This is a genomic window from Salinicola corii, from assembly GCF_008298015.1.
Classification (GTDB): Bacteria; Pseudomonadota; Gammaproteobacteria; order Pseudomonadales; family Halomonadaceae; genus Salinicola; species Salinicola corii.
Window position 1 is genome coordinate 1 of record NZ_VTPX01000016.1, and the last position, 57,671, is coordinate 57,671.

Here is a 57,671-nt window from a genome sequence, read left to right on the forward strand (position 1 = left end):
TACGAGCCCGGCCACTTCTCGTTTGAACTCAGTAGAAAAGGAACGACGTTGTCTGGCCATGGATCACCTCTACTTTGGTGGCGACGATACCACCTAAATGGGTGTCCGGTTTTAGTGAACCACTACACTGGAGCGTGATCTGAAAAGCCCGACCCTCAGCAAGCTGGCCGAGTTGTGTGAGGTGATGGAGGTGCATCCGCTCACATTGCTAACGTTGGCCTATGCCGGTGATAGCGCACAAGAACTCGATGAGCTTTTGGATCGGGTGCGGCGAGAAGCAGAAGGGCTCGGAATCCATTTTGAATGACTACTTATTGGTCAAAAGCAGGTGGAAGATCAGTGGTAGCCGCAATGCGAAGACGTAGTAAACGCGATCCGCATACCACGCAATTTTGCATGATGAGCACTACCATCAATATTCCTATGGGGGGACAATGATCAGGACATCGTCATTCAAGGCTACAAAAGTTTTCACCCTACAGATTCCGCCACTATTACGCTTGAAACAGCAACTCAAAAGCCGGTGTTCTTCTATGGCCTCAACGGAGCCGGAAAGACGGCGATTGGGGAAGTAATCCACGGGTGCGACATTGGCAGTGCCGAGTTTCATGCATGCCGGGTAGAAACGACACAGGGCGGCCCTTTCCGCTACCTGGTTTACAACCACTACTTCGTGCAGTCGGTAATCGGTGAAGCCGAAGGTATGCCCGGCATCTTCACCATCGGCGAATTGGGGACCGAGACTCAACGGCAGATCGAAGAGCACGAACACTCACTTCAGGATGTCCGGGGTTCACGCGAGGCTGCACAACGGGATATCACTCGCATTAACGGCGAGCTAGCAACGGCGCTTAACGATGCCAAAGAAGCAGTTTGAGCTGTCTACAAGGCTCACGATAAAGACATATTCGATAACTTCCTCACGGGATATGGTCGCGGCGCGCAGAAGTTCTTCGATGACCTGCGTAATTACGAGACACCGGACGATGAGACCCTGGACGATCTTGACAGTTTGGCCAAACGCTTGGCTGATATTTCCGGGGAGGAGACAACAAAAGGTCCCCACCACGTTGCGTTGAGTGCATTTCTTGCCATCGAAAAAGGTAGCGTCTGGCAGGAACGCGTGGAAGTATCCGGCGAGAGCCGCCTTGCCCCCCTCGTAGGGAAACTAGGTAATGGGGACTGGCTGAGCAAAGGCCGCGTGTTCGTGCACGACGATCAATGCCCATTTTGCCAGCAAGGATTGCCCCACGACTTCCTGGATGAATTAACCAAACTACTGGACGGAGATCGTCAACAAAAAAATCGACCTCATCGATGCACACATCACCGCCTACAAATCTGCCATCCAGACCTTGGAAGCGTCAGCAGACAAAGCGCTGGCCGACCCCCTCTCCCAAGAGACTGACTTGGAGGCAACATGGGATGCGGTGCATGCCCTCTTGAAAGCAAACTTCGCTACCATGCAGCTGAAACAGGCCTCTCCCTCGGAGCCGATAGAGATTAGCTCATCCGATCATCCGGAACTCTACAGATACCTACAAAAACACTCACGCCCTAATCAGAGCAAACAACTCAGCCGCATCAACATTATCATCCATATCAATAGCATTAATAAATCCAATAACTCGACATGACTTCTCCTCCCCCCAAACTGGCACGCACATTGAAAAGAACTTCTCTTCGATCTCTGACTCGCTAAGAGGGTTTTTAGGATCACCACGCGAGATAAACGGTTCCGAGGAATGGAGTGAGCCATCAACGAGGTAAATGTCTACCGCTGCTAACCGCTCAGCCGGAAAGCGCTTGCTAAATTCAAGCTCTTCGACAATTTCTATCTTATCAAAGATATCCAGAACAACAGGATCTTTAAGGTTCTCGTCGGCCACGTCCTGAGGCAATACCCGGCTCTTACTTAGAGCCACTGCTATAGGGAAACAGGTCGCATATTGGGCTTGATCGGAGGTTTCTGGCTTTACCTTACTTAGGCGTGAAGCCTCATGAAAAGTTCGGACCACAACACGTTTTACGTCCTGAATGGTTATCCCATGCATTTTCTTAAGCATCAGAACCGCGTCAATAGCCGGATGTGCCCAACGGCACACGGGGTAAGGCTTGAAGTATTGTTCCAATATGTACCAATTATTGCCCAAATCCTCCCAAGTATCGGCGACACACGTATCCTTAAAGATTAGCGCCGGAGCCCCAGTAAATCCCAACCTGGCCATATAAGCAGCCGATACGCCGACCATCGCCCCCCAGCCAGATCCATCCTTAACCATGGTCGGGTGATCAACATCTCGCATCAACTGGCTACGCGGGCCGTTGTATTCTGCGATACCCAACGCATGTTCGAACTGCTCATTGTTCAAATCCAGATGATCGCTAACTAGCGCGGCACAGGTCAAAGCGTTCCAAGCTCCAGAGGAATGATAATCAGCTGTTGTGCGATGAAGAGCAATACCAAAACGAGTACCTAGCTCATATCCAATGACCAATTTGGTCAATATTTCTTTACCAGTGTAGTTACGCTCGCCACCACTCACGATCGCTGCTAGAGCCCCGATAATTGAGCACCCCACATGGCCCTTGGTTAACGCGTGTCCATCGTGGGCATCTATGGCGTCAATTGTGGTCGCATCGACCAAAGCGGCACCAGAGATACTTAATCTATCACCATGAGCCATGGAAGGCGCCATGACAGCGCCTGGAACCGAACCGAAACTTAACTTTGCGAAATCATTAATAATACGCGAAGTTGGGGTCAGACTGCCGGAGGCTAAGGTAGACACCAAATCTTTCAAACAACGCTTGGCGTGCAGCTTGACGGATTCCGGTAACACCTCATAGGTAGTTTCTGTGACAAATTGATAAACATTGTCGTTGTCCAACAACTGGCTCATTTCCCGCCTCATGATTTTAAAAAAGAGGCCCAGCGGATATGCCGGGCTTTTTTGCATAGTTAGATAGCTGGAGCATTTTCCATGATTGCCTGTTTCAGGCTTTTTGGATACTCTTTATCAAGAATCGGCCATACATCACTTCGCACCTCATTGGCCATGGAGCTCATCTGTTCCTCGGTGAGATCGATATACTTAATCCCGGCATTCCCGGCTTTTTTCCGATATTCAGCATCGGTCTTCTGTGCATTTTCAAATTGTTCACGCGAGATAACTTCAGCGGCCTCGGCAACAATGCTTTTTTGATTATCGTCCAGATCTTCCCAACTTTTTTCATTCATGGAAATAGCGGCTGTCACAAAGTAATGCCGTGTATCGACATAATAATCGATCACGTCTTTGAAATATGAATATGTCCAGTAAATATTATTTCCAGCGTCACCATCCACGACACCAGTCTGGATGGAAGTATAAACCTCACCAAAAGTCATCGGAACCGGTGTATAGCCCATGGCTCCGAGAGTCGAGGGATTAGGGAAGTTAGCGGTCACTCGTACCTTTGTATTATTGGCCTCAGAGATGTTTGTTGCATATGAATCTGCCGTCGCCACACCAGCAAAGCCCTCCGGATAAGCACCGAAGAAACGCAGGCCATTGTCGGAATAGATATCCTGATAGATAGTATTCAGCCAACCTCCTGGCTTGTAAGCATCAAGAGCCTGATCCCAATCAACAAACATATAGGGTACGTTACGGACACCCATTCGGCTATCATAGGAAGTCATTGGAAAATTTATCATCATATCAATCTCTCCAACGATATGCAGATCAAAAACTTCCTTCTGATCTCCTAGCTCACCTCCATAAAACACCTGGACGTCGATTTCGTCATCAGTGCCTTTTGTACGCGACTCAATGATTTCAGCCAACTTCTGGAGTGATTCGCCCTGCGGGGTATCAGGCGAGCCAGTGTCAGTGGCCAATTTAATGGTCATGGTATCAGCAAATGCAGTGCCCGAAAGCAGCGAAGTGCAGATGAGAGCGGCGGCTGTCTTCTTGTTGCTCATTAAAAATGCCTCATAGTTTATGATGTTAATTTTATCGGCAAACTTAAGATAAGTAATCACTTCCTCACCTGCAAGCAAAAACCAGACAATTAAGGAAATGCAATACCAGCCATAAAAATTACTAATATCCCTTATGATGGCCCTTGCGATTTTCAATGTTAACTATCCTTACTCAGAAGATAGTGTCCTGAAGTACGAACCCTAATTCCTGCCAATGATCAGAAGTCTAAAGCATCTCCTCCAGATCACTTACATTACTCCCAGAAGATGCGGTATATAAAGCGACAAACTCGGCACGAAGGTGGTCAGCAACATTACCGGCATACCCACTAGCACGATCAAATAAATCGCGGGCATAACTGCTTTATGGATAGAAACCTTACCAATACGGCAGGCCATATAGAGGATAGGTGCCACGGGAGGGCTGTTAGCTCCAATAACCACAGAACAGGCGACGATAGCCCCGAAGTGGACCGGATCCACCCCTATAGACATCATCAGGGGCATGCACAACGGCGCAATCACCACGGTGACCGAGAGATCATCCATGACTGCCCCCGCGAATATGAGAAATGCATTGACCATCAGCAGAATCATTATTGGATTCTGGACAAGATCGGTCATGAATTCAGTCAACTCTTGGGGCACCCGCTCTGCCACCAAAATCTTACCAATCATGAAGGAGAATAATAGTACCAGAACGATGGTCCCAGTCGTCTCAGCCGCGTTTACCACGCTCTTGCGCAGCGTAGATAAAGTCAAATCCCGGTAAATGAAAAACCCAATCAACAAAGCAACTACCACGGCTACAGCGGCTGCCTCGGTCGGAGTAAAAACCCCTCCGTAAATACCGCCCAGAATAATAAACGGCATAGACAGTGCGGGCAGCGCTGAAACCAAAACACCGGATTTCTTCGTCTCCTTATCTACCTCTGATTCCTGTAATAACAATTCCTCATTGAACAGTCGACCGACACAGAAACGATTGAATAAAATCAGCCCTAACAGCAATAACAATCCTGGCCCAATAGTCGCTGCGAACAGTGCCGTAATGGACTGGCGTGTGGCCACACCAAAGAGAATCAATGTAATTGAGGGTGGAATCAAAATGCCTAGCAACGAAGACATACCCAGCAAGGCGCTAGAATAGCCCCGCGGATATCCACGATGAGACAGCGGGTCGACCATGATAGTACCGATGGAAGCGACGGCAGCAGTCGCCGTTCCCGAAATAGCTCCAAAAACACCAGAAGCCATTACCATTGAGGCTCCCATCCCCCCTTTCTTACGGCCAACCATTAACTCAATGAAGTTAACAAGACGTTGAGCGATACCACCGGACTTCATCAGGTATCCTGTCAAAACAAATAGCGGCAACGCCAACAGTACAATATGGTCCAGTGAGCGAAAGCCCTGTAGTAACAAGGTTACTGTATTGACATCGAAAGCGATGATGAGATATCCGAGCACAGCAGCAAAGGCCCAGGCGACAGGAACGCCGATCCCCATGAGCAGGATCAGCAATCCTACTGCAAAAATAGCCATAATTCACACTTCCTCATTAATCGAGTTGTAACATGCTTTACCCGTGATTAGGTCGCGCAGCGCATAAGCAAAGCATCCTATACTGGCTATGATGACAGCAGCCTGCGAAATGATCTGCGGAATTCTTAACCCGGCGGTCGTCTGAGGCATACGTAACGAGAACTTGAGCATATCCCAAGCCAAGTACATGAACATAACTGTAGTCAAGAGCATGACGATAGCTACAAACCGCTGATGTAGCTTGCTTAAAAATTCGTATTTCAATGCTTTTGGCACGAAATCGACCACAATATGCTCGGCACGCCGACTGGCGATAACCGCCCCTGTCATGTATAGCCACATAGCTGCCAAGAGGGCCAATTCGTCCAGCCCGATAACTGAGACATTAAAAACATAACGAGCAAGAACAATCATGAAGACTAGTAAAACCAAGGAAGCACTTGCCACGATAGCAACCACACCCAATATTTTACTTGTTATATAATCCAAGTTCGCAAAGAATTTTTTTAACATACTTAATCCTTGCACAGTTTAGTTGGTTAATGTTATGAAAGGCATTTCACCATGCCACGTTGATTTCAGATTTCAGAGCGGCTTCTGAATTTTTGCATCTGCATGCGCAACGGTACGACCAGACGTAGAATCGCCTCCGGTGGCAGGCGCGACGGCTTACCGGAAACCTCGACGATATTGTCGAGAAGCTCATGCTTGATACCGCTAGCATAATCGGCCAGCATCATACCAGAGATGGTGCCTCTCGACGCTCCCACACTTTGATCACAACCAGCTGAATAGAGGTTATCATCCAATTTACCGAAGTAAGTTTCAAAGTTACCGGAGAGGCTACTGGCACCTCCCCAGGTATGCGTGAAAGGTATATGGGCAAGCCCGGGATAACGCTCTTCATAAGCCCTGCGATGCTGCTTTTTCAGCTTAGGCAGTAACTGAGGCGGTGTATTGTAATCAAAGGCGTAGCGGTAGCCGTTACGGATCAATATTCGCCGATCTTGCGTAACACGCAGGGTTGTACCGCCATGATCCGCTGGGGTAATTCCCCAATCAAGCTGGCCACCGAACTGCTCCATCTCGGTAGCAGTCAACGGGCGAGTCCAACTGGCAAAAGTCATCACTGGCAGGATTCTATTTTTCATGAATCCCAATTCTTTGGTAAAAGCATTTGTAGCGAGAATCACCTTACCGCAGTGAAGTGTGCAGTAACTGGTACGGATAGTGAATCCCTCGGCCCGCTTATTAATTCCTATAACCGGTGAACGCTCCGAGACCGTCACATTGACCGGCATATTGTCGACCAACCCTCTAACCAGAGCCGCCGGTTGCATAAGAGCACCACCGGGAGTGTAGACAGCCTCCTGATAATAAGTAGTCCCAAAAATATTTTCCAGGCAATCGCCGGTAAAATCTTCATATTCCTCGGCCACATTATTGAGAAGTGACTTATAATATGCAAGAAATTCTATACCGCGGTTTCCCACTGCCGCCTGGTACTTGCCTACGCGTGACCATTGACAATTTATATCGTAAGTATTTACCTGCGCCTCGAGGTAATCAATGGCCACGCGGTTAAGCTCCATGACCTTATTGAGATAACACTTATCACCCAGTTCCAACTCTCTCTTATGCGGCAGGTCAATTACGAAGCCTGAATTTCGCCCCGAGACTCCTTGGCCAACTTTCAGTGCCTCAATCAATAGCACACTGTGACTCGGGTTGTTCTCAGCATAGCGACGCACAGCCGCAAGTCCAGTAAACCCTCCCCCTATGACAACCATGTCAAAGTTTGAATCTTGCTGCATGGGCGGATAATCCGTGATGGAGCCCAAGGTCTCGAACCAACCGCAGTTATCGTCATAGCTGGGAAAAATCATATACAGATACCTATTGCGCCACTTTGCATAGTCGTCACGTTTGAAGCTGTACTTCTTTCTCTAACTACAGATATAATCGGTAACGATAAAAATATCTACTTGAAAAGCGATACTTAAGGCGAAATGATATATTATATAAATAAAACTTATACTTTGGGAGGAATGACATTGCTTAACGATAGTCGTCCGCTGGAAACTTACTGGCTTAATACTTTCGTCGTACTCGCTGAGTCTGACTCTCTGCGAGACGCCGCGCTCAAGCTGAATGTCACCCAGCCAGCTATTTCTCAACACCTTAAGCAACTGGAAAGCCGGTTCCAGGCGCAGCTGATCATTCGCCGTACTCGCCCATTGCGCCTGACGGCCCCGGGGAAGGTACTCTATCAGCACGCTGTCTCGTTACTTGCCGAACTTCGTCGCATAGATGACTTGGTGCGTGACGCAGAGGATCAGGGGCTAATCCAATGCCGGCTGGGCCTGATCACTTCTATTTCCGAGGTTGCAGGTAGTCAGATAATCGCCAACCTGAAGGATAAATCGGAGCGCATCACCATTAGAAGCGGACTGACTAATGAGTTAAAGGATGCATTCCTCCAGCGCGATATCGACATTCTCATTTCGAACGACTCCATGCCGGAGATAAGCGACATAGAGCGTGTTAAAATTTTTCGCGACCCCATGTTAGTAGCATATCCCAAGGTATGGGAAAATACTTTCGACGGCTCCTTGCAAAACCTAGCTGCAACAATGCCGTTAATTCGTTATGGTAGGAATACCAGTGTAGGTGTTTTCAGTGATGTCACACTACGCCGCATAAATCTCTCAGTAAAATTCAAGTATGAGACTGATGATACTCACAGCCTGTTGATCTTTGTTGAAGCCGGTCATGGATGGGGGTTACTCAGTTTTCTATGCGTCGCGCAGTGCATGCACCGAATGCATAACATAAAACTTATGAGTCTTGATAGTGAACGCCATGCCCGTAACATTTATCTTATTTATCGAAAGAATGAAATGCGCACAATCCCACTAAGAATTGCCGATATTTTAAAGCAGCACTTCTTCGACAACGTCTTTCCACAACTCAAGCAACATGCTCCGTGGATCGACCAAAGCGCCTTTATAGTAGACACAGCATAGCGGAAATCGTACGCGCCCATATGGACTGGTTTCTGGGAAAGATCACAGTTACTGTGCGGTGCTAAGAGCTCTTTTCAAAACTGCCCTTTGAGTTGCTTGAAGCAGGTCAGCGAGCAGCCCAGCAAAGTGAATGCATAGTGAATATCGGTCCGTCGCTCGTCGCGAGTCGACGCATCTGGTCCAGCCAGGCGAATGTTCTTTCGACGACCTACCGATGTCGTCCCAGCCGTTGAGTGTCTTCGATACCACGTCTGGCGATGCGCGGCTGAATACGACGCCTCCGACAGGCTCAGCGACAACGCGGAAAATCATACGCCTTGTCGGTATGAAGCTTCTTGGGTCGATACCGGGGCCGGCCTGCGACCGGTACCACCGCATCCAATAGGGCTGCCAAAGGCACGCTGTTGGCGCCTGATGTCCCTTGTCGATCCGTCAAGACATGTCGCTTGGTGCCTGGCCGGCCGCGGTCTGTCGGGTTGTGGCCGGTGGCTGATCCCCTTTTTCGACTTGATGGAGGCGCTATCCATGCAGACTCGGTCCCAGCCCAGCCGATCCGCGTGCTGGAGATGTTCCAGCAGCGTTTGGTGGAGTGCCTTCCAAACGCCAGCTTCATGCCAGTCACGCAGTCGCCGCCAGCAAGTGACGCCGGAACCGCAGCCATCTCCTGAGGCAGCATCTCCCAGGGGATCTCGGATTTCAGGACGAACAGGATTCCCGTCAAGGCGGCACGATTGGCCACCTGCGGCCTACCGCCATCGGGCTTGGGGCTCCGGTGGTAATAGCGGTTCAACGATCTCCCAGAGCTCGTCAGGTATGGTCTTCTTCGCCATGTTCATGAAGGTGGAAGAACTGATCAGGTCTTTCAAGGGTTTTGAAAGGCGCTCTTACTCACACCACCATTGTTGCGGCGGTCGAGTTCCTTGGAGAAGTGCTGACATAGGCGAAGTTCGATCAACTCTTGGCGTGTCTCGGACTGGACAACGAAATCTCGCAGGGGCCGTCAATGAGTGTGACTGCAAAGAGGGCTGCACTGGCGCGCATCGTCAATCAACGTGCAACGCAGATCGTCAGCACTTTAGACGGGCCTGTGCCTCTAGCCGAAGCTACGGTACGCGAGGCAGTTGGAGGCTCTGTGCCACACCACACAAAGGCCGAGCAGGAGCGATTTCTGCGAGGACTGGCGCTCGACGGCTACATTGTCTCCTGGGATGATGACGCACGAACTCCGTTGCTGCGTGCAGCGTTACCTGACGAAGTGGATCTTCCTGCGGCCGATGACGAGGTTCATCAACTTCTGAGGCAGTTCGGGTTCATCGTGCCGTTAGGACACCTAGACCAAGCAATCGACGCTCACGCGCGCGGCGATTGGGCAGCAGCGAACAGTCAAATTCGTACATTTCTGGAAGGCTTGACTAAAGACATTGCCTTGCACATTGACCGGCAGACGTCTGCTGAACTGATTACGGGCGAGAACTGCCGCGCCTGGTTGGCGAAGCGCGGATTCCTATCGAGATGGGCCTGTGATGGGAAGAACTATTTGAACGGCTTGTTCAAGATGCTTCATACCGATAGCTCACATCCTGGCCTCTCGGACGAAGATCATAGCACGTTTCGTCTGCACCTTGGGCTCATCACTAGCCGGACCTTGCTTCGTCGCCTTAACAATGGCTACTGAACGATATCCCTCCCCTATAACACGCGGTAGGTGGTTGGTTGCAATCCATTAGGCTACACAGCTTCTCAATGGTCAGAGGTGTAGTCAGACGACCGTGCTTCGGCACGATAGCCTGACAACGGTATGCCGGGTAATGGGGCATGCCTTGGGTACCAACGTGCGCAGTCCCCAACGCCTCTATTCACTGGAATGAGCACGATTGACTACAAGTGTGAAACTATTTCCTCCGAGCTCTGCTACGACTCGCCCCAGCAGGTTGGCCCAATTGTATTCAATAGCCACCATAACTCCATTGCCCAAAATCGCCTTGAGCACAGCATTGGAGTCAATACATGGAATCCCAACCACGCCAGTCCCTGCCAATACCGGGAACACCAGAATACGGGGAATTACCTCAATACGTGGAAAATTCCCCTCTCCCCTTTCGCAGAACGATCCGCCGCCAGGAGCTGCACCAGATCGTGCCTTTGGCCGAAACAACGATCTACGACATGGAACGCCGTGGCGAATTCCCGCGCCGCTTCAATCTGACGCCTCGCTGTGTGGTGTGGGACCTGGAGGAAGTGGAAGCCTGGGTCGAAGAGCGCAAGCGTCAATCCCGATCAGGAAAAGCCGCCCCCGCTCCGGGACCGGACGTGAAACAACGTATCGCCCGTCCGGTCCGCGATCTCAACGACTGAGCGATTGGCTACGCGGTTAGCAGTTCTATGCTCCCGTGGTCACGCACCGGATGACGAATCGCCTCCTTGGTGATATTCACTTGTAACGCCACTTTCGCTGCTTCCAGTACACCAACATCAATTTGGTGGCCCCCTCGTGCCTTGAGCCAATCAAGCACCTCTGCGAGATGCCAGATCGAGGCGCTACCTTCGTGAACCGGCACGGGAAACGTCGCTCGATGGGCGAGCATCAATTTCCGCATTGCCTGTCGGGAAACGCCCACGATGTCCGCCACATCGGTCAAGCCAACAAGATCCGGCGAGGCCTCGATCAGGCGCGCGGAAGGAACCGCGCTTTTGACATCGGCCAGGGCAGTGCGGACCGCCTCCTCAGCGCTGTCCGCCTCGCGGGAGAATTCCAGCGCCAGACGGCCCGGCTGCCCCACGCCCACCAGGGCGTCATCACAACCGGCAACGCCCAAGCGCTCCACCACTGCATCCAGATCACTGTTATGGTCAGCCAACTGATATTTCAGCGTAAAAATGTATTCCATGGCTCAATCCTCCGGTTCCGTCTCACTCCGGCGCTTGTGGGTGGAGCATTTGTCCACCACCCTCCGAAGCGCCCGGGCGTGGCTGCCAGGACTTCTCGGCGTACTCCACACACTCGCGATACAGAACTCACCACAGCGGCATTCATCGTCATTGTAGGGGCAGTAGATCTTGCCCCAGGCATGGCCACCGCCCACCTCGACTCGCCAGCCTTCCTCTTCCGCATGCCTGATCGCGGCTTCAATCTCTTTTTTCGGGTGTGATGAACGAGTCATTCCTTACCTCCAGTATGGGAATGACACCCAAGGTTGTCAAGTGACAACCTTGGGCATAAAGTACCTCCCTCTGACCACCCTGCAGGTTCACAGAACGGCCAATGCCAGCACACCGTACTGGCACCGGGAAACCAACGATCACCATGTTCGCGATACTCATATCGATGCCTTCAATGCCGGCACCGACATGCTTTCCGGCATCAGGGACGGAACGTAGCTGCCCCCTTCCGCCCAGGCATCGATCATATTGGCCCACTCCTGCAGCATGTGCCGACGCTGCTCGGCATACTCCGCCTTGTTGTATACCGCCCGTGAGGAGCGGCCATCTTCGTGGGCCAAGGCCTTTTCGATCCAGTCGCGATTGAAACCGATTTCATTAAGCAGTGTGGAGCCGGTACGGCGCAAATCGTGAACGGTGAAGGGTTCCAGCGGCAGTCCCTTTTTCCGCGCCTGCTCCGAAATCTTCAGAGTCACCCGGTTCAGTGTCCCCATGGACATGCACTGGTCACCGTCATAACGAGCCGGGAGCAGGTACTTGGAACCACCGGCACAGGTCTTCAGTGCCACCAGGATGTCCAATGCCTGCCGGGACAGGTAGACATTGTGAGGAAAGCGTCGCTTCATCCGCTCCTTGGGAATGCTCCACACACCCGCTTCGAAGTCTACTTCGTCCCAGGTCGCCTTAAGCAACTCCCCTTTCCTCACCAGAGTCAGCAGGATCATGCGCAGCGCCAGGCGAATGGTCGGCGATGTGGGGATGGTTTCCATCTCATGGACCATCAGACGGATTTCAGCGGGTGACAGCGCACGATCCTTCGGTGCGAAGGTTGCGATGGACGAAGGGCTCACCTCGTCGGCCGGGTTCGCCACCTTCTCGCCATGCATGATGGCATGCGCGTATACCTGCTTGACGATATCGCGGACATGAATGGCGGTTGCCGGCGCCCCGCGCTTCTTGACCTTCAGACACAGGGCTCGAAGATCGTCGGGTGTAATTTCCACCAACAAGCGGTTCTTGAAGACCGGCAGGATATCGCGATCGACGATGTGCTTGCGCATGGCTCTGGTGCTGTCAGCCATGCCGGAGGCTTCCATCCACACATCGGTGAATTCGGCGAATGTCTTCGCACGGGACAGGCGGCGCTTTTCCCGCTGCTTCTCCTGAGCGGGAGAGCGGCCCTCCGCCACCACCTTGCGAGCATCCAACAGGCGCTCACGCGCCAAGGCCAAGGAAATACCACCCGGCCCATAGCGGCCCAAGGTGAGGGTCTCGCGGCGGCCGTTGAGGCGGTAGTCATAGCGGAAGGTGACGGTGCCGGTTTGCGACACCGTCACGTACATACCATCGCGGTCAGCAACCTTGTAGGTGGCAGCTTTGGGCTTGAATTTGCGTAGCGCTGTATCGGTCAGCATGTCAGGGGCTCTCCTGTGTTTGCGGTTGGTTACCGTCAAGGGTCAGGAGCCCTGATGATGTCCCTAACTCCTTGTTATCAAAAGAAGTCAGGGCGTAGTTTTACCGTCATGCTCAAAATAGCCATGACGGTAAACGGGAGAGTCTTACTCCGAGGGATTTGCGATACCGTCGCTTTTACCGACAGGTGTTTCTGCTGGCCGCCGATAGCCACCGATAGGTAATGCGACGTAAATCTATAAGAATCATGATCTTACGCCGCTTTCCCGATTGCTATCGATAGTCCCTGAAAGACGTATTTTCACTCCCACTCGATCGTCGCGGGCGGCTTGCTGCTCACATCATAGGTCACACGCGATACACCGCTGATTTCGTTGATGATGCGGTTGGAAACCTTTTCGAGCAGCTCATACGGCAGGTGCGCCCATCTTGCGGTCATGAAGTCGATGGTTTCGACGGCGCGCAGGGCAATGACCCATTCGTAGCGGCGGCCGTCGCCGACTACGCCGACTGACTTGACCGGCAGGAACACGGCAAACGCCTGGCTGGTCTTGTGGTACCAGTCGAAGTTGTGCAGCTCTTCGATGAAGATGGCGTCAGCTTCGCGTAGGATGTCGGCGTACTCTTTTTTCACCTCACCCAGAATGCGCACGCCGAGGCCCGGCCCCGGGAAGGGGTGACGATAGACCATGTCGTACGGCAAGCCGAGTTCGAGGCCGAGCTTGCGCACTTCGTCCTTAAACAGTTCGCGCAGCGGTTCGACCAGCTTGAGCTTCATGGTCTCCGGCAGGCCGCCGACGTTGTGGTGCGACTTGATCACGTGAGCCTTGCCGGTCTTGCTGGCGGCGGATTCGATCACGTCCGGGTAGATGGTGCCCTGGGCGAGGAAGTCGACACCGTCGATCTTGGCGGCTTCGCGGTCGAACACGTCGATGAAGGTGTTGCCGATGATCTTGCGCTTGGCTTCGGGGTCGTTCTCGCCGCCCAGGTTGCCGAGGAATTCGTCTTCGGCGTCGACCCGGATCACCTTGACGCCCATGTGGCTGGCGAAGGTTTCCATTACCTGGTCGCCTTCGTTCTTGCGCAGTAGACCGTTGTCGACGAACACGCAGGTAAGCTGGTCACCGATCGCCTTGTGCAGGAGTGCTGCGACCACCGAGGAGTCCACGCCGCCGGAGAGGCCGAGCAGCACGTGGCGGTCGCCGACCTGATCGCGCACGCGCTCGGTGAGGTCTTCGATGATCTGCGCCGGGGTCCAGAGTTTTTCCGCCTTGCAGATATCCAGCACGAAGCGCTCGAGGATGCGCTGGCCCTGCAGGGTGTGGGTCACTTCCGGGTGGAACTGAACGCCGTAGAAGCGCTTTTCGGGCCAGGTCATGGCGGCGATGGGACAGCTCGGCGTGGAGGCAGTAACGGTGAACTCGGCCGGGGCGCGGGCGACCTTGTCGCCGTGGCTCATCCACACGTCCAGCAGCGCCCCGCCGTCGTGGTCGACATGATCCTTGATGCCGCCCAGCAGGTCGTCTTCCGCGGCGACGCTGATCTGGGCGTAGCCGAACTCGCGCTTGTTGGAGCCTTCGGTGGCGCCACCCAGCTGTTCGGCCATGGTCTGCATGCCGTAGCAGATGCCGAACACCGGCAGGCCCATCTCGAACACGCATTCCGGCGCCCGCGGCGAGCCCAGCTCGGAGACCGATTCCGGCCCACCGGAGAGGATGATACCGTTGGGATTGTATTCGCGGATCTCTTCTTCGGTGATATCGAAGGCGCGGATCTCGGAGAACACGCCGATCTCGCGCACGCGGCGCGCGATCAGCTGCGTGTACTGGGAACCGAAGTCAAGGATCAGAATCTTGTGCGAATGGATGTCGGTCATCGGATGAGCCCTGGGTGTGAGTCTTAAACGAGCAGCGGCGCTGATTAGGCGCCGCTGACAAAGCCGGAAATGGCTATAAACTGGTTGATCAGCCTGCCCTTCCTGCCGGGACAGACCATCGGCGTGTTCGGGCCGAGTGCTAGGCTAGGCGGAAACGCCTGGTGCCGGCCCGGGCACGTCCGATCAAGCGCCGCGATAATTCGGCGCTTCTTTGGTGATCTGCACATCGTGTACATGCGACTCGGTAATGCCGGCGCCGGTGATCTTGACGAACTCCGGCAGCGTGCGCATCTCGTCGATGTTGTGGCAGCCGGTGTAGCCCATGGAGGCGCGCAGGCCGCCCATCATCTGGTGAACGATGGCGCTCATCTGCCCCTTGTAGGGCACGCGGCCTTCGATACCTTCCGGCACCAGCTTCTCGACGCCTTCGTCCTTGCTCTGGAAGTAGCGATCCGAGGAGCCCTGGGTCTGGGACATCGCGCCCATGGAGCCCATGCCGCGATAGGCCTTGTAGGTGCGGCCCTGGAACAGCTCGACTTCGCCCGGCGCTTCCTCGGTGCCGGCGAGCATACTGCCGAGCATCACGGTGCTGGCGCCGGCGACGATCGCCTTGGCGATATCACCGGAGTAGCGCACGCCGCCATCGGCGATCAGCGGGATATCGAACGGCTTGAGCGCTTCGGCTACGTTGGCGACGGCGGTGATCTGCAGCACGCCGACGCCGGTGACGACGCGGGTGGTGCAGATGGAACCGGGGCCGATACCGACCTTGACCGCGTCGGCGCCGGCTTCGGCCAGGGCGACGGCGGCGTCACCGGTGGCGATGTTGCCGCCGATCACCTGCAGTTCCGGGTAGTGCTCCTTGACCCAGCGCACCCGATCGATCACACCCTTGGAGTGGCCGTGGGCGGTATCGACGACCAGCACGTCGACGCCGGCTTCGACCAGCGCGGCGATGCGGTCCGGGGTTTCCGGGCCGGTGCCGACGGCAGCGCCGACCAGCAGGCGGCCATCGGCGTCCTTGGCGGCCATCGGGTAGGTGCGGGCTTTCTCGATGTCACGCACGGTGACCAGGCCGCGCAGGTGGAAGTCCTTGTCGACGACCAGGATCTTCTCGATGCGGTTTTCCTGCAGCTTGGACTTGATCACGTCGAGCGAGGTGCCTTCGAGCACGGTGACCAGCTTGTCGCGCGGGGTCATGATCGCTTCGACGCTGTCGCTGTGGTCCGGCTGGAAGCGCATGTCGCGCCCGGTGACGATGCCGACCAGGGTCTCGCCCTCGACCACCGGGAAGCCGGAATAGCCGTACTCCTTGGCCATCTCCAGCAGGTCCTGCAGCTTGGCGTTGGGACCGACGGTGACCGGGTCCTTGACGATGACGCTCTCGTGCTTCTTGACCTTGCGGACCTCGGCGGCCTGCTGGGTGATCGACATGCTCTTGTGAATGATGCCGATACCGCCTTCCTGCGCCATGGCGATGGCCAGGCGCGCTTCGGTGACGGTATCCATGGCGGACGAGAGCAGCGGGATGTTGAGGGTCAGCTTGCGGGTCAGGCGGGACTTGAGTTCGACGTCTCTGGGCAGGACATCCGAGTAGCGGGGTACGAGTAATACGTCATCGAACGTAAGAGCTTCTTGCGCTATACGTAGCATGGTCGGAAACCCAATTGGCAGGTGGTGGGGAGCCTGTAACAGCCTGCGGCACCGCGATGAGGTATGCAGTGGGACCGGATCGGGGCCGCGAAAAGTTAATCGCGCATTATAGTCGTTTGGCCGGTGCCTCTCAATGGCAAGCGGCGGTTGTATGATAGGAGATGGACGATGCAACGCCGGGTGGCGGATTCGTGTAAGGCGTGCCCATGGCGCACTTCTCCCGCCAAGTCATGGTTTCCCTACGACATCCTCCCGCTCGGTGGCATGTTCGGGGGAACCATGGCACGCCAGGATTTGCCGCAGACAGGAGACAATCTCTGAGCTTGTCTTCGTCTGAGAAGTCTCGTCAAGCGCCGCCTCCAGGAAGCTATCGTAGTCTTGGCTCGCCTCGGCGTGAATCTGCCGTCCACGCTTGGTAATGACGGTATAAACGCCACGCTTATCGTCTGGACAGACATCGCGAATCGTATGCCCATTACGTTCCATGCGCTCGACAAGCCGAGTCACGGAACTCTGATTCAACCCGAGCCTCTTGGCTAGTTCCTGCATTCGCAACTCAGCATCAGGTTCGGCGGCGAGCAAGTGTAGAGCACGATATTCGGTCAAACCCAGGCCATGCTGGCGCTGAAGGCTTTTGGCAATCTGATGCTCGACTGACTCGAAAACCCCTTTCAAACTCTGCCACATTACCGACGGTGACGTCATAACGGTCCTCAATTTGGCGGCTATCCTAGAACCAACATGGTTGTATATACATACAATATTCAATAGATCGCTTCATGACCAGCTATTTAGGGCTAGTCGTACCGCCGGCGGGGTGGCGTCTAACATCAGTCGCCAGCGGGTTAGCGCCACATGGGAAACCTATAAAATAAATTATATCAATAAGTTAATTACATCCTCTCTGAATTCATCCTGGGTAAAATCAATTTCAATATATTTGCATGCGCAAGCATATTGACAAAACCAAGACTGTCTCGTAGATTTTAAAATACTTGCACGTGCAAGCAAATTCCCGATTACTGGTGCCATTGATCGCAATCGATTACCGGGAAACGAAAGGAGATGAGCATGCCCATCACGATCTATACCGACTATGTCTGCCCTTACTGCCTGCTGGCAGAGCGCGTCATTGAGGATGTCATCGAGGGGCTGGACGTCGATATCCATTGGCGGCCCTACGAACTGCGGCCGGAGCCGGTACCGACCCTTCGTATAGAGGACCCCTATCTGCCTCAGGTCTGGGAGCAATCGGTATACCCGATGGCCGAGCGTCTCGGCGTGCCGATCAAACTGCCCTCACTGTCGCCCCAGCCCCGCACTGACAAGGCGTTTGAGGTCTTCGCGATGGCCGATGAGCAAGGGCTTGGACATGAGTTCTCGATGCGAGCACTGCAAGCGTTCTTCCAGGAAGAAAAGGATATCGGCCACACAGAAATACTGGCTGACCTGGGCACAGAGGTAGGCCTCGAGCACAAGGCCGTTCTCCAGGCGTTGGCAGACGGTACCTACCGCGAGCGGCATCGTGAGGCCCTTCGCCACGCACGAGAGGAGATGGCAATCACCTCGGTCCCTACCATTGTGGTGGGCGAGCAGATTTTTCGTGGCATTCCCTCGCCGGGTGAGCTGCGTCGGGCTGTCGACCAGATCACCAATGCCAAACCAATACCTGCCACCGAAACAGCGGGAGTAGCCCAAGCTAACCCAGGCCAACAAGAGCACTAACCAATTCTTTTCAGGAGAATTCATCATGATCAGCTGGATTTACCTCGGAATCGCCGTGCTTTTTGAAATCACTGTCGCCTTCTCGGCCGGCAATGCGCAGGGGTTCACTCGACTATGGTGGACTATCGCTACCCTCGTCAGTGGCGCCATTGCCACCTTCTTCCTCAGCCTAGCTTTGCTCGATTTCGATGTCGGTGTGGGCTATGCCATCTGGACCTCCGTTGCCGGCGTCGGAATCGTCGTCCTGGGTGCCGTGTTCTTCCAAGAGCGCCTCAATCTGAGAAAGCTGTCCGGCATCGCCCTGGTGATTGGCGGCGTCATCGGGCTTCGTCTGAGTGGAGCCGCCTGAGGCGGAGGTCCACTTGAATTTTCGTAATTACGATATTTTCAGGATCACTAACCATAGAAGGGAAATGTCATGTCCAACACTTCTAGTAACCAAACCAGTACCGGTCGCGCCTGGGTCATGTTGCTTCTCGCTGGCGCTTTCGAGATCGCCTACGCATTGAGCGTCGCGGGTAGCCAAGCCTTCACTGTACTGAGCTGGTCGATCTCGGCGATCGTATTCTTCCTGCTCACCCTTTACGCATTGAGCGTAGCGCTGAAATCGATCGATGTCGGGATTGGCTACGCCGTATGGGCAGGGATCGGGGCTGTGGGCTCGGCCATCTTCGGCAGTTTCCTGTTCGATCAATCCCTGACGCTGACCCAGGCATTCTGGCTGGCCGTCATCATTGCCGGGGTCATCTGGCTGAAGCTGGCCAGCAGCGAGAAAGCCCAGCCTGAGAAACCAGGCCTTGTGGCCTCCTGAAGCCTAACGCTCCCTGCGAAAAGATCTGCAGAAACTATGCTTGCCCTTTCTCCGCGGCTATCACCTGACAGGATTCACTAATGGCTACTCATCCGCCGGAGTATATCGTTCGACTTATGGAAGATGTGGTCGCGTACTCCACGGAACATGTCCGTGGCGGCGGCATTCCCTTCACGGCCTATGTTGTCGATGCCAAAGGGAATGTGCTGGGTCGCGGGGTCAACCGCGTTCTCGAGCACCATGATCCCACCGCTCATGCAGAGGTCGAGGCCATCCGAGATGCATGTAGGAATGAGGGTGTCACTAACCTACGCGGCTCGACATTGCTGGCCTCGGGGGAACCCTGCGCCATGTGTTACCTCAACGCGCTGTTCTCAGGTGTCGGGGAGGTAATTTACGCCGTCGACCGGGACGGTGCCGCCGAAGCGGGCTTCGATTACCGCAGCTCGTATCAGGTGCTAGCCGACTTCCCCGGTCGCTGGTCCATGAAGGTTCGCAAGTACTCCACACCTCAGGCTATCGAGCCATTCAATCTCTGGAGACAAAAAAGGACCTCGCGGTGAACACTTCTCAGGACAACGCCTAGACCAACCCACTATCAGCAGAAGCACCAGATTTTCCGATGATCGCTATTGGCCTCATGCCCGAGCACCAAAGCAATCGGCCATCACCGGAGCCCATGACAGGAGTGATAGACTGCCCCTTTGTTCGACTTGCGAGGCTTCGATGGACGCCACCGGTACCCACCCCCTCTCAGTCAGCGATCTCAACCACCAGGCCCGCCAGATGCTAGAACGCGGCTTCGGCGACTGCTGGGTCGAGGGCGAGATTTCGGGGCTGGCGCGGCCCGCTTCGGGGCATATCTACTTCAGCCTGAAAGACGCCAGGGCCCAGCTCAAGTGCGCGTTCTTCCGCAACCGGGCGAGCCTGTCGCGCACGCCGCTGAAGGATGGCGACCGGATCAAGGTTCGCGGCCGCGTCTCGATCTTCGAGCCGCGCGGCGACTATCAATTGATCGTCGACGCCGTGCAGCCCAGCGGCGAAGGCGAGCTGATGGCGGCTTACGAACGGCTCAAGCGGCAGTTGAGTGCCGAGGGTGTATTCGCCAACGCGCGGCCGCTGCCCTACCCGCCCCGCCATCTGGCACTGATCACCTCCCCCACCGGCGCGGCCATTCGTGACGTGCTGGCGGTGCTGCAGGCACGCTGGCCGATGGTGCATGTCAGCGTGTTCCCGTCGCCGGTGCAAGGTCGCGAGGCACCGCCGGCGCTGATTCGCGCGCTGGCCTTGATTAATCGTCAAGTAAAAGCCAATCGTCAGGCACGTTATGAATCAGCACGACAGGATGCCGAGCGTTCGGCGACCGAGCCCTTCGATGCGATCCTGATCACCCGCGGCGGCGGCAGCCTGGAAGACCTGTGGGCGTTCAACGACGAGCATCTGGTCCGGGCGATCTTCCACTCGACGCTGCCGGTGATGGCCGCCATCGGCCACGAGGTCGACACGACGCTGGCCGAATTCGCCGCCGACGTGCGCGCGCCGACGCCCTCCGCCGCCGCCGAACGGCTGGTGCCGGATCGCCGCGATCTCGAGGCGACGCTGAGTCAGCAGCGGAGAAGGCTTCTTCAGGCGTGGCGCGGTCGCTTCAACGCCGAGTCCCAGCGGCTCGATCATCTGCGTGCACGGCTGCGCCATCCCGGTGAGCGACTCGCCCAGCAGCGCCAGCATCTGGCAGGTCTGGATCGTCGTCTGCAACTGGCGATGCAACAGCGTCTGCAGCGGGAGCGTCAGCGGCTCGAGGCCGCTACCCGGCGCTTCACGCTCCACGACCCGAGCCGCACGTTGCGCCAATCGCGGGAGCGTGTGGACCAGCTCACGCAACGGCTGGAGAGCGCCCAGCAGCGCCAGTTGCAGCGCGAACGCCAGCGGCTGGAAGGCGTGGCCCGGGAGCTCAACGCAGTCAGCCCGCTGGCCGTGTTGGGACGGGGCTACTCGATCCTCCAGGACGACGACGGCCAGGTCGTGCGCGCTGCCAGCCAGACCCAACCCGGCCAGATGCTGACGGCCCGCCTCGGCGAAGGGCGCCTGAAGCTGGAAGTGAAGCGGCGGCTGAAGCGCTGAGTCCTTAAGCGAGCCGCTCTTCGGGATCCCCCGGCTGCACCAGATGGATCCGTGTGCCGCCCTCGCCTTGACCCAGCCCGGGTTTGAGCCGCTGATCGGTATCGTAGTGCCCGCCGTTCTGGCGCCGGAAAGGGATAGGCGCGTCGCTGAACAGTCCCTCGAGGCGATGCCTGAGATCGGCCACCACCCGCTGCCAACCGGCATCATCCAGGCGGTCGCTCGAGTAGACCGGGAAAGGCGGCATGACCGCCAGCCCGGGATAGAACAGCGTGCCATGCTGGATCGGCCACAGGATCTCCTCCAGGCTGCCATTGACGCCGCGATCGCTGTAGTGCGGCGCGCGCCCGCCGATCGGCAGGATCAGCATCGCCCGGCGGCCAGCCAGTACGCCTTCGCCGTAGCGGTCGCCCCAGCGTTCGCCACCGTGCTCACCGACACCATAGGCAAATCCGAAAGCGAACACCCGGTCGACCCAGCCCTTGAGAATCGCGGGCATGCCGAACCACCACAGCGGGAAGCTGAACAGCACTGCATCGGCCCACAGCAGCTTGCGCTGCTCGTCGGCGATATCCAGGGTCTGGGTGTCGGAGGCATAGGCGTGGCGGGATTCGGCGATGTAGCTCAGGCGCTCCGGATCGACCGTATCGATGAAATCCTCGCGGTCGGCGCTCGCCTTCCACCCCATGGCATAGAGATCCGAGACCTGTACCTCATGCCCCTGCGCCTGCAGGAACTCCACCGCCAGGTCCTTCAAGGCGCTGGTCAGCGACTGGGGCTCGGGGTGGGCGTGGACGATCAGAATATGGCTCATGGTCCGGTTCCTTGTTGTGGCAATGATCGGGAAAATGATCGGGTTCGGACCATGATCTTGAGACGCCGTCTGGTATTGTAGAAATCCGATATTTTATGTCTTGGTATCAACTGAATGGATATCGAACGGTTGGACCTGAATCTGCTGGTGACCCTCGACGCCTTGCTGGTGGAACGCAATGTCAGTCGCGCCGCCAAGCGTCTGCATCTCAGCCAGCCGGCACTCTCTGCCCGCCTGACCCGTTTGCGTGAACTGCTGGGCGACCCGCTGTTGCTGCCCGCCCAGCGCGGCATGATTCCCACCCAGCGCGCGCTCGAACTCCAGGCACCGCTGCACGCTGCCATCGAGAGCGTGCGCCAGGTCGTCGCCACCGGCAGCCCGTTCGACCCGGCCACGGCCAAGGCCACGGTCGCCATCGCTGCCAGCGACTATGTGCAGTATTCGGTCCTGATGCCGCTGGTGATGGCCTGAGCCGGGAAGCGCCGGGGCTCAGGATCGCCTGGCGGACGATAGATACCGGGACTCTGGATGCGCAGATGGCGCGCGGAGAGGTCGACCTGGCCCTGACGACGCCCGGGGCGGCGCCGGACAACCTGCGCATGCGCACGCTCTATCGCGAGGCGTACATCGCCATCGCGCGCCCCGGCCATCCGGCCTTGTCGGACCGGCTCGATCTCGACACCTTTTGCCGGCTGGATCACGTCATCGTCTCGCCGGAGGGCGGCGGCTTTCACGGCCCCGTGGACGATGCCCTGGCCGCCGTCGGCTTGTCCCGACGCGTGGCACTGTCGGCGCCGGGATTCCTGGTGGTGCCGGAGATCGTCGCGCGCAGCGACATGATCGCGCTGGTCCCCACTCGGGTCGCTGCGGACCGCGTCGGTCGGGTACGGCTGCTGGATCCTCCGTTACCCGTTCCCGGTTTCGACATGGCCATGGTCTGGCATGAGCGCACGACCACTCATCCGCTGCACCAATGGCTGCGCCAGCGGATTGGCGAACTGGTTTCAGGTGCGCGTATGGATGGCAGGGAGATGCCGACGCGGCCCTAGCCCGATGAAATGAAAAACCCGATTCGACAGTGCCGAATCGGGTGATCGCCCAGCGAGAGGGTCGCGTCGTTTCAGTTGGCCGGCTACCTCGCCTTGGCGAGTTCGGAGCGCCGACCAGCGGGGATCATCCCGCCTGTTCCGGCATCGCGCTCGGCTTGAAGCTGCCGGGATCGAGGTCGTGGCGCGCGAGCAGCTTGTAGAAGTCGGTGCGATTACGTCCGGCGATGCGGGCCGCCTGGGTGACGTTGCCTTCGGTGATCTTGAGCACCTTGATCAGGTAGCCGCGCTCGAAGCCGGCGCGCGCCTCGCTGAACGAGGGCAGCGCGTTCTCCTCGGCGGCCAGCGCCTGGGAGACCAGCGCTTCGGGAATCATCGGCGTGCTGGTCAGCGCCACGCACTGCTCGACGACGTTGACGAGCTGGCGCACGTTGCCCGGCCAGCCGCTGGAGGCGAGCAGGTTGAGCGCCTCGGGCGAGAAGCCCTTGACGAACGGCTTATGCCGCGCGGAAACCTGCGCCACCATGTGCTTGGCCAGCAGCGGGATGTCCTCGGCGCGATCCCGCAGCGGGGGCAGCTTGAGGTTGACCACGTTGAGGCGGTAGTAGAGATCCTCGCGGAAGTCGCCTTCGTGCATGGCGCGGTCGAGATCGCGGTGGGTGGCGGAGATGATCCGCACGTCGATCGGGAACGACTTGGTGCTGCCCAGCGGGCGAACCTGGCGCTCCTGGAGCACACGCAGCAGCTTGACCTGCAACGGCAGCGGCATGTCGCCGATCTCGTCGAGGAACAGGGTGCCGCCGTCGGCGGCCAGGAACAGCCCCTCGTGCTGGCTGACCGCGCCGGTGAAGGCGCCACGGGCGTGGCCGAACAGTTCGCTCTCCAGCAGTTGCTCGGGTAGCGCACCGCAGTTGATCGCCACGAACGGCTTGTCGGCGCGGGGGCTGGCCTGGTGCATGGCGTTGGCCAGCAACTCCTTGCCGCTGCCGCTGGGGCCGGTCAGCAGCACGCTGACGTCGGAGGCGGCGACCATGTATGCCTGCTCGAGAATGCGCTCCATCTGCGGGCTGCGGGTGATGATCTGGGACCGCCACGCCTCGCCACCCTCGCCGCGCGTGGTCGGCGTCTGCTTGAGTGCCTCATCGATCGCCTCGAACAGCTCGTCGCGATCGACCGGCTTGGTCAGGAAACTGAAGACACCCTGGCGCGTGGCGCTGACGGCATCCGGAATCGAGCCATGAGCGGTCAGAATGATCACCGGCATCCCGGGCATGCGACGCTGCAGTTCGTGGAACAGCGCCAGGCCGTCCATCTCGTCCATGCGAAGATCGGATAGCACCAGATCCGGGGAAGTCTCTTCGATATGCGTCAGCGCTTCGCGACCGCTTTCGGCGGTGGTCACACGGAACCCGCGGCTTTCCAGACGCATGCCCAGCAGTTTGAGCAGGCTGGTATCGTCGTCGACCAGCAAAATATGGGCCGTGGTACCGCTCTTGCCCGGCTGCATGGCCGGCGTTCGCACCGGCCGGGTCTTCTGAGCTTCTGTATTCAATGACATGGGATTGGCACCTCCTGCCACCGCTTCACCTTATCGCTGTCGATGAGGATGTGTCACGCTCGATGTGACGCGGTCGCGCGCGCCGAGATATGGCCTGGCATCGCGCGGATGGCTTGGTTTTACGTGAGTGTGGGTCGCGCGGACCTGGCGCGTCTCAGTCGCGGGCGTTGATCGTCCGCTCGATGTCGGTCAGCGCTTCCAGCTTGTCCGACATCTCCTTGAGCTGTTGCTTCAGCTTTTCGTTTTCCTGCTTCAGTGCCTGCGTGTCGTTGCTGCCGACATTCCCCCGGCTCCCGTTCGAGCCTCGCAGCGCGTAGAGCTGCCGGCGCTCCTCCAGCTCGTTCAACCACTGCTGCAGGAGGGGCTGCAGCCGGGGCGGTGCCGAGCCGATCGCTGCCTTGTAGAAGTTCGAGGCCTGGGCCCATTGGCCGGGGCCGTCCCAGGAGAGCACCACGGCACGCACGGCTTTCTGATCCATGCGGCTCTGACCAACCCGCTCCAGCACCTCGTCACGCCACTCGTCATCGCCTCGCTGCGCTTCCAGACCGAACGCGACCCAGGAATCGACCAGGCAGACATTGTCGGCGTAGGTGGGAATGTCACCACAGCCATATTGCCTGGGTTCGCCGGAAAGGGACTGGCAGCCCACTAGCGCCATCATGCCGAACAGGACGAGCGTCGTTCTTATCTGACTGACCATGTTTCTTTCCTTGCCTCACCGCCCGGAAACGTCTCGTCCGGCGCGGCCTCATTATCGTGTTGCGCTCCGCGCACCGGGGCGCTGGCCCATGGCAGCGTGAGCCGGAAGCAGACAGGCAATTCGGTGTCATCCACCAGCGCCAGCTGTCCATCCTGCAATCGGGCGCAGTCCGCGGCGACCGAGAGCCCGATACCGGAGCCCTTGAGCGGTCCCTTGCGACGCGCGCCGCCCTGATAGAACGCTTCGAACAGGTGCTCGCGGTCCGACTCGGCGATGGGATCCCCGCTATTGGCAACGTCCAGCGCCAGCCAGTCGCGCTGATGGGCGACACGAATCATCAATTCGCCACCGTCGCTACCATAGGCGATAGCGTTCGAAATCAGGTTGTCCAGCACTCGTGCCGTGCGTTCACGATCGGCCTGCCAGGTCAGCGGATGGTGTGGACTCTTGACCTGCATGCCTTTGCTGTCGAGCGCCAGGCGATGCTTGGCGAGAACCTCCTGAATGACCGTCGCCACATCGAACTGGGTGACCTTCATTCGACGACTGTTCTGCAGCAGATTGTAATCCAGAAGCTGCTCGATCAATGTCTGCAACTCCTGGCCATTTTCATCGATCAATCGCACGACCTCGCTCTGCCGCTCGTTGAGCTCTCCGGCCACGCCGTCGGACAACAGTGACGTGCCCTCGCGAACGCTGGCCAGCGGTGTTTTCAGCTCATGCGACATGTGGCGCAGAAACTGCTGCTTCTGCGCTTCGAGCTCGGACAATCGGCCCGACAACCAGGTCAGCCGCTCACCCAACTGGACCAGCTCGGCAGGCCCCTGGATGCGGGTGGGCGTGTCACTATGATCGCCGCTACCGAGACCGAAGATCCGTCGCTCGAGCTGGCGGATGGGGCGCGTGATCAGCCAGGTGAAGAACAGCATCAACATCAGACTGGCGGAAACGAGGGCGGCGGTCTGCATCCACAGCCGGGCCTTCACCGCATCGGCCTGTTCGCGGATATCGGCGATACGCGCGTCGATCAGGTCGTTGGTGGCGTCCCTCACCGCGTCGGACTCCGAGGCAAAACCCGAGAATCGCTGCAGGAACGCCCCCATATCGTCGACCGACGCCTGCGGCAGAACCCGGAGTTGCCGGAAGCGCTCGACCAGCGACTGAAAGTCGGGATTGTCGCGCATCAGAAGCTCGTGCTGTTCGAGCAGTTCACCGAACTGTTGGGCCTTCTCGTTGTAGATATCGCGCAGGCCCTCTTCTTCGATGACCGCGTATTGACGCGCGCTACGCTCCATCTGCAGCGCCAGCGAGCTCAGCATACGGGCACGGCGAGTCTCCTCGACGGCCTGCCGAGCGCTCTGGTCGGCCAGGGTCGAGAGCTGCGACAGCGCCTGTCCAGCCTGAAACATCAGCACGGCTATCGGCAACATGACGACGACGAATGCCAACAGTACCAGTTGCAAAAGCGAGCGAGGCCGCCAACGTCGGGAGAGCTCGGTGGTCATGGAATTCGCTCTATGCAGGATGCCCATTGGGGTCATGGATCGTTCCGCAAGGATAACATCTTTGTTGAATGCCCATTCGGGTCGAACCGTCGAGCGCATCTCCAGATCTCAGCCCCGCCAATCGACGATTGGCTCCGATCGTTCGCTGGGAATCCACTCAAAAAAAGAGGGCCGGCAGAGCCGGCCCAAGGTACGCAGGGAACTGAAGGGTCGAGAACGACCTTGAAATGCTGCCTGAATCAGCTATTCGAGACCGCTCCCGTGGCCCGAAGGCCCCGAAGCCGATATTCGACTGAGCCATTCAGGGGCTATCGAATATCGGGGCGGCGAACCGCCTGCTTCGTCTTCGGGCCGGCCGTCAGACCTGCGTTTGTCAAGCCTGACGACCGGCCGCAATGGGTCCCCTCTCGCGAGGGGGAAGGCATCCTTGCCGGGGCATCCTTGCCCAAGTGGTGCGTTTCCTTGCCCAATGGGCCGCACCCGTCTCATCGCAACCTAAGTCACACATCGCGTGGAGCAGACGCTGACGAACCCTGACGGCCCTGCACAGGGTAGTCGAAGAACCTGACAGGATTCGGCGAGACGATTCCGAAGACGTCGTCTCGTCGCTCTCGACAAGACTGTTGCGATAGCCGTGCCAGGTTTTTAAAAATCAAAAAATATCAATAACTTAAAAACACACCATTCCACCTTGCCGGACCACTGCCCGCCGATTGCCACGAAAGAACGAAAAAAAGGGCCAAACATGTCGTCTTTGACAGACGTTTTTTGGCCCTTTTTCATATATTTCAATGAAATCATCAGCTTGGCGCGTCTCCATTTGGAGACGCCATGGTGGAAAACTCACCGTTTCAGGTGTCGCTTTACAGCGACTTCAGCAAGACCTTGGAGCGCCGGGCCTGGTTGTAGGTCTCGCGCTTGAGGTCCGGCAGCGCTTCCGGCGTGGCGAGTGAAAAACCCCGCTCCACGAACCAGTGGGTGGTATGGGTCGTCAGGGCGAACAGTTGGGTGAATCCCCGGCGACGTGCGCGGCGCTCTATCTCCGCAAGCAGAGTCTCCCCTCGGTTCCCCCGGCGATAGTCGGTGTGCACGGCCAGACAAGCGAGTTCGCCCATCTTCGCCTCGGAGTAGCCATGCAGCGCCGCACAACCGATCGCCATACCGTCGCGATCGATCACCACGTAATCCTCGATCTCGTGTTCCAACCGCTCGCGGGTTCGAGCCACCAGCATGCCGCTGGCCTCGAGCGGCTTGAGCAGGGCCAGCAGGCCACCGACGTCATCCAGCATGGCCTGGCGCAGCAGCTCGTAGCGGTTCTGGGTGATCATGGTGCCGACGCCGTCGCGAGTGAACAGCTCGCCGAGCAGAGCATCGTGATCGCGCCACGAGAGCAGATGGGTACGGCCGACGCCGTGGCGAGCCGCATCGCAGGCGGCGCTCAAATGCCGGGAGAGTTCGCTGCCAGGGCTGGCCTGTTCGCGAAGGATGTCGGCTTCGTCGGGGGATAACTGGCGCTGCAACTGGCCACAGTCGTCGTGCAGCCCGGCCGACTCGCCAAGCAGAATCAACTTGTCCGCCTTGAGCGAGATCGCCACGTGCTGGGCGATTTCCGAGGCATCGAGGTCGAAGACCTCACCAGTGCGGGAGTAGCCCAAGGGAGGCAGAATCACCAGATTGCCGCCGGCAAGCAGGCTCTCGATGGCCTGACTGCGCACCCGGCGCACTTCCCCGCTGTGATCGAAATCCACACCACCGCGCACTCCCAGCGGCTTGGCCGTGACCAGATTGCCGGAAACCGCCGTCAGCTCCACGCCATGCAGCGGCGTGTTGGGCAGGCCCAGGGAGAGCTGAGCCTCCAGCTCGAGCCGGTGGGTCGCTGCGATCCGCTCGACATGATCCATGATTTCACGATCGGCCACCCAGCGTCCGTCGACACGAACCGGCTCGATACCGGCGGTCTCCAGTGCGGCGGCAACCTGGGGCCGAATGCCGTAGACGAGCGCCACCCGCACGCCCAGGGTGTGTACCAGCGCCAGATCCTGCAGCAATTGACCGCGTCGCGCCGACGCCATCGCCTCGCCTTCCACCAGAATGACGAAGGTCTTGCCGCGGTGGGCGTTGACGTAGGGCGATGAATGGCGAAACCAGTCGACGAAGGGAAAACGCGAGTCCAAGGGCTTGACGCTCCGGCAGTGGGCTGTGAGGCATGATCCGCGTGGGGCCTGCCTCAACTATACCAGAGCGGCTTGGGGCCGGTAGACCACGACCGGCATGCCCGGGCTGGTGGCCCGGCCTGCCGATCCCGAGCCGGCGCGGAGCGATCCGTCAGCCGAACATGCCCTTGAACATGAAGAAGAAGGCGATGGAGAGTAGCGCCCCCGCCGGCAGGGTGATGAGCCAGGAGAGCACGATCGAGCCGAGCACGCGCAGGTTGAGTGCTGCCATGCCGCGCGCCAGGCCGACCCCGAGCACGGCGCCGACCAGCGTGTGCGTGGTCGAGATCGGCAAACCGGTACCGGAGGCCAGCACGACGGTGGAGGCGGCGGAAAGCGTCGCCGCGAAACCGCGGCTCGGGGTCAGTTCGGTGATCCCGGTGCCGACGGTGGCGATGACCTTGTGGCCGTAGGTCACCAGGCCGACGACGATCCCGCCGCCGCCGAGCACCAGCACCCACCACGGCATGGTGGCCGAGCCGGTCACGCTGCCGCTGTTCTCGACCACGCTGATCACCGCCGCCAGCGGGCCGACCGCGTTGGCGACGTCGTTCGAGCCGTGAGCGAAGGCCATGGCGCAGGCCGTGAACATCATCAACACGCCGAAGATGCGCTCTACGCTGGAGAAGTCGTAGTTGCTGCGAGCACGCCGGTCGCCGCGGTTGATCCGGTTTTCCAGCAGCAGCCCCAACATCATGATGACGACGCCGAACGCCACCGCCAGCAGCAGGCTCTCGCCGAAGGTCAGATGTAGACCGACGTGGGACAACCCCTTGACCAAGGTCACCATCGAAACGATGAAGCCGACCAGGAAGATATATCCCGGCACGTAGCGCTTGGCCGCCGCGAACGGGTCGGGATTGTCGAAGATCAGCACCTGCACGGAACGGAACAGCATGAAGGCGAACACCCCCGCGATCAGCGGTGAGGTGATCCAACTGAGCGCGATCGTTCCCACCGACCCCCAGTTGACCGACTGGACACCGAGCCCGGCCACCGCGAACCCGACGATGGCCCCCACGATGGAGTGGGTGGTGGAGACCGGCCAGCCCTTCATGGAGGCAATCATCAACCACGAGCCGGCCGCCAACAGCGACGCCAGCATGCCGTAGATCAGCATCTGGGGGTCGCTCTCCAGCAGGCCGGGGTCGATGATGCCTTTGCGGATCGTTTCGGTGACCTGCCCCCCGGCCAGCCAGGCGCCGAGGAATTCGAAGATCACCGCGATGATGATCGCCTGCTTGATGGTGATCGCCTTGGAGCCGACCGAGGTTCCCATGGCATTGGCGACATCGTTGGCACCAACCCCCCATGCCATGAAGAAACCGAAAACACAGGCGAGAATGATGAAGACATCACCGTATTGCGCAATGATGGACATAGGCTTTGTTCGCTTGAGTGGCGTGACGAAGGCGTAGAATGACGAAGACCCGCTATCAGCGGGCCGTCAGTATCTGCAGGCGGCTACCCACGCGCTCGGCGCGGTCGGACAACTCGCCGATCCATTCGATGATTTTATAGAGGAAGATGACATCGACCGGCGGCAGTTCCGCTTCGAGCTGGAACAGCTGGCGGCGAATGTCGACCTGCTGATCATCGGCCTGGTGCTCGAGATCGTGCAGTTCCTTGATCAGTTCGTGCATCACGTCGGAGACATTGCGACCGAAGCCCGACTCGAGCAGGTCCTCGAGTTCTTCCAGCGCCTTGCGCGCCTGGTCGACGGTGTCCACGGCAGTCCGCAGATAATCGCGCATCGGCTCCGCCAGCGGCTCGGGAATGCTCATGTTGCGGCCGAGCATGATACCGGTGATATCCCGGGCCTTGTTGGCGATCTTGTCCTGGACGCTGATCAACTCCAGCAGGTCGGAACGCGATACCGGTAGAAACATGGTGTTGGGCAGGTTGAGGCGCAGTTGCGTCTTGAGTTCGTCCGCCTCGTGCTCGAGTCGGGTGATCGCCTCGCGATGCTTGCGCGCTTCTTCCCAGTCGCCCCCCAGCGCGGCATCGAAAAAAGGCAACAGCTGGCCGGCGCATTCGCTGGTCTTGACGATGTGAGCCAGAAGCGGCTGGAACGGCGATCGTCCAAACAGCGCCGAGAACGGGTTGGTACTCACCATAACGTGGCCTGGATGCGTTGGAAGTGGCGGCGCCAGTATAATGATTGCGTCTGGATGCGTCATGAAAAATTCATGTTACGCCCCGCGGCCCGGCTGTCGGGCAAATGACCTGGCCGCCGGCCCTGGAGGGGCCATTTCAGATCGGGCAACCAACGACCGGCCAACACCAGGAAGCTGCATGAGCGACGAGATCGAACTCAAACTGGCATTATCATCCGAGGGTCCTGCTCTCCTGATCGATCACCCACTGCTCCAAACGTTGACCTCCCGCATGGTCTCGCTGGGCAACCAGTATTACGACACCGCCGACTCGGCACTACGATCCCGACGCGTCGCGCTTCGTGTCAGGCGCCAGGGCGAGCAACGTCTGCAGACGCTCAAGAGCGCCGCTGAGAGCCATGGCGGCTTGTCGAGTCGCGGCGAATGGGAGTGGTCGCTGGACGGGGTCGAGTGCAATGCCGCCGGCCTCGACGTAAAGGGCCTTCGCGCACTGGAGCATCCCGCCCTTTCCGGACTAGCGCTGGAAACGCTTCACCCGGTCTTCACGACCGACTTCGAGCGTCGACTCTGGCGTTACCGGAATGACGACTGCGATATCGAGATCGCGCTGGACCAAGGCGGAATTCATGTCGGTGCGGCGACCCTACCGATCTGCGAGCTCGAACTCGAGCTCAAACGGGGCGATCCGGCATGCCTGTGGACACTGGCCGAGGCCTTGTGCGCACCAACCGGCTTCGCCGACGAGGCACTGCCGGCACGCCCGGCCAATCACAGCAAGGCCAGCAGAGCCTCCTGCCTCGCCAGCGGCTGGCCAGAGCCGGCCGCCCCCGGAGCCACGTCAGTGGATACGCTGATCGATGCCATCGACATTTGGCAGGACAGCCAAGACCCTGCCTGGCTTGCCAATGCCGAGGCCCAATGCGAACAGTTGGTCCAGCGGTGGACGATCGACAACGACGCCTCATGCCGAGAGGCCGGGGAGCGAATTCTGGTGAACCTGCGTCGGGGAATCGTTCCCTGGAGAAGCCGGGACTGGCTGGGCCTTCGACAACGAGCCGGATAGGAGCCGGACCGGTAGACGTCGGGAGGCCAGCGCCCGCCCGAACGCGATGGAATCGACGACCGCGCTGCCGTGACTGGCCTCGAGATAGTAGATGAGGACGCGCTAAGTCACCCCGATCATGGAAAGATCACTCAAGGGTCCGTTACCGCTCCGTTCGCGGTCCGAGGAGTCGCGACAGGGAGGACGACGGGCGATGACAGCCATCATGTTCGAAGTATCATTAGCATTATCGGCGTTCGAGCCATGAAATTGATCGCCGTATAGACTAATTGTCGAGCGCACTCGATGCGCCGCCTATCACCGGGGACAGGAACTGACTTGATGCAATCGGGCGATTCACTACTACGCAAGCGGCTGTTTCAGATCATCTTCGAATCGGACACACCGCAAGCGAAGGCTTTCGATATCGCGCTGATCACGCTGATCCTGGTGAGCGTAGCAACCGTCTTTCTCGATAGCGTGCCGGATCTGCATGAACGCTTCGGAAGAATATTCTATCTGGTCGAATGGGGGTTCACGCTGATCTTCACGCTGGAGCTGGCGCTCAGGCTCTACTGTCTTGACCGTCCCCTGCGTTACCTGCGCAGTTTCTATGGTGTCCTGGACCTGCTCGCCATTCTCCCGACATGGCTCGCCCTGTTCATACCCGGTGCGCAATCGCTGCTGGTAGTACGGGTATTGCGCGTGCTGCGCGTGTTCCGGGTCCTGCGGCTCATGGAGTTCGTCGGCGAGGGCCGCATGCTGATGGAGGCACTGCAGCGTAGCCAGCGCAAGATTCTGCTTTTTCTGACCACCATACTGCTGATCATCACGATCTTCGGTGCGCTGATCTACATGATCGAGCCACCGGAGGCCGGTTTCACCAGCATGCCTCGGGCCATGTACTGGGCGGTCGTCACCCTGACCACCGTCGGCTATGGCGATATCGCACCGGTGACGCCGCTGGGACAGTTCATCTCCGCCTTCATGATGATTCTCGGCTATTCGATCATCGCCGTCCCCACCGGGGTCTTCTCCGCCGAGGTGATTCGATCGATCCAGCGCGAGCGCTACTCCAACGAAGCCTGCCCCGGCTGCGGTCACGAAGGGCACGAGCGTGGTGCCAAGTACTGTCCTTTCTGCGGTACCTGGCTCGATGAGGAGACCCAGGATCCCAACGCGCCCCCACCCGAAACCTCCGAGACGGCGGCGGAATCTCCCGAGGAGCACGGCAAAGACGATTGATACCGCAGGGCGGCCGTATCGTTAACTTTTGTCATGATACTGTGACACAAGAACGACAAACTCCCACGATGCCGCGTCAGGCGGTTCGTCATCATCGGGAGTTGTCATGCCATCGCTTCGTCTTACGCTCCGCAGCGGCCTCGTCGTCACACTACTGCTGTTCGCGCTGTTGATGTCGGTCATCGGCGGCGGCAGCTACCTGGCCATGAAACAGGCGAGAGATGCCTTCGACTCGATCTATGCCCTCAATATCGTGCAACTCGGGGCGGCGCGGGAAATCTATGCCGCCCTGATGCAGACCCGAGTCCTGCTGGACAGCTATCAGACCGATTACAATCGCCTGCGCGTCAAGCCCGCCAAAAAGACCTGGGCGCAAGCGCAGGCCACCTTCGCGAGCGCGAAGCAGCGCCTCGCGGAAATCCCTCCGGCAGCCCCCGAATCGCCGGGCGGCGATCTCGCCGATCACTTCCGGGCACTGATCGACGAAGGCATCGAGCCCGGCTTCGATGCGCTGAAAGCGTGGGATGTCTCGGCCTACCAGTCCAGCGTAAACAAGGCCAACGAACTGACTACCGCGCTGGATGCGAGCCTCGCCAGCTTGACCTCCGCCGCCAACACCAATGCAGTATCGGGGGCGGCTGCCATGGAGCGTAACGTGCGCCACCTGCAGATCGGGCTGGCCACGGCGGCCTTGGTCACGCTGTCATTGATTCTGCTCGCCTTCTTCATGTTCCAGCGCCATCTATTGCGCCCGCTGGGCGACGTGAGACGACACTGCGCCAATATTTCCCAAGGCGACCTCAGTCGGCGTCTGTCGACCCGGGGAGTGAGGGAGATGCGGTTTCTCAAATCCGGCGTCGACGCGATGCAGGTCGCGCTACTGGAGCTGGTCTCGCAACTGCAACGGGAGAGTCGGGCGCTGCGTGATGACGCGCAGGAGTTGACCGAAGCCAGCCACACGCTGAACGATCAGAGCCGGCAGCAGGCTCAGGCACTCCAGCAGACGACCGCGAGCATGGAGGAGATCACCGCCACCGTCTCGCATACGGCGGATCATGCCGATCAGGGTCACGCGCTGTCGGAGGAGAACCGGCGCCGGATCGATTCCAGCGGCGACCAGATCTCCACGGCGGTCACCGAGATCGAAGCGGCCCGAGCCCGCTCCGAATCCTCGCTGGAAGTGATCGGGATGATCGATTCGCTAACCTTCCAAACCAATCTGCTGGCGCTCAATGCATCGGTCGAAGCGGCGCGAGCCGGGGCACAGGGCCGCGGATTCGCCGTGGTCGCCGCCGAGGTTCGCAGTCTGTCGGCGCGATCCGCCGAAGCCGCCAGAACCATCCGAGCGCAGATAGAGGGGACGCATCTCCAGGTCAAGAAGGGTGCTCAGGTACTGACCCAGGCCCAGGAGACGATGGCCACCGCCGTGCAGTCCGGCCATCAGCTCGGCGAGTTGCTGGAGGGTATCGCCCTCTCCTGCCAGCAGCAACGTGACGGCATCCGCCAGATCGACCTGGCCATCAATGCCATCGACATCGCCACCCAGCGCAACGTCGTACTGGCGGAACGCACGCTCAGGGCAACGCAGGATCTGGACGCCCGGGCGCAGCGCCAGCAGGAGCACTGCGGCCAGTTCAAACTGGAGACGCCAATGCCGGAACTCGATTCCGGGACGCCGGACACCACCGGGCCGGATAGCATGGCTCTGGCCGACGATCGCCCCTGCCACGAGGAGCAGAAAGCACTGCCGGTTTGAAAGCGACGCCGTCTCGCTCTAGGTTAGGTTCCGTCGGAAAAATCGGCGAAAACACGAATTGCATCGGAGCCACCGCGTGCTTCGAGCCGGTTTGTGACGCCCAATGGATGGGCGCAGCCACTTTTCGGACACGACCTGCAATGCTTCCCGGCCACCGTGCCGCCATTTCAGAAGGACACTTCAATGAACGAGACCAACAACGCGACCAACGCCACGACCAGGGCCAAGGGCCGACTCGCATGGATGGTGACGGCCGGTTTGATGTTGGGTATCGCTTCGACCTCTCAGGCCGCCGCCGATGAACCCTGTGCCCCCGAGGCCTACGCGATGGCCCTTCGCTATCAACAGCAGTCGGCCGAGATCGATGCACTGCAGCGACAAAGCTACGCCCTGGCTACGGCGAGATTGCAACAAAAGATCGCTGCCCATCCCGATGCGGACGACCTGGCGATCATGACCGACCTGGACGAGACAGTGATCGACAACTCGGCGCTACTCGTTCGCGACATGCAGGCCTGCCACGACTTTACCGGCTGGGATACCTGGAAGGATTGGGAGCGCGAAGGACACCCACGGCTGATTCCCGGCGCACGCAAGTTCCTGAATTACGCCGATTCCCGGGGAGTAACGATTTTCTACGTTTCCGACCGCTACGAAGAAAACAAGGCGTCAACGCTCGCGACACTCCGCTCGCTGCATCTGCCCCAGGTCAACGACGCCCAGGTCCGGCTGCTGGGTCCCTCGAAGGGAGAGCGCCGCGCCGCCATCGAGCGCGATCACGAGCTGGTCCTGCAACTGGGTGACTCGCTGGCGGACTTCTCCAGCGATTTCCATCACGCCAGCCTGAAGGACCAGCATCGGCTGGTGGCCGAGGACGATGCCCATTTCGGCGATGACTGGATCATGTTCCCCAACGCCAGCTACGGCAGTTGGAGCGACGCCGATCTCGAAGCGTGGGCGGCGCCACTGAAGAGTCGCTAGCGCGGGAGGCGGGACGCCACACGTCCCGCCCCGCCTCGATGGCGACCCGACCGCCGGCCGGGGGATCCGCTCAGCGGAAGGGGTCCGGGTCGCCGCGCCCTTCCCGCACGACCACGGGGGGAATCTCGCGCAGGTCGACCACCGTGGTCGGCTCCAGCTGGCAGGCGCCACCGTCGATGATCAGGTCCAGGTGGGCGCCGAGCCGCTCGCGAATCTCTTCCGGGTCGGTCATCGGCCAGGTCTCTCCCACCGGAATCAAGGTCACGCTCATCAGCGGTTCGCCCAGGGCATCGAGCAGCGCATGGGTGATCTTGTGATCCGGCACGCGCACGCCGATCGAACGGCGCTTGGGGTGCAGCAGCAGCCTCGGTACTTCGCTGGTCGCGCTGAGGATGAACGTATAGGCGCCGGGGGTGTGCGACTTGAGCAAGCGGAAGACGCTGTTGTCGACCTTGGCGTAGGTGCCGATCTCCGAGAGATCGGAGCAGACCAGCGTGAAGTTGTGACGATCGTCGAGCTGGCGTAACCACTTGATCTTCTCGATCGCCTTCTTCTCGCCCAAGCGACAGCCGAGGGCGTAGCCGGAGTCGGTGGGATAGGCGATCACACCGCCCTGACGCAGGATCTCGATGGCCTGGCCGATCAGACGCTTCTGCGGGTTCTGCGAATGAATCTGGAAGAATTGGGTCATCTCACGCTCTCCTGGAACCGCTATCGAAATCTGCCCAGCCCCCATGACCGCGGTCGATCACGGGGCGTCGTTGCTTTCGGGGTCGTTACTGCTTCACAGGGTAACAGACGCGGCGCTACTCGCCGCCGGCGAAGCGTCGCAGTGCCGGATGACACCAGACCGGCCTGACGTGGGAGCGCGGCGGCGGACTGATCGTTCCCGGAGACAGCGGGCCACCCGGATAATGGAAGTCGCTGCCGACGGATCCGTACAGCCCGTGGAAATCGAGCTGACGAGCCAGGTCGTGGGTCGTGTCGGGATTCTGATAGCCGCTGACCAGTTCCGCCGCTTCGCCGCCGGCATCGATGAAGGCCGAAAACATCAGGTCGCGCTTGCGCCGGGTCATGCCGTAACGCAGCGGGTGCGCGACGACGGCAACCCCCCCGGCATCACGAATCCACCCGACGACCGTGGCCAGCTCGGGCCAGTGCATCTTGACGTCGCCCCGCTTGCCGGCGCCCAGATAACGCTTGAACGCCGTTTTGACATCCGGAACCACGCCGGCGGCAACCAGCGCCGCCGCGAAATCCGGCCGCCCCAGTGGGCGCTCACTTCCCGCTTCCTGCCGTGCCCTGGCGAGACCATCGGCAAGGCCGACCTTCTCCAGGCGATGGGCGATCTCGCGGGCTCGCCTGTCGCGGGCGAGCCCCAGCGTCTTCAATCCCTCCTCCAGCGCCGGGGAAACCCCCTCGGGCAGAAGCGCCACGACATGCAGGGCGATACCGCGCCATTGGCAGGAGAGTTCGGCCGCCGCCAGCAGGGAAAGACCGTGATACCGGCATCGCTCATCCGCTTCCTCGACGCCATCGATCGTGTCGTGGTCGGTCAGGGCGACATGCGTCAATCCACGCGCGTGGCACAGATCCGCCAGCGAGGCGGGCGAGAGCTTGCCGTCGGAAGCTGTGGAATGGAGGTGCAGATCGATCCCTCGAATACCTTCCAGCGTATCGGACAGCACGGTCGAGCTGGCCTCGGGATCATCGGTGGGAAAAACGCTCATGGGCATGACGCCAGCCAGCGTCTTTGTCAGAATAGACTGACTATGGTGAGGGGCGCGGCGAACCGGGTCAATCGTCTCGCCGCCACCACCCGCCAGAGGCCCAGCCCGTATGAAACTGCTGTTCGACTTTCTGCCCATCGCGATCTTCTTCGCCGTCTATCATGTCAGCGGCGATATCATCACCGCCACGATGGTGCTCATTCCCGCCACCGTCGCGCAGTTGGGCATCGTCTGGTGGCGTCAGCGCCGCATCGAAAAGATGCTGCTGATCACCTCGATCATCGTGATCGCCTCGGCCACCGCGACCGTCGCGTTTCACAACCCGGCCTTCATTCAGTGGAAACCCACCGTCATCAATGCGCTGTTCGGCATCGCCTTTCTGCTCTCGCCTCTGTTCGGGGGCCAGACGCTGGCCCAACGGATGATGGGCAAGGCGGTATCGCTGCCGGCCGCGATCTGGCGGCGCCTCAACCTGGCGTGGGTGCTGTTCTTCTTCGCCATGGCCGCGCTCAACGTCTATGTCTTCAGCTACTACGACGAGGCGACCTGGGTCGACTTCAAACTGTTCGGCATGCTGGGACTGACCCTGCTGTTCGTGGTCGGCCAGGCCCTGTTCCTGGCCCGTCACCTCTCGCAATCACAATCGAAGGAAGGCTCCTGATGCTCTATGCCATTATCAGTGAAGATATCGACGACAGTCTGGAAAAGCGTCTCGCGGCCCGCCCCGAGCATCTGAAACGTCTGGAAGTGCTGAAAGACGAAGGCCGACTCGTGCTCGCCGGCCCCCATCCGGCCATCGACAGCGACGATCCGGGCAGCGCCGGCTTCAGCGGCAGCCTGATCGTGGCCGAGTTCGATTCGCTCGAGTCCGCCCGGCGCTGGGCGGACACCGACCCGTACGTCGCCGCCGGCGTCTACTCCCAGGTTCGGGTCAAGCCGTTCAAGCGGGTACTTCCGTAACCCGGTCTCTCCGATGGTGTGGTTATCCACAGCCTTTGGCGTGGCGGTTTTGCACACTTGCTGTGGATAACGCTGTTAAGATCCCGCGGACGTCTTCCTCCGTTCCCGATAAGCCGCTGCTTGGCGAAAAGTGTTCAATTTTCATACAACGCGCCTCCGGCGTCTCGTCACGGAGTCGCTCGATGGCACCCGAGCGTGGAAACCATGAACGACAAGTCGGTCCCTTCTCATCGCCAGGCCATACGACACGCCGAGCTCGACTGGCGAGCCGACGACGGCGACGTCGAGGCGCCGTTCTCGACCGCTTACGATGACGTCTATTTCTCTCGCCAGGATGGCCGAGAGGAGACGCGTTTCGTCTTTATCGACAACAACGATCTACCGCAGCGGTTGGCCACCTGGGGCGAGCCACGTCCGTTCACGATCGGCGAGACGGGCTTCGGCACCGGACTCAACATGTTATGTGCCTGGGCTTGTTTCGACGAGAACGCCCCCGCTGAGGCAAGACTGCACCTGATCTCGACCGAAAAACACCCGCTCACCCGCGATGCGCTGGAGCGCGCCTGGCGCAGTTGGCCGCAGCTAGCACGTCAGGCCGCTGCCCTGCTTGCCCAGTGGCCACCGGCGGTGGCGGGTGTCCATCGCCTGCAGTTGGACGACCGCGTCATCCTCGATCTGCACTTCGGCGATGCCGCCGATTGTCTCTCCCGCCTGGACGGCCGGGTCGACGCCTGGTTTCTCGACGGTTTCGCGCCGTCAAAAAATCCCGACATGTGGCGACCCGAACTGTTCACGGCCATGGCGACCGCCAGTCGGCCGGGAGCCACGTTCGCCACCTTCACCTGCGCCGGCTTCGTGCGTCGCGGCCTGGCCGAGGCAGGATTTCGCTGGCGCAAGGTGCCGGGGTTCGGTCGCAAGCGCGAGATGCTGCGAGGCGAGCACGCCCCCACCGCCCCGACCGCCGTCTCGCCTACGTCCCGGGCCCCCTCGGCCACAGCGGCCACGCCCTGGTTCCAACCGCCGCCGCCCAGGCCAGTCGACCATGTGGCGGTGATCGGCGCCGGTATCGCTGGTACCAGCGTGGCAGCGGCACTGGCGCGCCGGGGCAGTCGGGTGACCCTGATCGATCGCGGGGGCATCGCGGCGGGTGCGTCCGGCAATCCCCAGGCCGCGCTCTACGTCAAGATGGCCATCGAGCCCAACCTCCAGAGCCGGTTCTATCTCGCCGCGCTGCTCTACACCCAGCGCTGGCTGGCGCGCCTCGATCCCGAGCGTCGCTGGTGGTCGGACTGCGGGTTGCTGCAGCTGGCCGGGAAAGCCGGCGACGTCGAGCGCCAGCGACGTTTCCTGGCTCATTACGACCTGCCGCCATCCGTCGTGGCCGCCAGCGCCCCCTCTATGGTTACGGCGCTCGCTGGCGTGGAACTGCCCCGGCATGCACTGCACTATCCACTGGCGGGCTGGGTCGACCCTGTGGCGCTTTGCCACCATCTCGCAGCGACATCCGGCGTCGAGATTCGTCGGGCCGAGCTCAAGTCGCTGCGGGAAACGGAAGCCGGCTGGCAGCTAGCATTGGGACAGGACTCGCTTAACGTCGATCAGGTCGTGTTCGCCACCGGTCACGCCAGCCGCCACTGGCTCGACGGACTGCCGATACAGCCGGTCCGTGGCCAGATATCCACAATGTCGTTGGCACGAGGTTCCGGATCCGGGACAGTCCCCTCGCTGGATCGCATTCTCTGCGCCGAGGGCTATGTCATGCCGCCTCGCGATGGACGGCTGATCTTCGGCGCGACCTTCTCACCCAACGACGATGACGACACCGTGCGAAGCTCGGATCATCGGCGCAATCTCGAGGAACTGGCGCGCATGGTACCCACGCTGACCGAGTCGCTCGCGGACCGCTCCCCCGCAGCGTGCGGCGGCCGTGCCAGCGTCCGCGCCGCCAGTCCGGACAAGACGCCTTACGCCGGACCGCTGCCCGAATTCGATCGCTGGCGCCAGGACTATGCCGCCCTGAGCAAAGACGCCAAGCGTTCGTTCAGCCAACCGGGCAGCCACTATCCGGGGCTATGGATGAGCACGGCACACGGCTCCCGAGGCATGGTCAGCGCCCCGCTGTGCGCCGAACTGATCGCCTCCAGGCTCCACGACGAACCGATGCCTCTGGAGCGCGAACTGGTCGATCATCTGCATCCCGGACGGCGGATCATCGCCGATCTGATTCGAGGCCGCTGATCCGAGCGGCGGGCAGTTGAACTCGAGGCCTGAACGGTGGGCATGGACTCAGGGAGTTGGAGCGCCGGTTTCCCCCAGGTTGGCCAGCGTATCGCCATCGAGGCAGCGATAGGTGAAGGAGGGGCGACCGATCTGGCCGTAGTGAAAAGACTCCTCGAGCACGCCACGATCCACCAGGTGCTTGAGGTATTTCCGCACCGATACCCGTGACATGCCAGTATTCTCGCTCAACGTCTCGGTGGTGAAAGGTGCCCCCGCCCGCTCGGCGACGGCCCTGGCGACCTGGGACAGGGAGTTGGCGGTCAGACCCTTGGGCAGATCACCGGGGCGCGCCGGTTGCGCCGCGGTCGCCTCTCGACGAAACAGCGCGTCGAGATCCCGCTGGTGCGCGCGCGCGGGTAGCCGGGACAGCCGCTGATGCGTGTCCAGGCAGCGAGTCAGGGCTTCCTTGAAGCGCTCGAACTCGAACGGCTTGACCAGATAGTCGCTGACGCCCAGGTGCTTGGCCTCCCTCACGGTTTCCATTTCCGAGGCTGCCGTGATCAGCACGATCTGGATATCGCGGGCCTGGCGACGCAGATCTCGCACCAGCGACAGGCCATTGTGCTCGCGGAGATAGACATCGAGCAGCAGCAGGTCCACATTCTCCCGCGCCAGAATCTCTCTCGCCGCCGGCAGGTCCTCGCACTGGGCGGCCAGGTCGATGCCTTCGATGCGGTTGAGAAACTCGACATTGAGCCGCATTACCATCGGATCGTCTTCCACGACCAACACGCGCATGGATCAAGTCACTCCGTCGGTTACCTGCATTACGTCCATCGCATAAGGCACGGTCACTTCGACGAGCGTGCCGCGCCCTAGCGTCGAATAGAGTGCCAGCGTACCACCTAGCGATTCCACATGGGCCTTGACCATGGCCAGCCCATAGCCGCGCCCCGCCCCCTTGGAAGAGACGCCCTGCTCCACGGCAAGCTGCTGCTGGTTGTCACTCATCCCTTTGCCGTTGTCCGATACATGCAAGGAGAGCGCGCCAGCGTCGACGCCCAACGTCAGGCTAACCTGGCGCGTCTCGCGACCGGCGACCGCCTCGAAGGCGTTTTCCAGCAGATTGCCGATGATGGAGACCAGCAGATGAACGGCCTCGCTTTCGTCGGGCGTCGGAATTTCGCTCTGCAGATCAATATCGAGTTCGACCCGTCGCTCTCTCGCCTCGCTCCCCTTGGCCAGGAGAAAGCCCGCCAGCACGGGATCCCGGACCCCGGCGACCCGCGCCGCGGCCGGCGCGATCAAGGTGTCGTCGAGCTCCCGCAGATAACGCTCCAGACGACCCAGATCGCGCAGCTGTACCAGTCCGAGGATGACGTGAAGCCGGTTCTTGAACTCGTGGGTGGACGCGCGCAGTGCTTGAGCGTATCGACTGACACCGGTCAACTCCTCGGCCAGCCGGTTCACTTCGCTACGGTCCCGTAACGTCACCACGCTGCCCCCCGCGCCCCGGTCGCCCCGGATAGGCACACGGTTGACGATCAAGGCGCGTCCGTTCAGCGTCAAGCGCCGATTGAGTGCAGGCGTGCCCCTGTCGAACAGTTCTCTGAGCGTGGATGCCGGTATTCCCGAGCCATCGCCAGCGCCCGCCGGATCCAGCAACTCGCCAGCGGCCGGGTTGACCATGGTGATCGCCGAATCGCCATCGATCGCCAGCACCCCCTCGTGCAGCGAAGCCAGCATGGCCTGACGCTGCTGCACCCATTGGGATATCTGGTGGGGCTCGAAGCCCAGCAGGATGCGTTTGATATATCGCGCCAGACACCAGGCGCCCGAGGCACCGACCAGCATCAGCAACACGATGCCCAGCAGCAGCACTTGACGCCGCTCGGCCAGCAGTAGCCCGACCCGCGTCAGAGTGACTCCGGTGGCAACCGCACCGATCACCGCCCCCTGCGCATCGAGCACGGGCGAAAACCCTCGGATGCTGACGCCCAAGGTGCCTTCGGAGCGGGAGACATAGGATTGACCCTTCAGCGCGGGCCCCTCGTCGCCACCGCGGAAATGACGTCCGACCTCGTCGGGATCGGGATGCGTCAGGCGCAGATGGTCCCGATCCATGACGGTGATGAAATCGACGCCCAGCCGATCGCGCAGCTTCTCGATCTGCTGACGCAGTTCGGAGTCGGGGTTACGGACGATGGGCGTGGCCATGAGCGCGGCCCGCACGTCGTCACGATCGGCCAGCACCGCCGCTAGCCCCATCACACGCTCCCCCTGGGCCTCCTCCAGATTGGCGCGAAGCTGGTAGTTGAACAGCAACAGGGCAACGCCAAGTGTCAGCACAATCATGCTGGCGACCAGGACGGATATCTGGGCACTCAGACGCAGCCGCTTCACGCTTCATCCTCGGCCGACAGGCGCGGTATGGAGACATCGCCAGCGTGCCCGTCGCATCGGGCCAATCCGGAATTCATCCCTCACTCCTTGCTGTAGGCACCGGCAGGAAGAACTCCCTCCGGGATATCGACCATGGTCGAGCGCCGATTAGACCATGGTGGTATACCTTCTGACCTGGGGGTGTGCCGTGCATGGCCCCATGTCTTTCAATAGTTTCTAAAGGCTTTAATAATTTCATAAAACTTGGTCGACACCTCGAGGCCTCTATCCTCGGCAGCGTACCGCCCATCGGGGCAAGAATACCGCCTACCGCCCTTTGGGCGGCAATCCTTGGGGAGCCAACCATGACTTCAACCGTGACGCAAACCGCGACGTCCGTTTCCGGGCGTCGCGACAGCTGGCTGTCGACGCCGATCTTCGGCATTCCCTTTCCACTCTTCGCCATCGCGACCGGGGTTCTCGTCATCTCCATGGCGACGGATACCATCCCGACCGGCATGATCGGTGCCCTGCTGGTGATGATGATTCTGGGCGAACTGATGGGGTTCATCGGCGATCGCCTGCCGATCATCAAAAGCTATCTGGGTGGCGGCGCCATCCTGGCCATCTTCGGTGCCGCGGCGCTGGTCTACGTGCAGTGGCTGCCGACCGGTGTCGTTGACAACGTGACCCAGTTCATGAAGAGCGGTGGCTTCCTCAACTTCTACATCGCCGCGCTGATCACCGGGAGCATCCTGGGCATGGACTCCCGCGTTCTGGTCAAGGTCGGCTCGCGCTACGCCCTGCCGCTGATCTGCGCCGTACTGTTCGCAGCGCTTTTCGCGATCGCCGTCGGCTGGATCATGGGCTTCTCGCCCCAGGACGCGGTCGTGGTCATCGCTCTGCCGATCATGGGCGGCGGCATGGGCGCCGGTGCGGTACCGATGAGCCAGATCTACGAGCAACTGTTGGGCCAGCCGGCCAGCTACTACATCTCCATTCTGGTACCGGCACTGGCGCTGGGTAACGTCTTCGCCATCATCATCGCCGGCCTGCTCAACGGCCTGGCAAATCGCATGCCGAGCCTCACCGGCAACGGCCAGATGATGCCGGGCGTCGAGATCGAAGAGCGCGAAAGCAAGCCGGATCTCTCCAAACTGGGCATCGGCGTCGTCGCCGCACTTACCTTCTTCGTCGCCGGCGAAATCCTGGGCGGATTCATTCCGCTCCACCCGTACGCGCTGATGATCATCCTGGTCGCCGTGCTCAAGATCGCCAACGTGGTGCCGGAATCGATCAACGATGCCGCGGCGCAGTGGTTCCAGTTCGTCGCCAAGAACTGGACCTTCGCCCTGCTGTTCGGTATTGGCATCGCCTACACCGATCTGGGCCAGGTGATCGACGCAATCTCCATCACCTACGTGATGATCGTGTTCGCGGTCGTCGCCGGCGCGGCCTTTGGTGCCGGCCTAGTCGGCAAGCTGGTCGGCTTCTACCCGATCGAATCCGCGATCACCGCCGGGCTGTGCATGGCCAACATGGGTGGCACGGGCGATGTCGCCGTGCTCTCCGCCGCCAAGCGCATGCAACTGATGCCGTTCGCGCAGATCTCGTCGCGCCTCGGCGGGGCGCTGATCCTGCTGATCTCCAGCATCGTGGTACCGCTGTTCTTTACCTGATCTCTAGCGATGGCCAGCCAAGTGACGGCATGGCCATGTAAACCGGCGCCCCCGTTGTGAACGGGGGCGCCGTTTCGATTCATGCCGAGTTCTCCTCGACGGACGCTCAGTCCTCCTCCTCGTCGTCGGCGACATCGCGGCCGAAACCGCGCCACTGAGCCAGGGTCATCACCTCGGTGCTCTCGGTCTGCAGGTCGTGCACGATCAGCAGCTCGCTTCGTTCCAGCTGTCGTTTGAGATCACGTACCCAGTCGTGCATGTCCGTCGCCACGTCGGTGGTGTCGTAGCCCTGCCGCGTGACGAACGTTTCGAGCAGAGCGTCCAGCGTCTCCGCCGGCAGCATGCGATGCGGGATTTCGATAAAGCGTCCGCTCATGCTCCTGTCTCCCACTTTTCCAGCCGTTCGATGAATGTCGCCTCGTCGATCACCTCGACATCCAGCTCCTCGGCCTTGGCCAGCTTGCTGCCGGCGCCGGGCCCGGCGACGACGGTCGCGGTCTTTTTGGAAACGCTACCGGCGACCTTGGCACCGAGCGCTTGCAGGCGCTCCTTGCCTTCGTCCCGCGTCATGCTCTCGAGGCTACCGGTCAGCACCCAGGTCTGGCCGGCCAAGGGTTGAGGTCGATCAGCAATCTCGATTTCCTCCCAGGTAACACCAACGCTTTGCAGGTCCTCGAGGGTTTCCTGATTGTGAGGCTGACGGAAGAAGGTGTAGATGTGCCGGGCGACGACCGGGCCCACGTCCTCGACCGATTCCAGTGCATCCAGAGACGCCTCCGACAGTGCCTGCAGCGAGCCGAAATGGCGCGCCAGATTGGCCGCGGTGGCCTCGCCCACTTCACGAATCCCGATCGCGTAGACGAATCGCGCCAAGGTCGTCCGTTTGGCGGCATCGAGCGAGGCGACCAAGTTGTTGGCGGATTTCTCCGCCAGCCGGGGGAGCTCCGCCAGCCGCTCGGCCCGGAGCCGGAACAGATCGGCCGGGGTCTTGACCCATTCGCGTTCAACCAGCAGGTCGATCAGCTTCTCGCCAAGACCGTCGATATCCAGCGCGCGGCGGCTGGCAAAATGCTTCAACGCCTCCTTGCGCTGCGCGGGGCAGAACAGGCCACCGGAACAGCGGGCGGCGACTTCGCCCTCGAACCGTTCGATCTGCGAGCCACAGACCGGACATTCGGCGGGCATCTCGATGGCTCGGGTATCGTTCGGGCGCTGCGATTCGACAACACCCACGATCTGCGGGATTACGTCACCGGCACGGCGCACGATCACCGTATCGCCGATGCGCACGCCGAGACGTTCGATCTCGTCCATGTTGTGAAGCGTGGCGTTGGAGACGGTCACACCGGCGACCTGCACCGGCTCCAGCTTGGCGACCGGCGTCAGCGTACCGACCCGGCCGACCTGAAAGGCCACGTCGTTGAGCGTCGTGGTCTGCTCCTGCGCCGGATACTTGAAGGCAATGGCCCAGCGTGGCGCACGCGAGACGAATCCCAACTCGCGCTGAGCGCGCAGGCTGTCAACCTTGAGTACCGCACCATCGATATCGTAGTCGAGCCCTTCCCGACGCCTGCCCAGCGATTCGCAGAATTCGACGACACCGCTGGCGCCTTCGACCACGTCGAGCAGCGGGCTGGTCCGGAATCCCAGTTCACGCAGGCGCTTCAGGTAATCGGAATGGGACTGGGCGTCATCGTCCCCCTCCAGTCGGGCTACCTGATAGGCGCAAAATTCCAGCGGGCGCTGGGCCGCAATCGATGAGTCCAGTTGGCGAAGGCTGCCGGCGGCCGCATTGCGCGGGTTGGCGAAGACCTTGTCGCCCCTCTCTCTCGCGCGCTCGTTCATCGCCTCGAAGCCGGAGTGGCACATATAGACTTCGCCACGCACCTCGATCAGCGACGGTACCGATTTGCCACGCAGCTTGAGCGGTATGGAATGAATCGTGCGCAGATTGAGCGTGACATCTTCGCCGGTGCGTCCATCGCCACGAGTCGCACCCTGAACCAGTTGCCCGTTCTCGTAGACTAGCGAAACGGCCAGGCCGTCGAGCTTGGGTTCGCAGCAGAACACGAGCGTTTCGACGTCGTCTTCGAGCTTGTCGGCCGCACGCTTGACGAAGGCTCGTAGCTCCTCCTCGTTGAAGGCGTTATCGAGAGAAAGCATCGGCACCGCGTGGGTGATTTCCCGAAAGCGATCGGCAGGCAATGCGCCGACGCGCTGGGTCGGGGAATCCGGCGTCACCAGATCGGGATGCTCGGCTTCCAGCGACTGCAGCTCACGCAGCAGCTTGTCGTACTCGGCGTCGGTGATCTGCGGCTGATCTTCGACGTGGTAATGGTAGTTGGCATCATCCAACTGCTGGCGCAGGGCACTGGCCCGTTCGCGGACCGTTGGGGGAATCTGGCTCATGGCGCTCGGTTCGATCGCTGCTCAAAAAGTGACACGCATTGTAGCGGAAGCCCGCCGCGGCTGCCGCAGCGCCGGAGATATGCGAAAGCCGGAAACGGCGACGGGGCCCTAAGGCCCCGTCGTCTCACGTCAAGCTCGGCTCAAGCCGTTGCCAACTCAATTGGCTTGATAGCGATGCAGTCGATGGCGGCGCTCGAACTCCTGCACGCGCTGGCGCGCGAACTCAATGGTCTGAGCGGTCATCACGCTGTGATTCTCGTCCTTCAGTTCACCGCCCAGATTGCGCACCAACACCATGGCGGTTTCCAGCATCGCCTCGAAGGCCGCCGCGGTATCGTTGGCCCCCGGAAGTGGCATCAGGAATGTCACGCCAGGTGTCACGATCTCCTGCATGCTGTCGAGATCGAAGACGCCGGGCTTGACCACGTTGACCATCGAGAACTGCAGCTCACTGTCGTCTGACTCGGTCTCGTAGCGATGGAAAATCCCCATCTCGCTGAAGCGCAAACCGCAGGCCAGCATCAGATTGAGCAGATCGGCACCATCGAAGCCCGCTTCCGTTCTCGCCAACACACTGATGACGATAATCTCCTCGGAATGCGCCAGGGTTTCCCTGGCCCGTGCCGCACTCACATGATGGCGCTTGGCACGTTCGACGGCGGGATGTTGAGTCACCACATCGCTGCGTGGTGCATCTTCGGCCTCTTCCATCGATGCAGAAGAATGGGAGGCCAATTCGGACTCGGCACGCAACGTCGTCCGAGAACGATCCTGCCCCTGGCTTCCATCCTTTTCGTCAGCCATCCGAGCACCGGCAACGGTAACATGGCTATCGTCAGGCGGTACCAGCGTCGTGATCTGCAAACGGTCAGGCGCCTCGGCATCGGCGACTTCCCGAGTGCCCAAATGAGGCTCTTCGTGTCGCTCCGGCGTTCTCGCGCGACTCTCTTCGGCTTCACGCCTGGCGTCTTCGCGCCTGTGACTCAGACGCTGAGCCGATTCACTGACACGCTTGGCACCGGCACGAACGGCACTCTTGACGTTGTGCTGCATATCGGCGAACGACGATCGCGCGCTCCGATCGAGTATGCTGCTCTGCAGCTTCTCTTCCGGAATCCGCTCCTGGCGCTTGGGCTCGGTGGGCCTGATCGGCTCCGAACCGTTGCCGCTGCGTTCGAACGTAGCCGGACGCAGGACACGAGCCCCTCCATTGGGCAATTCCCAGTTGACCTCGGCCTCGCGGGCCGCCTGTTCCGGATCCATCTCGGATCCATCGTCGGTTCCATTATCTCCAATCGCCCGATCTAGGCGTGGAACTCGACGTTGGCGCTGTAGGCGACGGAAGCCATCGATCACGATGGTCGCCACCAAAACCAGCCCCAGGATGATCAGCCACTCTCTTAGTTCCATGGGTCGTCTTGCCTGTTCGCGGTGCCACTATGCTGGAAGAGGACAACATGCATTAGGCATGTCGGCACTAGCATAGCGTGATTTGTCAAAAATGGGCTACTTTTTTTCTTTGTCAAGCAAAGTTTTGCCCATCAGCAATCACCCTTCAATTCCATCCGATGTCTAACATCCTATTACGTCGTTAGCCGGTTTGGCTATTTTTGCCAACTTCAGGACGCCTCTGCCATCGACGCTGCCTCATCCACACCCACGGATACCAGACGCGAGACGCCGGGTTCCTGCATCGTGACACCCATCAATCTCTCGGCAGCTTCCATCGCAATTTTGTTATGGGTGATGAAGATGAACTGTACGCTCTCGGACATTTCCTTGACCAGTTTCGCGTAACGCCCCACGTTCGCATCGTCGAGCGGCGCATCGACCTCGTCGAGCATGCAAAAAGGCGCCGGATTGAGCTGGAAGATGGCAAACACCAACGACAGCGCCGTCAGTGCTTTTTCTCCCCCGGACAGCAAATGAATGGTGCTGTTTTTCTTGCCCGGTGGGCGCGCCATGATCGCCACCCCCGTCTCCAGCAAATCCTCCCCCGTGAGGGTCAACCATGCGGCCCCGCCACCGAAGACTCTGGGAAAAAGTGCCATCAGGCCACGATTCACTTCCTCGAAAGTCTGCTTGAAACGGGTCCTTGTCTCCTGGTCGATACGCTTGATCGCGCGCTCCAGCGTCTCGATCGCCTCACTCAACTCGGCGTGTTGGGCCTCGAGATAGTCGCGCCGCTCGGCCTGCTGCTCGTACTCCTCGATCGCCGCCAGATTGATGGCACCGAGACGCCGGATGCGCTCGCCGGTCTCTTCCAGGCGGTTCTGCCAGGCCGATTCCGTGGCATTGGAATCGAGATTCTCCTGCAGTTCCTGCTCATCCTGCTGCTGCTCCGCTAGCGTCTCTCGCTGGGCATCCGCCTTGAGCGTCAGGGCCTGGACCTGCATCCGCGCTTCCTGCAGCCGCTGGCGGAGCCCTTCGAGATTGCGCTCGTGCTGCTGACGATCGATCTCGGTCTGGCGTAGCGCCTCGCCAATCTGGCTGGCCCGCTCCCGACATCGGTCGAGGGTGGCCTCCTGCTGCGATCGCGTTTCGAGCAACCGTTCCAGGCGTTCACGCTGATCCTCGCCGGGTTCATGGAGCGTCTCCTGCTGCTCGCGCAGCAACTCGCAGCGTTCGTCGAGGCGGGCAAGCTGACCGCGGCTGCGCTCGATCTGCTGCTGAAGCTCGCCGCGCTGCGCCTCGAGGCGCTGGCGTTCGAGCGCCAGCTGCTGCTGGGTCTGACGCGTCTGCTGCTGTTGCTGACGAAGCTCCCCCAGACGCGCCTGGCTCTGCTCGCGGGCCGTCTGCAGCGTTTCGCGCTCGGCGCCGTTGGCTTCGACCCGGTCGAGCGCCTGCTGCCAACGCTCCCGCGCGGCTTCGAGCTCCAGCCGCTGTGTCGCGTGGCGGTCCTGGCTCTGCGCCTGCTCGGCGTCGAACTCCCGCAGCCGTGAAGCGACATGCTCGAGCCGGCTTTCGAGCGCTGCCAGCCGGGTCGACCGGGATTGACGCTGACCGGCGAGTTCCCGCTCTTCGTGGCGCAGCGCCTCCAGCGCCGCCTCGCAGCTATCGATCTCGGACTGCCAATGGAGGATCTGCGAATCCCGCTCGACCAGCGTGGCGTCGAGCGCGGCGAGCTCTTCGACCAGCGCGTCGCGGCGTTGCCGCTGCAGCAACACGCTATCCGCGTTGGCGTCGTCACGACCGAGCCGCCGCGCCCAGCCGCGCCCCAGCCACAGACCGTCCCGGGTGATCACGCTGTGACCCGCGGGAAGATCGGCCGCCATCTGCCACGCGGCCGTCGCGTCGTCGGCGCAGTGAATCGCCGCCAGCAGCGTCGACAGCGCGCCGGCCCCCTTGACCCGGGCTCCCAGCGATTCGGCAGGCGCGCTCTCCGCGGCCTGGAGCGACACCACCGGCAGCTCCCCGCTCGTCAACGAGGCCATCGGCTCGCGGGCCAGTTCCGGCTCGGCCAGGCGCGCCTTCAGCCAGGGCCCGAGCACCCAGGCGACGGTACGCTCCCAACCGGACGTGACTTCCAGGCTCTCGGCGACGCGTGGCGCACTGCCCAGCGGATGATCGGCGAGGTGTTCGGCCAGGCTGGCGTCGTCATCGTTGAGTGCCGCCTCGATCAGCGCCTCGAGCGACGCCACTTCGCCCTGGCAGCGATGCTGGCGCTCGCGCTCTCCATCCCTGGCTACCAGCGCTTCGGCCTGGGCTTCGCGAGCGCGTTCGCGGGATCGCTGGCGCTCCTCGCGGCGAATCTCCAGCGTCTGCTGCCGCTCGTCCAGTACGGCCAGGGCTTCCTGCAGCGAGGCTTTCTCCTCGTCGAGATCGCCGATGTCCGGCAGTTCCGATCGCTGCTGTCGGCGGCGCTCCAGCTCGCGGGTCAGCTCCTCGAGCTGACGTTCGAGTCGCTGAATCGTCTCCTGTTCGCGCTCGGCCCGGTGACGGGCGTCACGATCCTGCTCGCTGAACGCCTCCCACCGCTGCTGACACTCCTGTGCCGAAGCCTCGGCCTCCTCGAGCTGCGCCTCCAGCGTCAGCAACGCCTCATCGGCCATCTCGATCTCGGGGAGCAGCGTTTCGAGTCGGGTATCCCACTCGCCGCGACGCTCCTCGTCCTGTTCGATCAGTTGCGCCATGGCGTCCCGCTCCCGCTGCGCACTCTCCAGATCACCGGAGAGCTGCTGCTGCCGCTGCCGGGCGTGCTCGAGAGACTGCTCCAGCCGGGCGATGTCGGCGCCGGTCTGGTAGAACGCGGCCTGGTGCGATTCCAGCTCGGCGGCCACGGCGTCGTGGGTCTCCCGGCCCTCCGCCAGCCGCGTCTCGCACTGGCGCTGCCCGAGAATCTCGCGCTCGACCTGGATCTCGTAGTCGCGAACGCGAGCTTCTTCCTCGCGCTGTTGGCTGCGCAATGCACGCTCGCGCAGCACCGCCAGCTCGCCGCGAAGACGATGCTCTTCCTCCTTGAGCGAACGATAGCGCTTGGCCGCTTCAGCCTGACGCTTGAGCCGTTCGAGCTGCTTGTCGAGCTCCTCGCGAATGTCGTCGAGCCGTTCGAGGTTTTCCTGGGTGCGCCGTAGCCGATTTTCGGTCTCCCGTCGGCGTTCCTTGTACTTCGAGATTCCCGCCGCCTCTTCCAGCGTGTTGCGCAGCTCTTCTGGACGGGCTTCGACAAGCCGGGAGATCATGCCTTGGCCGATGATCGCGTAGGAGCGCGGCCCGAGGCCGGTCCCCAGGAAGATGTCGGCGATATCGCGGCGGCGACATTTCTGACCATTGAGGAAGTAGCTGGACTGCGCCTCGCGGGTCACCAGGCGCTTGACCGCGATCTCGTTGTATCCGGCGTAGGCGCCGCCAAGTTCGCCATCGCGATTGTCGAAGATCAGTTCGATGGAGGCCTGACCGATGGGGGAACGGCCGGTGGATCCATTGAAGATGACATCGGTCATCGATTCACCGCGCAGGGTCTTGGCGGAGGATTCGCCCATCACCCAGCGCACGGCATCGATAACGTTGGATTTACCGCAGCCGTTGGGTCCGACGATGGCGGTCATGTTGCTGTCGAACGGCACGGTGACCGGATCGACGAACGACTTGAAGCCGGCCAGCTTGATGGACTTGAGGCGCATGCAGGGAAGAAAGCTCCGGAAACCGAGATGGCAGCAGCGGATCGTCGCGGATGGCGACCCGACACCGGTTTCGGCAGAGCCTAAGGCACCGCGTGATCGATATCCAGCCTCAATGTCGCCGAATCGGCTACCTCGACGTCGAGGTCGACCCCGTTGTCTCTCGTGTCGCGGCCAGCCGCTGCTGGGCGACGGCAATCACCTTGCGCAGTGCCTGGCCGGACTGGGCATCCTGATAACCGGCCATGGCGCGTCGCCAGTAGTCGATCGCCTGCTGGTAACGAGCGTGATCGAAGGCATCGATTCCCAGCATGCCGAGCACCGTCGGCTGGCGCGGATCGAGCTTCAGCGTCTCGTCGACCAGCGCCTGGACCTCATCGGTCAGCGTGCGGTGGGCGGCGAAGAACTTCATCTGCGCCAACTGGGCGAGCAGCGACGGCTGGCGCCCCTGCAGTTCGATCAGCCGCTCCAGCGTACCGATCGCCTTGTCGAACCGACCGCTGTCGCGGTAGAGCGGGAACAGCTCGGCCCACGCCTTTGGATTGTCGGCCTGGCGCCGGGCCTCGGCTTCCAGTCCGGCGAGGCGCGTTTCCGGCGGCGCGTGGGTCAGCGATTGAATGACCTGATAGAGCGCTAGGTCGCGGCGACCGCCGGTCTGATCGTAGAACACGAGCGTGCCGACGATCACCAGAACGGCCACTATCGGCAGCAGCCAGCGACCGGCCTGAACGCGGCACAGTGGCCGCCGACCGGCGCTGCCGGCATCTTCCAGCAGCCGCCGGTCGAGTTCCAGACGGTCCTCGGCGAAGCGCTCCCTATCGATCTCGCCCTCCGCCAGCGCCGCTTCCAGCGCAGCCAACCGTTGACGATAGATCGCCACGTTCTCGGCATTGTTACGGTCGTCGGCCTCGAACGTCATCATCGCATCCCGCACGCCGGCGGCGCGACGTAGCGGCAACCACAGCAGCCACATGCTCAGCAGCAGCAACGCGACTATACCTATCCATAGGGGGATCATGGGGCCTCCCCGTCATTGCGGCGGGCTTGTGAGCCGGCGTCATGACGCGACGTCAGTGCCTCGAGCCGGCGTCTCTCGTGTTCATCCAAGCCGTCAATGCCCGATTCGCGATCCTCCAGACGGCGCCGGCGCAAGACGAAGGCGGCCACCACGCAGGCGCCGATCACCACCAAACCGAAGGGCAAGCCCCACAGCAGCCAGGTGCGCGTATCCAGCCGGGGATCGTAGAGCGCATAATCGCCGAAGCGACTGACCATGGCGTTCTCGATCTGTCGATCGCTCTGACCATCGCGCAGCAGCGCGGCAACGCGCGCTCGCATGTCCGCGGCGATCGGCGAGTTCGAGGCGCCGATCGATTCGTTCTGACACTTGGGGCAACGCAACCGCGAGGTCAGATCCTCGTAGCGCTGTATCAAGGCGGGGTCGTCGAAATCCTGTACTTCGATGGCCGCGAGAGCCGCGGCGCCCGACAGGACAACGATCGGCAGCAGGCAGATCAGCATCAGCCAGCGTGTCATTGCTGCCATTTCTTCACCTCGGGAAGGATCACGTCGTCGACATCCTGCGGTGTGATATAGCCGGTGTGGTGATAGCGGATGACGCCGTCGGCGTCGACCAGGAAGCTCTCCGGCGCGCCGTAGACCCCAAGATCGAAGCCGAGCGTACCGTCCGGATCGAACAACGAGACTTCGAACGGGTTACCGAACTCATCGAGAAACCGTCGCCCGTTTTCGCGCGTATCCTTGTAGTCGACACCGACCAGACGCACGCCGTGATCGGCCAACGCCAGCAGTTGCGGCATCTCCTGCTTGCAGGTCGGGCACCACTCGCCCCAGACGTTGACCAGGGTCACCTGGCCTTCGAGCAGGGAACGGTCCAGCATGCGGCTCGGATCCCCCAGCGTGGTCAAACTGAAGGCCGGGAAGTCCCGGGCCAGCAGCGCCGAGTCCCGCGCGGCGGGATCCTTTGCCAGTCCACGATAGAGAAACACCACTAGCACGGCGAACAGCAGCAATGGGATCAACAGCAGCAGACGACGCTTCACGAGGTGACCTCCGTCGGACTCGGCGGTACCAGGCGGGACGGCATCGGCTCATGCGTCTGCAACGCCGCGGAGCGCCTGGGTGCTCGGCGATAACGGCGGTCGATGACGGCGAGAATACCGCCAGCCGCCATCATCAACGCACCCAGCCACAGCCAGCGCACGAAGGGTTTGAGCTGGATGCGCAGCGACCAGTCGCCATTGTCGAGCTTCTCGCCCAGCGCCACGTAGAGGTCGCCGAACAGCCCCGGACGCAGCGCGACATCGCTCAGCGGCATGCCGCTGGCGACGTAGAAGCGCTTCTCGGGCTGCATCGTGAAACTCGACCGTCCGGGCCGAGTCACCTCGATGGTGGCGGTATCCGCGGTGTAGTTGGGGCCGCGTCGCTCCCGCAAGCCGGTCATCGCGAACTGATAGCCTCCCACATCGACACTTCCCCCTGGCGCCAGGCGCACGTTCCGCTCGACGTTGTAGTGCGACACCATCGCCACGCCGACAATGGTCACCGCCAGCCCCAGATGCCCCAGCACCATGCCCCAGTAGGCGAGCGTCAGCTTCCTAAAGCCTGCCAAGCGAGTACGCCCTTTTCGGGCCTTGTCGGATCGTCCGTGGCGGGTTTTATCAAAAACATCGCGGACCAATGACAACACCAGCCACAGCGCCAGCAGCCATCCCAGCGTGACGCCAAGACTGAAGCTGCCGCCATAGAAGAGCGGCAAGACCGCAGCGGTAACCACAGCGACGATGGCCGAAACCGCTAGGCGTCGGGCGAGCTCCCTGCCCGGCATGCGCTTCCAGCGTGCCAGCGGCCCCAGCCCCATGAACAGGCACAGCAGCGCCGTCAACGGCACGAACAGCGCATTGAAATACGGCGGCCCCACGCTGATCTTGCCCAGCCCCAGTCCATCCAGCAGCAGCGGATAGATCGTGCCGAGCAGCACGGTGACGGTCATCACCACCAGCAGAATGTTGTTGATCAGCAGAAGCGAATCCCGCGACAGCCAGCCGAAGCCCGCAAGCGACTGCACCTTGGGCGCGCGCAACGCGAAGATCGCCAGCGAGAGGCCCACGGTGACGCCGAGCAGAACCAGGATGAAAGTGCCACGAGACGGGTCGTTGGCGAAAGCGTGGACCGACGTCAACACGCCCGAACGCACCAGGAAGGTGCCCAGCAGCGACAGCGAGAAGGTGAAGATCGCCAGCAGCACCGTCCAATTCTTGAACGTGCCGCGCTTTTCGGTCACCGCCAGTGAGTGGATCAACGCCGTGCCGGCCAGCCACGGCAGCAGCGAAGCGTTCTCCACCGGGTCCCAGAACCACCAGCCACCCCAGCCCAGCTCGTAATAGGCCCACCAACTGCCCAGCGCGATCCCCACGGTGAGAAAGGCCCAGGCCACGTTGGTCCACGGCCGTGCCCAGCGCGTCCAGGCCGAGTCGAGTCTACCGCCCAGCAACGCCGCCATGGCGAAAGCAAATACCACCGAGAAACCGACATAGCCCATGTAGAGCATCGGCGGATGCACGATCAGACCGAAATCCTGCAGCAGCGGATTGAGATCGGCGCCGTCTGCCGGCACATCGGGCAACAGGCGCTCGAACGGGTTGGAGGTCAGCAGAATGAACAGCAGAAAGCCGCTGCTGATCCAGCCCATCACCCCGAGCACGCGGGCCAGCATGTCTCGCGGCAAATGCCGGGAGAAGACGCTGACGGCGAAGCTCCAGCCGCTCAAGATCAGCACCCACAGCAGCACCGAGCCCTCGTGACTGCCCCATACCGCGCTCAGCTTGTAGTACCACGGCAGCAGCGAGTTGGAGTTGTTGGCGACGTAGGCGACACTGAAATCATCCAGCGCGAAGCTCGCGGTCAGGCTGAGATACGAGAGGATCAGAAAGGTGAACTGCCCCCATGCCATGGGCTGGGCGAACGCCATCCACAGCGGGCGCCGGGTGGCAGCCCCCCACAGCGGGACAACCGCCTGCAGCACGGCCATGGCAAACGCCAGGATCAGCGCGAAATGTCCCAGTTCGGGAAAAATTCGAATCAACATGGTGTCACTCGCAACGTTCGACGAGGCAGCCTCTTCAAGAAGATGGCACGCTGCCGTCGGGCAGATTGCCGGTAGCTTTCAGCGCCTCGGCGACCTCGGGCGGCATGTAGGTTTCATCGTGCTTGGCAAGCACCTGCTGGGCGATGAACTCACCGTCTTCGTCGAGCTGGCCGATCACCACTACACCCTGTCCTTCGCGGAACAGGTCGGGAAGGATGTCGTCGTAGCGGACCTCGACGTCCTTGGCGAAGTCGGTGACCACGAACGTGACCTCGAGCGAGTCGCTGTTGCGGTCGACGCTGTCTTTCTTGACCACCCCGCCGATGCGCATCGTGCGCCCGTGCGGCGCTTCTCCCGCGGCGATCTGCGACGGCGTGAAGAACAGGTTGATGTTGGCGCGCAGCGCGTAGAGCGTCAGTCCGACGGCAACCGCGACCAGCGCCACCAGGCCAATCACGATGATCAGGCGGCGTTTGCGTTTGGCTCTCATGAGGTGCGAGTCTCACGCCGCTGGCGCCGCTTCAGCCGTTGCAGTAGCTGGCGCCGCTCGAATCGCGCCCATAGCGTAAAGCCGGCAATGATCAGCACCGCCAACCCCCAGGCCGGCCAAACGTATTTAGCATAACCGCCCATGGTCAGGAAGGCGGCAAGTGAATCGAAAGCCATGTCACGGTTCCGTTTATTGCTGTCAGCCGATCTGTTACAGGACCTGTCATCAGGCGTTGTCACCGACTCTTGTTACCGGTCTTTTTCTACGAACGACCTTTGCCGGTTTTTAATCTGTCGATTGATC

The 57,671-nt window shown here is 60.6% G+C and carries 49 protein-coding genes and 2 pseudogenes; 19 read left to right on the plus strand and 32 right to left on the minus strand.

The window, feature by feature from the left end; translation table 11 throughout:
* Positions 1 to 523: 523 nt before the first annotated feature.
* Positions 524 to 1,408: pseudogene (locus F0A16_RS22050) on the plus strand (AAA family ATPase).
* A 142-nt stretch (positions 1,409 to 1,550) separates the two neighbouring features.
* On the opposite strand, the gene F0A16_RS19090 reads toward F0A16_RS22050, so the two are convergent.
* The 5 genes from F0A16_RS19090 to F0A16_RS19110 all read right to left on the minus strand — a co-directional run bounded on the left by F0A16_RS19090 (position 1,551) and on the right by F0A16_RS19110 (position 7,326).
* A complete protein-coding gene (locus tag F0A16_RS19090) occupies positions 1,551 to 2,903 on the minus strand; it encodes an MmgE/PrpD family protein (RefSeq protein WP_187776078.1) in 1,353 nt (450 codons plus the stop codon).
* A gap of 59 nt (positions 2,904 to 2,962) precedes the next feature.
* Entirely contained in the window at positions 2,963 to 4,123 is a 1,161-nt protein-coding gene (gene dctP, locus F0A16_RS19095) for a TRAP transporter substrate-binding protein DctP (protein WP_239023890.1), read from the minus strand.
* 93 nt (positions 4,124 to 4,216) lie between these two features.
* A complete protein-coding gene (locus F0A16_RS19100; protein WP_239023891.1) occupies positions 4,217 to 5,512 on the minus strand; it encodes a TRAP transporter large permease in 1,296 nt (431 codons plus the stop codon).
* Positions 5,513 to 5,515: 3 nt separating this feature from the next.
* On the minus strand, positions 5,516 to 6,025 hold the full coding sequence (locus tag F0A16_RS19105; RefSeq protein WP_149437233.1) for a TRAP transporter small permease: 510 nt from the start codon (positions 6,023 to 6,025) through the stop codon (positions 5,516 to 5,518).
* 65 nt (positions 6,026 to 6,090) lie between these two features.
* Positions 6,091 to 7,326 carry an NAD(P)/FAD-dependent oxidoreductase gene (locus F0A16_RS19110; RefSeq protein WP_239023892.1) on the minus strand — a complete coding sequence of 412 codons (1,236 nt, stop codon included), beginning with the start codon at positions 7,324 to 7,326 and terminating at the stop codon, positions 6,091 to 6,093.
* Between the two features lie 240 nt (positions 7,327 to 7,566).
* Between F0A16_RS19110 and F0A16_RS19115 the strand changes: the two genes are divergently transcribed.
* Positions 7,567 to 8,538 carry a LysR family transcriptional regulator gene (locus F0A16_RS19115; RefSeq protein WP_187776079.1) on the plus strand — a complete coding sequence of 324 codons (972 nt, stop codon included), beginning with the start codon at positions 7,567 to 7,569 and terminating at the stop codon, positions 8,536 to 8,538.
* A 74-nt stretch (positions 8,539 to 8,612) separates the two neighbouring features.
* Here F0A16_RS19115 and F0A16_RS19120 read toward each other — a convergent pair.
* Positions 8,613 to 9,368, minus strand: a pseudogene (locus F0A16_RS19120) (IS5 family transposase).
* Positions 9,369 to 9,541: 173 nt separating this feature from the next.
* Between F0A16_RS19120 and F0A16_RS19125 the strand changes: the two are divergent.
* Both F0A16_RS19125 and F0A16_RS19130 read left to right on the plus strand, forming a co-directional pair.
* The gene (locus F0A16_RS19125) at positions 9,542 to 10,213 is read left to right on the plus strand and encodes a hypothetical protein (protein WP_223119830.1); all 672 of its coding nucleotides are present in this window, start codon (positions 9,542 to 9,544) and stop codon (positions 10,211 to 10,213) included.
* A gap of 332 nt (positions 10,214 to 10,545) precedes the next feature.
* Positions 10,546 to 10,893, plus strand: coding sequence for a helix-turn-helix transcriptional regulator (locus F0A16_RS19130; RefSeq protein WP_149437239.1), 348 nt, complete (start codon positions 10,546 to 10,548; stop codon positions 10,891 to 10,893).
* 8 nt (positions 10,894 to 10,901) lie between these two features.
* Here the strand turns inward: F0A16_RS19130 and F0A16_RS19135 are convergent, their stop codons facing one another.
* The 5 genes from F0A16_RS19135 to F0A16_RS19160 form a co-directional block, all read right to left on the minus strand.
* Entirely contained in the window at positions 10,902 to 11,426 is a 525-nt protein-coding gene (locus F0A16_RS19135) for a helix-turn-helix transcriptional regulator (protein ID WP_149437241.1), read from the minus strand.
* A 429-nt stretch (positions 11,427 to 11,855) separates the two neighbouring features.
* Positions 11,856 to 13,112 carry a tyrosine-type recombinase/integrase gene (locus F0A16_RS19145; protein WP_149437246.1) on the minus strand — a complete coding sequence of 419 codons (1,257 nt, stop codon included), beginning with the start codon at positions 13,110 to 13,112 and terminating at the stop codon, positions 11,856 to 11,858.
* Positions 13,113 to 13,411: 299 nt separating this feature from the next.
* The gene (guaA, locus tag F0A16_RS19150; protein WP_149437248.1) at positions 13,412 to 14,986 is read right to left on the minus strand and encodes a glutamine-hydrolyzing GMP synthase; all 1,575 of its coding nucleotides are present in this window, start codon (positions 14,984 to 14,986) and stop codon (positions 13,412 to 13,414) included.
* A 183-nt stretch (positions 14,987 to 15,169) separates the two neighbouring features.
* Positions 15,170 to 16,639 carry an IMP dehydrogenase gene (gene guaB, locus F0A16_RS19155; protein WP_149437250.1) on the minus strand — a complete coding sequence of 490 codons (1,470 nt, stop codon included), beginning with the start codon at positions 16,637 to 16,639 and terminating at the stop codon, positions 15,170 to 15,172.
* 228 nt (positions 16,640 to 16,867) lie between these two features.
* Positions 16,868 to 17,344 (minus strand): MarR family winged helix-turn-helix transcriptional regulator, encoded by a 477-nt coding sequence (locus F0A16_RS19160; protein WP_149437252.1) that lies wholly within the window; start codon positions 17,342 to 17,344, stop codon positions 16,868 to 16,870.
* A gap of 366 nt (positions 17,345 to 17,710) precedes the next feature.
* On the opposite strand from F0A16_RS19160, the gene F0A16_RS19165 reads away from it, so the two are divergent.
* The 5 genes from F0A16_RS19165 to xseA all read left to right on the plus strand — a co-directional run bounded on the left by F0A16_RS19165 (position 17,711) and on the right by xseA (position 21,296).
* Complete coding sequence (locus tag F0A16_RS19165) at positions 17,711 to 18,364, plus strand: DsbA family oxidoreductase (protein WP_239023893.1); 654 nt, start codon at positions 17,711 to 17,713, stop codon at positions 18,362 to 18,364.
* A gap of 25 nt (positions 18,365 to 18,389) precedes the next feature.
* A complete protein-coding gene (locus tag F0A16_RS19170) occupies positions 18,390 to 18,713 on the plus strand; it encodes a DMT family transporter (protein ID WP_223119831.1) in 324 nt (107 codons plus the stop codon).
* Positions 18,714 to 18,782: 69 nt separating this feature from the next.
* The gene (locus F0A16_RS19175; RefSeq protein ID WP_149437255.1) at positions 18,783 to 19,175 is read left to right on the plus strand and encodes a DMT family transporter; all 393 of its coding nucleotides are present in this window, start codon (positions 18,783 to 18,785) and stop codon (positions 19,173 to 19,175) included.
* Between the two features lie 80 nt (positions 19,176 to 19,255).
* Complete coding sequence (locus F0A16_RS19180; protein ID WP_149437257.1) at positions 19,256 to 19,738, plus strand: nucleoside deaminase; 483 nt, start codon at positions 19,256 to 19,258, stop codon at positions 19,736 to 19,738.
* A gap of 163 nt (positions 19,739 to 19,901) precedes the next feature.
* On the plus strand, positions 19,902 to 21,296 hold the full coding sequence (gene xseA / locus F0A16_RS19185) for an exodeoxyribonuclease VII large subunit (RefSeq protein WP_149437259.1): 1,395 nt from the start codon (positions 19,902 to 19,904) through the stop codon (positions 21,294 to 21,296).
* A 4-nt stretch (positions 21,297 to 21,300) separates the two neighbouring features.
* Here the strand turns inward: xseA and F0A16_RS19190 are convergent, their stop codons facing one another.
* Positions 21,301 to 22,107, minus strand: coding sequence for an NAD(P)H-dependent oxidoreductase (locus F0A16_RS19190; RefSeq protein ID WP_149437261.1), 807 nt, complete (start codon positions 22,105 to 22,107; stop codon positions 21,301 to 21,303).
* A 114-nt stretch (positions 22,108 to 22,221) separates the two neighbouring features.
* Between F0A16_RS19190 and F0A16_RS21920 the strand changes: the two genes are divergently transcribed.
* Together F0A16_RS21920 and F0A16_RS21925 are read left to right on the plus strand one after the other, a co-directional pair.
* Positions 22,222 to 22,578 carry a LysR family transcriptional regulator gene (locus tag F0A16_RS21920; RefSeq protein ID WP_223119832.1) on the plus strand — a complete coding sequence of 119 codons (357 nt, stop codon included), beginning with the start codon at positions 22,222 to 22,224 and terminating at the stop codon, positions 22,576 to 22,578.
* Between the two features lie 53 nt (positions 22,579 to 22,631).
* Positions 22,632 to 23,156, plus strand: coding sequence for a LysR substrate-binding domain-containing protein (locus F0A16_RS21925; protein WP_239023898.1), 525 nt, complete (start codon positions 22,632 to 22,634; stop codon positions 23,154 to 23,156).
* A 124-nt stretch (positions 23,157 to 23,280) separates the two neighbouring features.
* On the opposite strand, the gene glrR is transcribed toward F0A16_RS21925, so the two are convergent.
* From glrR to F0A16_RS19225, 6 genes are all read right to left on the minus strand, one after another.
* On the minus strand, positions 23,281 to 24,660 hold the full coding sequence (glrR, locus tag F0A16_RS19200) for a two-component system response regulator GlrR (protein ID WP_149437340.1): 1,380 nt from the start codon (positions 24,658 to 24,660) through the stop codon (positions 23,281 to 23,283).
* A gap of 205 nt (positions 24,661 to 24,865) precedes the next feature.
* Positions 24,866 to 25,411, minus strand: a complete 546-nt coding sequence (locus F0A16_RS19205; RefSeq protein ID WP_149437263.1) for a hypothetical protein — start codon at positions 25,409 to 25,411, stop codon at positions 24,866 to 24,868.
* Positions 25,396 to 26,916 (minus strand): sensor histidine kinase, encoded by a 1,521-nt coding sequence (locus F0A16_RS19210; RefSeq protein ID WP_149437266.1) that lies wholly within the window; start codon positions 26,914 to 26,916, stop codon positions 25,396 to 25,398. Before F0A16_RS19210 ends, F0A16_RS19205 begins: the two co-directional genes overlap by 16 nt.
* A gap of 863 nt (positions 26,917 to 27,779) precedes the next feature.
* Positions 27,780 to 29,090, minus strand: coding sequence for an amino-acid N-acetyltransferase (argA, locus tag F0A16_RS19215; RefSeq protein ID WP_149437268.1), 1,311 nt, complete (start codon positions 29,088 to 29,090; stop codon positions 27,780 to 27,782).
* 151 nt (positions 29,091 to 29,241) lie between these two features.
* Complete coding sequence (locus F0A16_RS19220) at positions 29,242 to 30,510, minus strand: inorganic phosphate transporter (protein WP_149437269.1); 1,269 nt, start codon at positions 30,508 to 30,510, stop codon at positions 29,242 to 29,244.
* Positions 30,511 to 30,565: 55 nt separating this feature from the next.
* Positions 30,566 to 31,246, minus strand: coding sequence for a TIGR00153 family protein (locus F0A16_RS19225; protein WP_149437271.1), 681 nt, complete (start codon positions 31,244 to 31,246; stop codon positions 30,566 to 30,568).
* Positions 31,247 to 31,424: 178 nt separating this feature from the next.
* Between F0A16_RS19225 and F0A16_RS19230 the strand changes: the two genes are divergently transcribed.
* From F0A16_RS19230 to F0A16_RS19245, 4 genes are all read left to right on the plus strand, one after another.
* The gene (locus tag F0A16_RS19230; protein WP_187776080.1) at positions 31,425 to 32,309 is read left to right on the plus strand and encodes a CYTH domain-containing protein; all 885 of its coding nucleotides are present in this window, start codon (positions 31,425 to 31,427) and stop codon (positions 32,307 to 32,309) included.
* 321 nt (positions 32,310 to 32,630) lie between these two features.
* The gene (locus F0A16_RS19235) at positions 32,631 to 33,533 is read left to right on the plus strand and encodes an ion transporter (RefSeq protein WP_149437275.1); all 903 of its coding nucleotides are present in this window, start codon (positions 32,631 to 32,633) and stop codon (positions 33,531 to 33,533) included.
* Between the two features lie 106 nt (positions 33,534 to 33,639).
* Positions 33,640 to 35,289 carry a methyl-accepting chemotaxis protein gene (locus F0A16_RS19240; RefSeq protein ID WP_149437277.1) on the plus strand — a complete coding sequence of 550 codons (1,650 nt, stop codon included), beginning with the start codon at positions 33,640 to 33,642 and terminating at the stop codon, positions 35,287 to 35,289.
* 183 nt (positions 35,290 to 35,472) lie between these two features.
* Positions 35,473 to 36,270 (plus strand): 5'-nucleotidase, lipoprotein e(P4) family, encoded by a 798-nt coding sequence (locus tag F0A16_RS19245; RefSeq protein ID WP_338100617.1) that lies wholly within the window; start codon positions 35,473 to 35,475, stop codon positions 36,268 to 36,270.
* A 70-nt stretch (positions 36,271 to 36,340) separates the two neighbouring features.
* Here F0A16_RS19245 and F0A16_RS19250 read toward each other — a convergent pair whose 3' ends face one another.
* Together F0A16_RS19250 and F0A16_RS19255 are read right to left on the minus strand one after the other, a co-directional pair.
* Positions 36,341 to 36,961 (minus strand): L-threonylcarbamoyladenylate synthase, encoded by a 621-nt coding sequence (locus tag F0A16_RS19250; protein ID WP_149437279.1) that lies wholly within the window; start codon positions 36,959 to 36,961, stop codon positions 36,341 to 36,343.
* Between the two features lie 115 nt (positions 36,962 to 37,076).
* A complete protein-coding gene (locus F0A16_RS19255; protein ID WP_187776081.1) occupies positions 37,077 to 38,000 on the minus strand; it encodes a PHP domain-containing protein in 924 nt (307 codons plus the stop codon).
* Positions 38,001 to 38,109: 109 nt separating this feature from the next.
* Here F0A16_RS19255 and F0A16_RS19260 point away from each other — a divergent pair, with 109 nt between their 5' ends.
* The 3 genes from F0A16_RS19260 (at position 38,110) to mnmC (ending at position 41,198) form a co-directional block, all read left to right on the plus strand.
* On the plus strand, positions 38,110 to 38,661 hold the full coding sequence (locus F0A16_RS19260) for a septation protein A (protein ID WP_149437281.1): 552 nt from the start codon (positions 38,110 to 38,112) through the stop codon (positions 38,659 to 38,661).
* Positions 38,661 to 38,960, plus strand: a complete 300-nt coding sequence (locus tag F0A16_RS19265; protein ID WP_149437283.1) for a YciI family protein — start codon at positions 38,661 to 38,663, stop codon at positions 38,958 to 38,960. The genes F0A16_RS19260 and F0A16_RS19265 overlap by 1 nt, the downstream gene beginning before the upstream one ends.
* 204 nt (positions 38,961 to 39,164) lie before the next feature.
* The gene (mnmC, locus tag F0A16_RS19270) at positions 39,165 to 41,198 is read left to right on the plus strand and encodes a bifunctional tRNA (5-methylaminomethyl-2-thiouridine)(34)-methyltransferase MnmC2/FAD-dependent 5-carboxymethylaminomethyl-2-thiouridine(34) oxidoreductase MnmC1 (protein WP_149437285.1); all 2,034 of its coding nucleotides are present in this window, start codon (positions 39,165 to 39,167) and stop codon (positions 41,196 to 41,198) included.
* Positions 41,199 to 41,246: 48 nt separating this feature from the next.
* On the opposite strand, the gene F0A16_RS19275 is transcribed toward mnmC, so the two are convergent.
* Positions 41,247 to 41,978 (minus strand): response regulator, encoded by a 732-nt coding sequence (locus F0A16_RS19275; RefSeq protein WP_149437287.1) that lies wholly within the window; start codon positions 41,976 to 41,978, stop codon positions 41,247 to 41,249.
* A gap of 3 nt (positions 41,979 to 41,981) precedes the next feature.
* Positions 41,982 to 43,583 carry an ATP-binding protein gene (locus tag F0A16_RS19280; RefSeq protein ID WP_239023894.1) on the minus strand — a complete coding sequence of 534 codons (1,602 nt, stop codon included), beginning with the start codon at positions 43,581 to 43,583 and terminating at the stop codon, positions 41,982 to 41,984.
* A gap of 344 nt (positions 43,584 to 43,927) precedes the next feature.
* Here F0A16_RS19280 and F0A16_RS19285 point away from each other — a divergent pair, with 344 nt between their 5' ends.
* Positions 43,928 to 45,241 carry a 2-hydroxycarboxylate transporter family protein gene (locus F0A16_RS19285; RefSeq protein ID WP_149437289.1) on the plus strand — a complete coding sequence of 438 codons (1,314 nt, stop codon included), beginning with the start codon at positions 43,928 to 43,930 and terminating at the stop codon, positions 45,239 to 45,241.
* 106 nt (positions 45,242 to 45,347) lie between these two features.
* Here F0A16_RS19285 and F0A16_RS19290 read toward each other — a convergent pair whose 3' ends face one another.
* From F0A16_RS19290 to ccmD, 10 genes are all read right to left on the minus strand, one after another.
* A complete protein-coding gene (locus tag F0A16_RS19290) occupies positions 45,348 to 45,617 on the minus strand; it encodes a YheU family protein (RefSeq protein WP_149437291.1) in 270 nt (89 codons plus the stop codon).
* On the minus strand, positions 45,614 to 47,650 hold the full coding sequence (gene ligA, locus F0A16_RS19295; protein WP_149437294.1) for an NAD-dependent DNA ligase LigA: 2,037 nt from the start codon (positions 47,648 to 47,650) through the stop codon (positions 45,614 to 45,616). Before ligA ends, F0A16_RS19290 begins: the two co-directional genes overlap by 4 nt.
* Positions 47,651 to 47,806: 156 nt before the next feature.
* Positions 47,807 to 49,060: a cell division protein ZipA gene (zipA, locus tag F0A16_RS19300; RefSeq protein ID WP_149437296.1), complete on the minus strand. Its 1,254-nt coding sequence runs from the start codon at positions 49,058 to 49,060 to the stop codon at positions 47,807 to 47,809.
* Positions 49,061 to 49,269: 209 nt separating this feature from the next.
* Complete coding sequence (gene smc, locus F0A16_RS19305) at positions 49,270 to 52,773, minus strand: chromosome segregation protein SMC (RefSeq protein WP_149437298.1); 3,504 nt, start codon at positions 52,771 to 52,773, stop codon at positions 49,270 to 49,272.
* 127 nt (positions 52,774 to 52,900) lie between these two features.
* A complete protein-coding gene (gene ccmI, locus F0A16_RS19310; protein ID WP_149437300.1) occupies positions 52,901 to 53,788 on the minus strand; it encodes a c-type cytochrome biogenesis protein CcmI in 888 nt (295 codons plus the stop codon).
* Positions 53,785 to 54,315, minus strand: a complete 531-nt coding sequence (locus F0A16_RS19315; RefSeq protein ID WP_239023895.1) for a cytochrome c-type biogenesis protein — start codon at positions 54,313 to 54,315, stop codon at positions 53,785 to 53,787. The genes ccmI and F0A16_RS19315 overlap by 4 nt, the downstream gene beginning before the upstream one ends.
* Positions 54,303 to 54,833, minus strand: a complete 531-nt coding sequence (locus F0A16_RS19320) for a DsbE family thiol:disulfide interchange protein (RefSeq protein WP_149437302.1) — start codon at positions 54,831 to 54,833, stop codon at positions 54,303 to 54,305. The genes F0A16_RS19315 and F0A16_RS19320 overlap by 13 nt, the downstream gene beginning before the upstream one ends.
* The gene (locus F0A16_RS19325) at positions 54,830 to 56,878 is read right to left on the minus strand and encodes a heme lyase CcmF/NrfE family subunit (protein WP_149437304.1); all 2,049 of its coding nucleotides are present in this window, start codon (positions 56,876 to 56,878) and stop codon (positions 54,830 to 54,832) included. Before F0A16_RS19325 ends, F0A16_RS19320 begins: the two co-directional genes overlap by 4 nt.
* Before the next feature lie 34 nt (positions 56,879 to 56,912).
* Entirely contained in the window at positions 56,913 to 57,368 is a 456-nt protein-coding gene (gene ccmE, locus F0A16_RS19330; RefSeq protein ID WP_149437307.1) for a cytochrome c maturation protein CcmE, read from the minus strand.
* Entirely contained in the window at positions 57,365 to 57,544 is a 180-nt protein-coding gene (gene ccmD / locus F0A16_RS19335) for a heme exporter protein CcmD (RefSeq protein ID WP_149437309.1), read from the minus strand. The genes ccmE and ccmD overlap by 4 nt, the downstream gene beginning before the upstream one ends.
* Positions 57,545 to 57,671: the final 127 nt, after the last annotated feature.

Bases quoted from the DNA above. Each gene is read 5' to 3' on its own strand.
- F0A16_RS19190 (WP_149437261.1), bottom strand. From the start codon at position 22,107: ATGAGCCATATTCTGATCGTCCACGCCCACCCCGAGCCCCAGTCGCTG.
- F0A16_RS19125 (WP_223119830.1), top strand. From the start codon at position 9,542: ATGAGTGTGACTGCAAAGAGGGCTGCACTGGCGCGCATCGTCAATCAA.
- F0A16_RS19255 (WP_187776081.1), bottom strand. From the start codon at position 38,000: ATGAGCGTTTTTCCCACCGATGATCCCGAGGCCAGCTCGACCGTGCTG.
- ccmD (WP_149437309.1), bottom strand. From the start codon at position 57,544: ATGGCTTTCGATTCACTTGCCGCCTTCCTGACCATGGGCGGTTATGCT.
- F0A16_RS21920 (WP_223119832.1), top strand. From the start codon at position 22,222: ATGGATATCGAACGGTTGGACCTGAATCTGCTGGTGACCCTCGACGCC.
- F0A16_RS19230 (WP_187776080.1), top strand. From the start codon at position 31,425: ATGAGCGACGAGATCGAACTCAAACTGGCATTATCATCCGAGGGTCCT.
- F0A16_RS19240 (WP_149437277.1), top strand. From the start codon at position 33,640: ATGCCATCGCTTCGTCTTACGCTCCGCAGCGGCCTCGTCGTCACACTA.
- F0A16_RS19205 (WP_149437263.1), bottom strand. From the start codon at position 25,411: ATGGTCAGTCAGATAAGAACGACGCTCGTCCTGTTCGGCATGATGGCG.
- F0A16_RS19110 (WP_239023892.1), bottom strand. From the start codon at position 7,326: ATGCAGCAAGATTCAAACTTTGACATGGTTGTCATAGGGGGAGGGTTT.
- ccmI (WP_149437300.1), bottom strand. From the start codon at position 53,788: ATGATCCCCCTATGGATAGGTATAGTCGCGTTGCTGCTGCTGAGCATG.
- F0A16_RS19175 (WP_149437255.1), top strand. From the start codon at position 18,783: ATGTCCAACACTTCTAGTAACCAAACCAGTACCGGTCGCGCCTGGGTC.
- F0A16_RS19245 (WP_338100617.1), top strand. From the start codon at position 35,473: ATGAACGAGACCAACAACGCGACCAACGCCACGACCAGGGCCAAGGGC.
- F0A16_RS19210 (WP_149437266.1), bottom strand. From the start codon at position 26,916: ATGACCACCGAGCTCTCCCGACGTTGGCGGCCTCGCTCGCTTTTGCAA.
- F0A16_RS19090 (WP_187776078.1), bottom strand. From the start codon at position 2,903: ATGAGCCAGTTGTTGGACAACGACAATGTTTATCAATTTGTCACAGAA.
- F0A16_RS19160 (WP_149437252.1), bottom strand. From the start codon at position 17,344: ATGACGTCACCGTCGGTAATGTGGCAGAGTTTGAAAGGGGTTTTCGAG.
- F0A16_RS19265 (WP_149437283.1), top strand. From the start codon at position 38,661: ATGCTCTATGCCATTATCAGTGAAGATATCGACGACAGTCTGGAAAAG.
- F0A16_RS19290 (WP_149437291.1), bottom strand. From the start codon at position 45,617: ATGAGCGGACGCTTTATCGAAATCCCGCATCGCATGCTGCCGGCGGAG.
- F0A16_RS19220 (WP_149437269.1), bottom strand. From the start codon at position 30,510: ATGTCCATCATTGCGCAATACGGTGATGTCTTCATCATTCTCGCCTGT.
- F0A16_RS19250 (WP_149437279.1), bottom strand. From the start codon at position 36,961: ATGACCCAATTCTTCCAGATTCATTCGCAGAACCCGCAGAAGCGTCTG.
- ccmE (WP_149437307.1), bottom strand. From the start codon at position 57,368: ATGAGAGCCAAACGCAAACGCCGCCTGATCATCGTGATTGGCCTGGTG.
- F0A16_RS19275 (WP_149437287.1), bottom strand. From the start codon at position 41,978: ATGCGCGTGTTGGTCGTGGAAGACGATCCGATGGTAATGCGGCTCAAT.
- F0A16_RS19225 (WP_149437271.1), bottom strand. From the start codon at position 31,246: ATGGTGAGTACCAACCCGTTCTCGGCGCTGTTTGGACGATCGCCGTTC.
- mnmC (WP_149437285.1), top strand. From the start codon at position 39,165: ATGAACGACAAGTCGGTCCCTTCTCATCGCCAGGCCATACGACACGCC.
- smc (WP_149437298.1), bottom strand. From the start codon at position 52,773: ATGCGCCTCAAGTCCATCAAGCTGGCCGGCTTCAAGTCGTTCGTCGAT.
- ligA (WP_149437294.1), bottom strand. From the start codon at position 47,650: ATGAGCCAGATTCCCCCAACGGTCCGCGAACGGGCCAGTGCCCTGCGC.
- F0A16_RS19165 (WP_239023893.1), top strand. From the start codon at position 17,711: ATGCCCATCACGATCTATACCGACTATGTCTGCCCTTACTGCCTGCTG.
- F0A16_RS19285 (WP_149437289.1), top strand. From the start codon at position 43,928: ATGACTTCAACCGTGACGCAAACCGCGACGTCCGTTTCCGGGCGTCGC.
- F0A16_RS19260 (WP_149437281.1), top strand. From the start codon at position 38,110: ATGAAACTGCTGTTCGACTTTCTGCCCATCGCGATCTTCTTCGCCGTC.
- F0A16_RS19130 (WP_149437239.1), top strand. From the start codon at position 10,546: ATGGAATCCCAACCACGCCAGTCCCTGCCAATACCGGGAACACCAGAA.
- zipA (WP_149437296.1), bottom strand. From the start codon at position 49,060: ATGGAACTAAGAGAGTGGCTGATCATCCTGGGGCTGGTTTTGGTGGCG.
- F0A16_RS19170 (WP_223119831.1), top strand. From the start codon at position 18,390: ATGATCAGCTGGATTTACCTCGGAATCGCCGTGCTTTTTGAAATCACT.
- F0A16_RS19180 (WP_149437257.1), top strand. From the start codon at position 19,256: ATGGCTACTCATCCGCCGGAGTATATCGTTCGACTTATGGAAGATGTG.
- F0A16_RS19105 (WP_149437233.1), bottom strand. From the start codon at position 6,025: ATGTTAAAAAAATTCTTTGCGAACTTGGATTATATAACAAGTAAAATA.
- F0A16_RS19235 (WP_149437275.1), top strand. From the start codon at position 32,631: ATGCAATCGGGCGATTCACTACTACGCAAGCGGCTGTTTCAGATCATC.
- F0A16_RS19315 (WP_239023895.1), bottom strand. From the start codon at position 54,315: ATGGCAGCAATGACACGCTGGCTGATGCTGATCTGCCTGCTGCCGATC.
- F0A16_RS19100 (WP_239023891.1), bottom strand. From the start codon at position 5,512: ATGGCTATTTTTGCAGTAGGATTGCTGATCCTGCTCATGGGGATCGGC.
- glrR (WP_149437340.1), bottom strand. From the start codon at position 24,660: ATGCAGCCGGGCAAGAGCGGTACCACGGCCCATATTTTGCTGGTCGAC.
- F0A16_RS19135 (WP_149437241.1), bottom strand. From the start codon at position 11,426: ATGGAATACATTTTTACGCTGAAATATCAGTTGGCTGACCATAACAGT.
- F0A16_RS19325 (WP_149437304.1), bottom strand. From the start codon at position 56,878: ATGTTGATTCGAATTTTTCCCGAACTGGGACATTTCGCGCTGATCCTG.
- xseA (WP_149437259.1), top strand. From the start codon at position 19,902: ATGGACGCCACCGGTACCCACCCCCTCTCAGTCAGCGATCTCAACCAC.
- F0A16_RS19145 (WP_149437246.1), bottom strand. From the start codon at position 13,112: ATGCTGACCGATACAGCGCTACGCAAATTCAAGCCCAAAGCTGCCACC.
- guaB (WP_149437250.1), bottom strand. From the start codon at position 16,639: ATGCTACGTATAGCGCAAGAAGCTCTTACGTTCGATGACGTATTACTC.
- guaA (WP_149437248.1), bottom strand. From the start codon at position 14,986: ATGACCGACATCCATTCGCACAAGATTCTGATCCTTGACTTCGGTTCC.